We start from the raw sequence: 57671 nt of genomic DNA, 5'->3' as shown, positions 1-57671 counted from the left end.
GTCTTCTCGATCCTGGCAACCTGCCCTGGCTTCGGAGACTGCGGCCACGGGTAGGAGTCGAAGACCGTCGTGGAGGTGTAGCGCGGGTCAGCCTTCATCCCAGAGCAGCGAGCCTCGAACCATTTCCGGTGAAGTTGAGAGTGTACGACGCCGAATGAATAGTTGTCTGCTAGCGCTAGGGCAATCAGGGCATCACTTGCGTGAACTTCTGGCCCGACGAAGGCGAAGACTGAAGGACGTTCGAAGCTGCTGACCCGCGAGGTAACAATGTAGCGTGGCAACTCGGCAAGTCGGTCGAGCATATCCTCTCGTCGATACGCGAGTTGCCACCAGCTGTCGAGGAAGTTCGAGTGATGTCGAGCGAGCTTCGCTTTGGGGTTGGCTGCCCTCAACTCTGCATTGCGCTGGGCTTCCTTCTCGGCCCCCGCGAGGCGCTTGGGGAGAACACCCTCCTTAAGTCTCTTCACGAGGAAGGGAGCGGCGGTTTCGGCGGCCAACGCGTCGTTGTGCGGAAGGTCGATGATGTAGCGGTCGACGGCACTTCCTCGGAGCAGCGCGTCACCGGTCAAGTAGGGGTGGAGAAACTTCGCTGACTCTGGCGACTTCTTAATGATGGATTGGTACTCGTCCGGCGAGACTGTAAAGCCTCTGGTTAGTCCGGGAGTCTGTCCCTGAAAGCAGACTTTCGGCGTCTGGTTGACAGACAGTGCGACTGCCTTTCGAACGTCGATCCCGGGCTTCAGGCTCGGCGGAATCTCGTCTAGCTCCAGCCGAAGGTCGGTGCCATTAAGCCAAAGCACTTTCTTGTTCTCTTTATTGGCAGAACCCTTGATCCAGTTCACGATGGACACGTGTACCACCGCGTCGCCGGACCACGGCTGGCTCGACACGGCTTCGGTGATGGTGCCGCCATTGTCCACCACGTAATCGAGCGATGCGATGCGTGACGATGTTTCGCGAATACTCTTCGTCCCGACAAAACCAGCTCGACCGCCGTCTTTGAGGTGATCGTGGGCCAGCGGAAACCAGTAGGTAACGAAGTCGGCGACCCCGCCGATGTTCGGGTACTTGGTCCGCAGGCGGTCGTTATAGACGACGCCGAGTTCCTCGACCATCTTCCTCCGGCCAAGGAAGGGTGGGTTTCCGATGATCGCGTCGGCCTTCGGCCACGGAGAGAACAGCGCGTCAGCGGCGACGATCGTGCCGTCGAGATTATCGAGCGGCAGGACGTCCTGGTCATCGTCAAGTTCGTCAGCTGACAGTTTCTTCGCCAGCATCATGGTGACCTTGGCGACTTCGACGGCGAAGGGGTTCACGTCGATTCCGTAGAAATGGTCCGGCGCTATGTATGCCAGGCGACGCTGAGCCTTCCTTTCGCCCGACCTACGGCGATCGTCGATCATTTGCTGAGCCTCGGATTCAAGGCGTCGCATTTCGCGGTACGCGACGTAAAGGAAGTTGCCGGAGCCGCATGCTGGGTCTAGCACGCGAAAGCTATACATCTCGCCGAGAAGTCTTTCGATCTCCTCGATGTTGCCGGCGGCTCGTAGGCGCTCACGCCACGGCGCCACAATTGTCGGAATAACGACACGAGCGATGTCTGCCTGGCTGGTGTAGTGCGCGCCTTGGGCATGCCGCTCGCCAGCGTCCATAGACTGTTCGAACAGAGTGCCAAAGATCTCCGGCCGGACCGCTGACCAATCAGTCACTGCGGCTTCGCGCAGTGAGTTGAGCTCCAGTTCTGTCAGGTCAAATGGTGCGACCTTTTCAAATAGTCCGCCGTTGAAGTACGGCGTACCCTTGTATCGTCCACCTGATGTGATACTCGGGCTATTCATCTCGCGGAACAGGCCGAATACGAGATCGTACGCCTCGCTACCAGTCTTGGAGTCGGCCAGGACCTGAGTGAAGAAGTGGCTCGGCAGCAAGCCAATGTCTTCGGCGAACATTGCCATGACACTCTGCAACACGAAGCGCTGCGCGTCGTCGCGGTTGACCCCGCGCTCGTGTAGCCCGCGGAAGACCTTCGCGACCTTAGCCGCGGCGTCACGTGTGACAGCCACGAGATCATTGCCGAAGACTGGAGGTGGAGCCTCGGGCAGTAGGAAGCTCAATGCCTCCCATCGTTGTGGCAGGTCGTCGATCTTGAGCCGGTCCATAGGCTCGTCGAGTTGCCTATCGAAGTCGTAAATCCAGAACTCGTCGAAGTTGCAGAGCACGACATACTGCGGCCGGTCCGGCACTGCTTGGACCCAGTAGTCAAACGCCTGTCGGTATGCCTTCGTAAGGTCGACGCCTGCCTTCTTCATCTCGACGAGGCAGCGGGGCTTCCACATCAAGTCTGCAAATGCAGTGCCCTTGGCATTGTTCTTCTTCAGGCGTTCCTCGAGTGTCGCTCCTGCTTCGCGCACGCCGGCATGGCCAAATGCTCGGAAGAGGTGCTCATTGAAGATTTGAGCCTCACCCTTTTCGTCGCCTTTAAGGTGCTCGTGCCGGTAGCGCACGAAATCAGCCAGGCGCTCGCGGAGCTCTCGACCCTCGGTCACAGCTCCCAGAGTAGGGCACGCTTGGCGCCATCGTGGCGTGGGCGCTCTAACCGGTTTAAATTGAGGTGGGTACTCTTCTGAACGTGAGCATCCCCTATGTTCCCGGTTATCACAGCCAGAGCTTGAAGGCAAGTCTCTATGACCTCTGGCCGCGTCCAGCGGGGGATTTGCCGCGTGAACTCTGGCCGGCCGCCGAACTGCAGGAGGTAACAAAGACTCCTGAAGGCTGGCTCACGGTGTCGTCGCACAGCTTCTCGAACGACTTCCATGGCGGCGTCAATGCTGTCTTAGTCGAGCCGGGCAAGATTCACGAGGCCCTGGCGGATTCGGCTTGGGTTGGCCGTGACCTGGGCGACGTAATGATAAGCGGAGACGATCAATTCGCTGATGGCTTGATTGCGGTCAATGAGAATTCTCGGCCGCAGTTCTTTGTTCAATGCAGGTACCCGCAAGGCGCACGGTCTCGCTCGTTCGACGTCGATCTCTCATTCCTATGGTACTGGGATGCGTTTCAGGTCGACTCAGGCTGGTCATATGTGAATGCGGCGGGCCGAGATCAAGAACTGATTCGATTCTCGGAGATCGGCGAACGAGGTTGGAGAATTGAGGTCCGCGCTCTGGAGCTCCGCACCTATCTCGCGCAGCGCCGGCTCGATCTGATCTTGCAAGTAGACGTGGTTTACAAACGGTCTCTCGACAATTTCGAGCGGATCGACGACGCATTCGTGAATGATTGGTGCAACTTCAGTTTCTTCGCCACGCATGAGGGCTATATGGGGGATCGCCCCGCCTTCTCTGGGCTTATGGGGCAGTATGTTGTTAGGGGTCAGAGGACAATAAAACTTCCGCGCTGGGCCGAGTACGACCTACCCGTGCAGCATTTGAACTTCGTGTATGGCGTTGACGCGACGACCGGGGCAGAGCTTACGCATACGAGCGACCCCGATCAGCTTGGGACATACTTTGATAAGGATGCCTCGCGACTCCACTATTTGACCCCCGTGTACTTCAAACGGGAGGTGCTTCTACCCTACTCGGCCGAGCCCTCACGATACAGCCTTTCTGCTCATCGACTGTCATGCCTTGGGCTGTGGGGCGTTGAAATCTCTGTCAACAGTGCTGGATTAGTTGAGGTCTACCTCGGAGATATCGGCGCGAAAATTCCGTCGAATGAGTGGGGTCATTGGCGTGCGTACAACGTGCCGCCTGAGGGGATCATGGACGAGGGTCGATACCGGCGAGATTTCCTCAATCAATGGGCTGAATCCTCCGATCCCGTCCAGAAGCTACAGTCTGCTTTGCGTGATGTCGTTGCTACTTCTGAGGCCGCCTATGGAGGACCTCTTTGGAAGCCTTTGGCGGGACCTCTTCGGGCTGAGTTTGCATCGCTGATCGGCCCCCTGAACGAAGATCGTGCCGCGCTGAATGGGCCGATCCTGACCCTCACGAAGGTGATGGTCGATTCGCTCGACGGGCGCTTCCTCAAGACTCTGGTGACGGGGGTCGAGAAGGGCGAGCAGTCTCTGCGGACATTGACGCGTCTAACCGACAGTCTCGGTGACGAAGAAGATGTGGTGGCGATCTTCAAAAATTTGCAGTCTTTTCGGTCACGGGGCGGCGTCGCACATCTTGAGAACTCGACAAGCGCTGCTACGGAACTTGCGCTGGGTATCAGTGGTCTATCGGCGATTAGAGCCTTTGCGGTTGTCGTCTCCGCAATATACAAGGCTCTTGTGCGAATCGACCAATTGATAAAGAATCGGATCACACCTGCGTGAGCCGGTAGTCTGTTGCAACGTAAGCCAAGATGAGGATGCGCGTCCGTGGGCGACGACCTGACGGCCGAGGCGACCCTCGTGGACCAGTCAGGGACCGGGCTGGGGCGCCGGACCGAATGGTGCGGGCCGGCCCCTCGTCGGTCAGGGCGCCCCCGGTGTCGCTGCTTGGGTGTGCACCGGCGCTCCGGCGCATCGTCGCGCCTGCCTGACCGACGGACCCGGGAGGCACAATGAGGACATGACAAGCGCTCGCGCGGGACTCCGACTGGAGGACTGAAGGCTTCCTCGGAAGCCGGAGGACGTGCCTCCAGACTCCACTTCGCCCTACGGACCCTGTCTAAGGTGCAGTCGATCGAGCAAGTTCACGGTTCTTGGGATTGTCCCAGTTACGTATGACGACAAGGTGTTCTTCGACGGGCCGAACGGCCGAACCCCCGACCACTTCCAGCAGGTCAGCATCCTCACCTGCGGTGGCTGCCACAACAACGTGATCGTTGTCGAGGACAAGTACACCGGCGGACAACTCAGCCGAGATCGGCCGGGCGGTGGCCTGATCGAGTGGCGGGGCATCCACTGGTGGCCTTCGCCTGGTATGAACGCCAGCGACCCCGACGTCGCTGCCGCTGTGGCGGATGCCATTGCCGAGGGCACCCGATGCCTAGCGGTTCAGGCGCCGCGTGCGGCCGTGGTTATGTACCGAGGCGCTCTCGCTGAGATCGTCCAAGACAAGGGATCGGCGTCCGCAAAGGGTGCAAATAGCCTTTGTGCACAACTTAAACGGATGGCGGACGAAGGTGATCTCGATAAGACGATTTTCGAGTGGGCCTCCGAAGTGCGTGTAGTCGGGAATGCCGGAGCTCACCCCTCGACGATGGACGCTGTGAGCCAGGACGAAGCTGCCGAGCTTCTTCGACTGATTCGGTCCATTACTGAGTACCTGTATGTGAATCCGGCACGCGTAAGGCGAGCACGCTCGGCACGCGGGGCGAGCGGGCCCGGCATGTCATAGGAGTTCTCTGCGTCGGGTTGTGTCAGCGGACTCGGGCGATGCGCCGGAGAGCAACACGCGGGACTTGGATAGTCAGGTCATGTGACGTTGGGCTCTTGGCGCAAGTCACTTGCCGATGCTGTCAGCGCGGGCAGCGGCGTCGTGGGATCAAACGTGGTGCGAACGACGAGTGACCGGAGTGAACGATGGCGCCTGTCGAGTACAGGCCCGGGGCTGTCGGTGCTGGTAGTGGGCCTGGTCAACGTTGTCGAGCTGCCTTATAACCGGTAGATCGTCGTTTGAAGCCGACTCCGGCTCCCGGGGCTGAGTTGTCCTAGCGGGTGTCGGTGCCGTCGGCCGGTGGCAGCGGGACAAGGCTGGGGACGCGATGGCCGCTGACTGTGCTCGGACGCGACCATCTCGGGCGTCGAGGAATGGCCACCGCCGACAGTCGCGGAGCTCGTCATTGCGCGCCCGCGACTGCTGTCGACGGTCGCCGTGCGGGGTTCGGACGGGGCGCTGCCGCCGCGGCACGACAGCTCCTCACGCACCCGGCTGGCGCTGTTAAAACACGCAGAGCGGGACGCGAGCGACAACTCGCCGACAGCCGACGCGCTACTCTGGTCTCCGGCTGAACGCACCGGCCAGCTTCCAGAGTCGCACACCGCCCACGCAGGAGCGACGACGAAGGACAAGGTCCACCGGGATCGTGCGCTTTCGCGGGTCAACCCATGACTGCGGGCGTGGGACGCGGTGTGGACGGAGTCCTCAGTGACACGCAACTCCCGACGGAAGCAGCGCAGCCGGCAGATCCAGCACGAGCAGGGCGTGCCGTACTCGGTCGCCCGACGTCGTGACGACTCCGGCAGCTCAGCCCGTGACTTCTCACGTCCTGACTTCGCCGCGCTGTACGCCGACGATGCGGACATGCCGCCGAGGATCGCCGCAGCGCTCTGGATCGCGGCCGACCTGCTGATCGACGAGCACGGGCTTGACCCCGACGAGCCGGTCGATTGGCTTCCTCCGGTCGCCCATCGCGAGGGGCCCGCGTTGGTCTCTCGAGTGATCGAAGTGATCGAGTGGCTCTCGGGTCGCCTCGGTCAGGGTGAGGTGGTCATGCCGCGGAACATGGCGCAGCAGGTGGCATGGGCTGCGATGATCGACGAGGCCGAGGTGCCGGACAGCGTCGCGAGCGAGAACCCGCAGGAGTTTTCGTGGTACCTCCGGCTTGACGCCGGTGATCTCCAGATCGCCGACATGGTCGATGTCCTGCTTCCTGACCTCGACCATGAGTTTCTCCTCGAGCCGCAGTGGGACGGCATCGAGGATAACGACGAGTTCGCCCGATCCTTTCGGGCGCCCAACCTGCACCCACGGCGGTGGTTCGAGCCCTTCTACGACGAGACGGGGTCGTCGGCCGCGTCGTCGTGACGCTCTGCTGGCTGCCTCGGGTCAGCGGTTGGCCACGGCCGGGGTCCCTCCAGTCCGGCGAGCGAGTGCGTCCAGCTCGCGGCCGTGGGCACGGCATGTGCCGGACGGTCATAACGTCCACATTGGACTCGATGACTGCGGGAATGACTGCGAGTTCTCTGGCTCTGAGTGCAGGCAAGGCAACGGAAGCAGGAGTGAGTTCAGTCTGACCAGCGGATAACATGAGACGGCCTGCGACGCCGCCATCTTTTAATCCGCGGGTTCGGGGTTCGATCCCCCGGGGGCCCACTCCGTCTGACCAGCTGTTACACACAAGCTAGGCCCACTCTGATCGGTCTCGTGGGATCAAACGTGGGACATATGTGCGTTATCGTGGACCCATTGCGGGCGGTACAAGTCAGCGGAAGCGGCAGCCGGGGAGCATCGAGCAGTTGCCGAGCAGCGCATTGCGCGTCACCGTCTACGCGGGAATCGAGCTCGTCACGAAGCGCCCCAACCGGCTCCGGGAGATCGTCCCGCCGGGCCCCAAGTCCTGGGTCCAGGCCGAGAAGGCCTTGCGGCGACCCGCGGGAGATGCCGCGATCACTGCGACCGGAAGCCACATGTCGAGCACCGCACAAATCGAGCCCACGAGTGCGATGAGCGCTGTCGGCTCTATGCGTGCTCGCCGTTGAGCGCCTCGTCGATTCGGCAGACCCACTTCGTACTCAGCGGCGCTCTGAAGCGCGCTGTACGGTGGGGATGGCTGTCCACGAACCGATCGCAGAAGCAGAGCCGCCGGCCGCTTCGCAACCGATGACTCGGCCGCCGATGCGCTCAGGCCGCGGCAATCGCGTCGTTGATCTGCTTCCAGCCGCAGAAGCAGTTCGCGAAGCTCCAGCTGCCTTGGACCGGCGCGATGCTCACGGCGTCGAGGGTCCACATCCCGAAGACGCCAGACCATTTGGGGTCGATCGGCCGGTTGTACGGGTCGGTGAGCCACTCGTTCAGGGTCATGGCGAAGTCCGCGGGGAACTCGCGGCGCGCGATGTTGTAGGCGTCGGTAAGGGAGGTCGCGGGTCGGAAGGTCATGAAGTCGCGGACCGTGGCCTTAGTCGCAGTCGTCCTGGTCGACGGCTTCGAGCCCGGCTGGTCGCAGATCAGGTAAGTGAACCCGAGGCCCATGTCAGCATGTGGGAAGTTCGCGTTCTGTTGGCGCCAGAGGTGCCATCCAAACGAACTCCCGACGCTGCTGCCGACGTGGCTGTCCTTGTGCAGCCGAACCCACATCTTCCTGCCCGCTCCCTAGCGCTCCCCTGGACGTCCTTCTCGGACGTGCCGCCTCACAGTGAGAGGTTCGGGCCGGACGTGACTGCCGTTACAGGACATCTCGGGCGGGCGCCCGCATTGCGTTGGAAATGGGCGGGGACGATCCCTCCGCCTCAACCGTCCACGCCGCGCCAGCCGCGTCACGGGCGGCGGCGCCGTCGCTCGGCGATGCCTGCGGCACCCTTACCCGGCCGACGCGACGAGGAAGGCGGCTTAGAGGAGGGAGCGGGGGAGGTGAACGCACTCGGGCGAGCGGACCGGCCGGGCGGCTGGGAGGCCCGTCGACGGCGGCGCGAGCCGGGAAGCCTCCAGATGATCCAGACCGCGAGCACCGCGGCGAGCGACGGTGACGATGAGGGGGCCTCCAGACGTGCACGCTGACGATGCGCACAATCGCCGTGACCAGGTCCGAGATCGACACAATTCATCTGGTCGTGCCGTGTCCGAGGTCCGCGCGGCCTGGGCGGGGCGCTGTGCGGCCCGCCGAGCCTCCGACCAGATCAGTGCGGACCCGCCGAGGACACCCGGCGACGGGACGCGACCGATCGGGCCCTGATCAGTGCCGACTTTTCGCACTGCTTTACGGGCGACCGGAACCCTCTGCCCATCGCCCGCTGTGAAGCCTGGATCACATCAGGTGGAGGCGGCAGAAGGAGGGATCTGACTGTGACCACCACGAAAGAACCTGCTGTGGCCGCGGGCCCGGAGCGGGCACCCGCAGCCGACGGAGTGACGCCTCCCCCAACAGGTGCCCAGTATCTGGAGAGTCTTCGCGACGGACGCATCTTCTACTTCGATGGCAAGCCGGTCGACGACGTCACGACACATCCTGCGTTCACCACGACGGCGCACTCGGTGGCGCGGATGTACGACGCGCTCCATGACTCGTCCCGTCAGGAGGTCCTGACCTACGTCACCGAACGTGGGACGCGCTCCCACAAGTTCTACAAGATGGCCACGTCCTCGCAGGACCTCTTCGAGTCGCGCGATGCGATCGCCGAGTGGGCGCGGATGAGCTACGGAAGCCTGTCGCGGGGGCCGGACTATAAGGCCGCTCTGGTGGCCGGTCTGGCCGCGGATGCGGACTTCTACGGTGATTTCGCAGGCAACGTCCGCCGATGGTACGAGAAGATCACTGACGACGTCATGTTCGTCAACCTGAGTCTGCTCAACCCGTCTGCGGACCGGACCCGGTCTGTCGCGGAGCAGCGCGACACGTACATGCACGTCGTCAAGGAGCGCGATGACGGCATCGTCGTGCGTGGGGCACGGATGATCTCCACAGGCGCGGCGTTCAGCAACGTCACCTACGTCAGCCAATACCTGCCTGCAAGCGGACTGGGTGTCGACGACAAAGACTTCGCGCTGGGGTTCTTCGTCCCGTTCGACGCGCCCGGAGTCAAGCTGATCGGCCGCTACTCGTACGAGTACATGGCGAAGCGAAACGGAACGCCTTTCGACTACCCTCTGTCTAGCCGTTTCGACGAGTCGGACTACTCGGTGATTCTCGACGACGTGTTGATTCCTTGGGAGAACGTGACAGCCTATCGAAACCCCGACGTCGTCAACGGGCTCTTTCCTCGCGGGTTCGCCCAGCGATTCATCTTCCACGCATGTACCCGGACGGCGGTGAAACTCGACTTCCTGTGCGGCCTCCTGCTCAAGGTCGCCGACATGAACAAGATCTCATCGTTCCGCGGAGTGCAAGCGCAGATCGGTGAGGTTCTCGGCCTCCGGCACAACCTCTGGGCCCTCGCCACGGCGATGGCCGCGGAGCCCAACCCGGCACCCGGAGGTGGACCGTACGTGCATCCGAACGTGAACTACGCGCTGCAGTGGCGGAACATGTATGGCGACACCTTCACGAAGATCCGGACGGTGTTCCACAACCTTATGGCCGGCGGCTTCATTCAAATTCCGTCCTCCGCGGAAGACTTCAAGAACCCTGCCACCCGACACTGGCTGGACAAGTACTGGAATGGCGCCGAAATCCCCGCGGAAGAGCGCGTGAAACTCATCCGGCTGGTGTGGGACGAATTCGCCACCGAGTTCGGTGGCCGATCAGAGGTCCACGAGCGGAACTTCTCGGGCAGCTACGAGGGGAACCGTGTGGAGACCTACCACACCGGTGAGCACATCGGCACGAACAACTACTTCCGCTCGATGGTCGACGAATGCATGAGCGAGTATGACCTCAATGGGTGGACGAGTCCGGACTGGCCTGAATGGAAGCGCGTCGGGACACCCTGACGCGCCCGCATCACGGTAGATGGGAATCATAGCCCGGCGGCGAGCCGGGTCGAAACGACGAAAGAAGGATAGAGACGTGACAATCGGGATTGTTGGCACCGGAAACATGGGAAAGGCGATCGCAGGCCTGTTCGCCGATGGCGGGCATGACGTCTACATCGCTGGCTCCGACCCTAAGAAGTCCGACGCCGCGGCTCAGGAACTGGCGTCGCGAGGACCGGGCAAGGTCAGTGCCGTGCCCACGGCGGAGGCCGCGGCGCGGGGGACGGACGTCCTGGTGCTGGCGACCTGGTTCGCGGTATCGACCCGGCTCGCCGTCGACCTGAGCGACGTGCTGCGGGGAAAGACCGTCATCGACATCTCGAACCCCTTCACCCCGAACTTCGACGGGCTGATCACCGAGTACGGCAACAGCGCGGGTTTGGAACTGCAGCGACGACTGGACGGTTCTGCCGTCGTGAAGGCGTTCAACACCAACTTCGCGCCGACGCTGAAGACCAGGGCCTTCAGCGGGAGCGATGTCGACGTGTTCCTTGCATCGGACCACGAGAGAGCGAAGGCCGACGTCGCCAAGCTGATCGGTGCCTCGGGCCTGCGGCCCATCGACGCGGGGGCGCTCGCCAACTCGGCGACCCTGGAGCGGCTCACCCTGTTGCTCGTCGAGCTCCAGGGCAGGTATGGCCTCGATTTCCAGGCCGGCGTGAAGTTCCTGCCCGGGCAGTCGTTGTCGTTCCCGGCGGCGGTGGCGACCTCGTAATCTGAAGTGCCACTGCGCCTCGGAGGAGCCGGTCCCGGCGCCGGACACCCCGGCGCCGGGCCTGCGAGCAGGGCAACCCGCGACGAACTTGTCCCCAGTGATCAGGAGCTGCGTGCATGCGCAGCGGATGCGCGGAGGTGACCATGGCGTCGCGACCGGTTCCGATGACGGAGCCAGATCGGAACCGTCTCTCCCTGATCCGTGGCAAGGTGACGCCACCGAGCCTGCAGGAGTCCGTCGTCCCGCGCCCTCGGATCGCCGCGCTCCTGCGGGAACTGATCGACAAGAACTCGGTCGTCTGCGTCTACGCCACCGCTGGCGCGGGCAAGACCACAGCCGTACTCCAGGCACTCGACGACTCGCCCAACTCGGTCGCCTGGCTGTCGGTCGATGAGACCGATGCCGCTCCCGGCCGCCTGCTGACCTACCTGCAGGCGGCTCTCGCGCAGGCGGGGCACGACACGCCCGAGGCGACGTCCGCGCTACGTGCCGGGGTTCCACACCCAGAGGTCGCCGGCATCCTCGCCGACACGATCGCGAGCCTGCCGGTCACACTCGTGCTCGACAACGCGGAACGGACCGCCTCCTCGCCGGAGGCCCTGGAACTCGTCAGCAGGCTCGGACGCTACCTACGAGGTCGAGCCAGACTCGTCGTGGTGAGTAGGCAGGAACTCGACTTCCGCTCGATGCCCTCCGCCATGATCGTCGGGTTGGACGAGCGGGATCTCGCCTTTACCGCCGAAGAAGCCGAGTCGGCACTCGCCTGGCTCGGCCGCAGCGACGTGGACATCCCGGCCGTCGTGCACGCGACGGGTGGGTGGGTCGCGGGCGTGCTGTTCGAAGCCTGGCGTTCTCGAGATCACTCGACCGGGCTGAACGGTGAGGCCGATCCGCTGCACGGCTACCTCGCCGTGCACATCCTCGATCAGCTCTGCCCGGAGCAGCGCGACTTCCTTATCCGCACATCGGTGCTGGACGAGGTGACCGGCCCCGCAGCCGCCGCTCTCGGTGTGTCGTCGGCGGCCCGGCACCTCCACGCGTTGCGGTCGGCCCACATCCCGGCCATGTGGGTACCTGGCAGCGAGGACACTTTGCGCTGTCACCCCCGCTTCCGTGAGTATCTGCTCACCCTGCTCGCGCGTCGCGATACATCGGAAGTCACCGAGATTTATCGACGGCACGCGATCATGCTCGGCGTGGCTCACCGGTACGAGGAGGCGACGGAGGAGCTGCTGAAGGCGGATCTGCTGCCCGAGGCGCTTGCCCAGGCGGAGAAGGCGATCGAGTCCGTCGTCGACAGGGGCGACTTCGCGATAGTGCGCGGCTGGCTGAGTCGATTCGGCTCGTTGCCGACCGAGAGGAACGTGGCACTCGCCGGCGCCGAGCTCATGATGGCCCTCGCGACCGAGGATTACGGGGGTGGCCTGGCGGTCGCCGACCGGCTCCGCGACCATGGGCTGCGCGACGCTCTCGCGCGGTCGTCCAGCAAGTACGCGAGCGCGATGGCCTGGTGCTACTTCCATGCCGGCCGGATCAACGAGATCCGTGCGGTCCTCGACGTCGCACGACCCGGGCTCGAGATCGATGCCATGCGGTACTGCATGACCCTTCTCGACGACGGCGGGGGCGCCCCCGACCTCGCCGGTGGCTGTGTCCCGCTGAGCGGCGGGCCGCTCGATGCCCTTATCATGCGCACGCATTACTACCGCGGGCGACTCGCGCTGATGCTGGATGAGCCCGTATCGCGCTGGGCCGCTATCGCCGCGCGATCCTGGCAACTCGGCGCGCGGCTCGCGATGGGGCAGATCGAGCAGGCGGCCACGCTCTACGAGCAGGCACTCGACGCTGGGACGGTCGGGGTGTGGTCCGACGCGTTGTTCAGCGTTCAGCTGTTGCGGGCGCAGGGCCGCCACGCGGATGCCTGGCGGGCGCTGCTGAACGGCCGAGAACGCATCCGGGCGAGCGGCTCGTCGCTACTCGAGGCGTTCAGCTACCTGATCCAGGCCGAACTAGAACTTCTCCTCAACCAGGACCCGGCCGCAGCGCAGGCAGTGCTCGGCCAACTCCGGACACACCCTGTCGGGGGCTCGTACGGGTTCATCGTCGAGCAGGCGGAGACCTGGCTCGGGCTGAGCTACCTCATGCAGGCCGACGCGGCCCAGGCCGCACGGCATCTGGAACGCGCAGTGCGGAGCATGCGAACGGCCGAGCGGGTCCTGATGCTCCCGGCCGCGGCCGTATACCTGGCAGAGGCGTCGTGGCGGCTCGGCGACGAGAACGTTGCCGACCGTGCCATGAACGTCGCGCTCGAGGCCGCCGACCGTCAAGGATCACGTCAGAGTCTGCTGCAAGCGATCGAACTCTTCCCCTCGACACTGTCCCGGCGGCTCGACGCGGAAAGTTCGTGCGAGTCCGACTGGCACTGGCTGGGGCGCGCCCTCATCGCGCGCGACGTCGAACTGGACCACCACGTGGGGGCCTCGATCGAGATCGCGGACTTCGGCGAGATCGAGATCCGCGTGGACGGCCGCCTCGTCCGGCCGCAGATCAAGAAGAGTGTCGAGCTGCTCGTCTTCCTCGCCGGCCAACCCGACCACAGCGCCACGCGCGATCAACTCCTCGACGCACTGTTCGAGGGCCGACGGTCGGAGTCCACCTCGTCGTACCTTCGACAGGCCGTGCGCTGGTTGCGGGAGGTCCTGCCGGACGAGGACGGTGTGGAAGGTGTAGGCCGAAAGATCCGGATCAACTCAGACCTTCGCCTGGTGACGGGGTCCGAGCGTTTCAAGAGGACGGTGGCGGAAGCGTCAAGTCTGCGAGGCACGGCGCAGTATCGGGTCCTGCTCAGCGCACTCGACATCGCGGCCCGCGGCCCGTTCGCCGCGGGGGTGAAGAGCAGGTGGGCGGAGGAACGACGGCGCGACCTCGACTCGGTCCTCGTGGATGTTCGTTGTTCCGTCGCAGAACTCGCCTTCGCCGAGGGCGACCGTCACGCCGCCGCAGCTCATCTGGGTCTGGTCCTGCGCCTCGACCCCTATCGAGAGTCCATGTGGCGCCTGGCGATGCGCCTTGCGGACGCCAATGGCGACGCCGACGGTGTCCTGGCCGCCTACCGGTCCTGCGAGCTGGCACTGCAGGACCTCGGTACCGGGCCCGACACGGCGACAACGAAGCTCTTCAGGGGTCTGCGCCGCTAGCGCATTTCGGCGTTCTTCACGTCGGCGGTGGAGTCTCTGAGGACCAGCTCGCGGCCGCCTCGGAAGGAGACCAGATGGACGGATCAGATTTCCGGCAGGCGATCAGCCAGTTCGCGAGTGGCGTGACCGTGGTGACCGCGCGGGCAGGCGGGCGGAGCTTCGGGATGACGTTGAGCGCGATGACGTCGCTGAGTGTCGAGCCACCGACCCTACTCATCTGCGTGAACCGAAGAGTGCCGACGGAGCAGGCCATCACCGCGAGCTGCGTGTTCGCCGTCAACGTCCTGGCTGACTACCAGGAACGGCTCGCGAGAAAGTTCGCGAAGCCTGCTGACGACAAGTTCGACGGTGTCGATGTCGAGTTCACCCGGCACGGCGTACCGCTGCTCCGCGGTGCGCTCGCGCACTTCGAATGCACTGTCCGCGAGCGGATGTCCGGCGGGAGCCACTCGATCTTCATCGGGCACGTGGATGCAGCTCGGGTCTACGACCGCCGGCCACTCGTCTATCACGGGGCGGGTTTCGGCGACTTCAACGGCCGGGTCCGGAGCGCGATCCCGATCCCCGACTACGTGCCGCCGCCCAACGGCGTCGGCGCGTTCTTCTCCTCCTAGCCATCTCGGCGGCGCCCGCCCCTTGATCCGACCCGCCGAAAGGCGAGGAACTCACGGCCAGCTACGTCAGCGAGGAAAGCCACCCCGAAGCCATAAGGAGTCCGATGACCACCATGAAACAGTCCCCCACCGCGGCCGAAGCGGGTTCGTCCGCCACTGCGTCGTTCCGTGCGGGCAATGCCACGGGGTTCGGCGAGGCGCAGACGTCCACCGAGCGGGTCGATACCGTGGTTCGCGCCGTCCTCGATGCCGTGCACGGCGTGATTCGAGCCCACCAGGTTACGTATCCGGAGTTCCAGGCCGCGAAGCGATGGCTGATGGACCTGGGCGAGGGCCGTGAGTGGCCCCTGTTCCTTGACGTGTTCGTCGAGCACGCCGTCGAGGAGGTCGCCGCGCGATCGCAGCAGGGCACCCCCGGCACCATCCTCGGGCCGTACTACCTTCCCGGCCAGACACGACTGCCGGCAGTCGCCGCCCTCCCCGCTCGCCCTGATGAGCCCGGTTCGACCTGGGTGCTCAGTGGCCAGGTCCGTGACATCGACGGGAATCCGGTCGGGGGTGCCGAGCTCGACGTCTGGCAGAACAGCGCCGACGGCTTCTACTCGGGATTCGCCCCGCATCTGCCCGAAGGCAACCTGCGCGGCGTCGTCGTCACCGAGGGCGACGGTAGGTTCGAGATCACCACGATCCTGCCGGTGCCCTACCAGGTGCCGACCGACGGACCGACGGGAGAGCTCATTGCGGCCGCGGGCTGGCATCCGTGGCGGCCGGCACACCTTCATCTCCTGGTGCGCGCCCCCGGGCATCGCACCATCACCACGCAGCTGTACTTCAGCGGCGGTCGCTACGTCGACGATGACGTGGCGCACGCAACCAAAGCCGAGCTGATCCTCAACCCCGAGACGCTGCCGGACGGCACCCACCGCTCCGACTACGACTTCGTTCTCGAGCGGGACTGATCCTTATCCGTCAGCAGGCCAGACCAAACACTGCCACGGCGTCCTCTCGGCAGAGCCGGAAGCAGGTTCCACCACTCCGATCCTCGGAAGGAACAGCATGAGCGACCTGCGGATCGATCGAGTTGAGACCGTCCTGCTCGACATTCCGCTACGCCGCCCACACCGCTTCGCCAGGACCTCGATGACCGCACAACCCGTGCTGTATGTCTTCATCCACATCGCGGGAGGCGTCACCGGGGTCGGCGAAGGCGTAGTTCCCGGCGGCCCGTGGTGGGGCGGGGAATCGGTGGAGACGATGCAGCTCGTTGTGGAGCAGTATGTCGCGCCAGTCCTCCTCGGGCGCCAGGTCGACGACATCGGGAGTATCCAACGCGACATCAACGACGTTCTTGCGGCGAACCTGTACGCGAAGGCTGCCGTGGAGGTGGCCTTGCACGACGCGTGGGCGCGCTGCCTCAACGTCCCCGTACACGCGTTGCTGGGCGGGATCAGTCGTCACGCGATCCCGGTCACCTGGGCCTTGGGCACCGAGCCGGCCCCGGTTGTCGTCGAGGAGGCACTTGGGAAAATCGACACCGGACAGCACCGCAGTTTCAAGTTGAAGATGGGCGCCCAGGCACCCGCGGACGATGTAGCGCGTGTGTGCGAGATCGCCGAGAAACTCGCCGGCGTCGCCGGTGTCCGCGTCGATCTGAACTCCCGCTGGGACCTGCTCACGTCGCTCACGTACCTGCCGAAACTCGTGGACGCCGGTGTCGAGCTGATCGAGCAGCCGGTCCCCGCCGGCGAGGTCGCGGCGCTGACCGAGATCAACGCGGCACTGCCGATTCCCGTGATGGCCGACGAAAGCCTGCGTACTCCCGGCGACGCGCTGCGGCTCGCCCGAACGCGCGCTGCGGACGTCTACTCGCTCAAGACCACCAAGTCAGGCGGATTCCGCGCCGCACGCGCGATTGCAGACGTCGCTGCCGCCGCCGGCATCCCGTGTCACGGCGGCACCTCGATCGAGAGTCCGATAGGCACCGTGGCCTCGCTGCATCTGGCCTGCGCACACCCAGGGGTGACCTGGGGCAGTGAGCTGTTCGGGCCCTTGCTCATGGCGGAGGAGATGCTCGTCGAACCGCTGCGCTATGTGGACGGTTCGCTGCACCTCCCCGTCGGGCCCGGACTCGGTGTCGAGCTGAACGCTGACAAGGTCCGCGCCTTCACCAGGAGCTAGCGGCGCTGTTCCACGTCAGGATGCATGTCGCGATCCCGCACGAGATCGATCCCGCTGAGCGCGCCGGCTCGTCATTGCTGAAAGGGAGCGTGCACTCGCACTTCAGGAAGCCGGTACCTGGCTGCATCTCTGGCGAATTTGTGGAAGATATCAGAATATCAGTGTATTCGACGTCCAGCCCAGCGACGAACTCCACGAATCCTGTGGACGCTGCCGCTGTTCCACTTCATGACGATTGAAGTCCCACCGCTGGCCGTGCACCCCTCTCGCCGACAGAGCACATCGTGAGCATCGTCGTTGCGATGTCATTCTGAACAGTGACTGCGCCGTGGGGCCAGCGACCGGCGCGCCGGGTGATCCGAATCCGAAAGTTCTCGGCCTGGCTGTTCGAGTTGGGAGTGTCGACCCGTGACGGTGGCTTCTGCACAGAATGCCGTTGGTGAGGCCCGACGAGTGATTGATCGATCGTTGCGCAGGGGCGGCACGGAAGCCAACCCTCAGCCAAATATGCGCAGTTCCCGCGAACACAGCTCCTCGAGCTCCCGACCTAGGAGGACACAATGTCGGAACCGATCCTGGCGCTACGTGCCAACCACGTGGTGCTCATGGTCTCTGATCTCGAGCGTTCCGTGACGTTCTGGACCACCGCGTTCGCCATGGACGTGATTGCGCGAGAGCCGCGCGCGAACGCTGCGTTCCTGCGTCTTCGGCTCTCACGAAACCACCATGACCTCGGCCTGTTCGGTCTCGGCGCCGATGCTCCCCGACGGAGTTCCGGCACCGTTGGCATGTACCACATCGCATGGCAGGTCGACACCGTCGACGACCTCGAGACCGCACGCCTCGCTCTCGCCCAGATCGGCGCATACACCGGCGAGTCGAGCCACGGCGCGACGAAGAGCATCTACGGCACGGACCCGGACGGCAACGAGTTCGAGGTGATGTGGATGTTGCCGCGTGAAGAGTGGGGCGAGTACGAACGGCTCGCTCCGGTCGACCACCTCAACCTGGGCGCCGAGGTCGCCCGTTGGTCCGGGGTGTCCACCGGGGCCGTCGGCAGCGGACTCGTCGGCGGCGCGTCATGACCGCCGCCCCGGCCTTTCCCACACCGGTCGTTCTGACGCGGGGGAACACCGACACTGCCAATCCTCTGGTGGTGCTCCTCCACGGACGAGGCGCGGCTGAGCGGGATGTGATCGGCCTTGCCGATGCACTTCCGATCGGCCCTGCCTACGTGGCGGTACGTGCGCCCATCGCCGAGGGCCATGGCTTTGCCTGGTTCGCGAATCGTGGCATCGGACGACCGCACGCGGACTCGTTGCGGGCCACGATGAATTGGTTTCGCGACTGGCTCGAGCCAGTCGCGCCGGCGGAGCGACCCGTGTTGCTCATCGGCTTCAGCGGCGGCGCCGCCTTCGCGGGTGGTCTGGTCCTCGACGATCCCATCCGGTTCGCAGGCGCGGCGATCTTGTGCGGGACCATCCCGTTCGATGCGGGTGTGCCCACAACGCCGGCTCGACTCAGCGGCCTACCCGTCTTCCTCGCGCACGGCGCCGATGACACGGTGATCCCGCGCGACCTGCAGGACCGGACCTGGCGCTATCTCACCACCGAGTCGGGCGCACCGACCGTCGCGCGGAAGGACGCAGTCGGTCACTCACTCGCGACGGAGGCAGTCACGCATCTGTCAGCGTGGATCCAGGACAGGGTGTCGCACCTCGCGATGCGGTCGGCCGGTGACGGCGCAGCGGCGGACGACTCGTGCCGGTGGTCCGGTATCCGGGGAGGAGCGCTGCCGCCACGGCGGGGTCCTCGGCCCCAGGTATCGACCTCGATTCCACAGCAGCAGACCTCCGACAACGCGCCGCCCGAGATTCAGCAGCAGCTGTTCGCCGAGCTCAGCTCATTGCCGGGGGTTACCACCAGACAGTCGGTCCTGTCCGTGCCGGGCGCAAGCGGCTTCATGCTCGCCGACGGCAACGGGCCGGCCGACGCCTTCCTCGTCGTGTCGGCCGGCGAGTTCGCGCACCTGCACCCGTCGTACGACGGCTCGATGCACCTCGCGCTACCCGGTCGCTTGGCTGCCGACGCGGTCGAGAAGGGATGGGCAGTCGCGCACCCGCTCGCAGGTACCCGGCTTACTCCGGGGATGGTGCTGATCTACGGACCCCGCGACGCCGAGGAGCTCGCAATCGTCGCGGGGATCGCCCGCACCTCTCACGATTACGCTTCCGGCGGACAGCTGTCATGAGCCTTCTCCGCCCTCTGGCGCGCACCGATGGCTGGTCGAAGAGCGCAGGTGCGATCAGTGCTGGTGATCTGAGTAGGCCGACCGGCGCCAGACTCCACAGCGGAGTCGATGAGTTGCCACCCGCTCTGCGGGGCGGGATCGTGGCCATCGGGCAGTTCGACGGGGTGCACCGTGGGCACCGCGAGCTCGTATCCCGAGCTCGGAGGAGGGCCGACGAACTCAGTGTCGCCGCGGGCGTCGTGACGTTCAGCCGTCACCCGGCCTCGCTCCTCAGGCCGTTGGAGGAACCGCCATCGTTGTGCACGCTGCAGGACAAGGTCGAGATGCTGGTCGACTGTGGCGCGGACTTCGTCATCGCACTGCCGGTCTCGGCCCAGCTGCTTCAGACCCCGCCGGCGGACTTCGTCACGACGACCCTCCTGCGGGATCTGCAGGCGCGGTCGATCGTCGTGGGAGCGAACTTCCGGTTCGGTCACAAAGCCGCAGGAGACGCCGGGCTGCTGCGAGAAATCGGCCGAGCTCACGGTACGGACGTGGTGATCGTGGACCTGCTCGACGTCGACGAGGGCCCCGTCTCGTCAACCCGAATCCGGGGACTCATCGCCGCGGGCCACGTACATGCCGCCGCGCGCCTTCTCGGTCGGGAACACTGCCTCGATTCAGTCGTGACGGCACACCGACAGGGCGTCATCACCGCCTGCTTCCACGCCGGCGTGATGTCACCCGCGCCGGGTGTCTACGAGGTTGCCGTCGAAGACTTGACCAGCCTGAACAGGACCCGGCGAGCCACGACCGCCACCATCGGGCCCGCCCGCGCAGCGCGCATCCTCGCGTCTCCCTCCTTCGCCCGGCCGCCGGTCGACGGGCAGATGCGTCTCAGCTTTCTCGGACGTGTGCCCGCAGGGGCATGACCCGGTGACGGCACCGTCAGGGTCGAGCGCTCATAGAGGTGGCGCGCGCCGCATCCGACGGCACGCAGCGAAACGTTCACCAGTGGGCCGGAATGCGTACCTTATCGATTGTTTAAGGAGCGGACCTCGGTCGGCTGGGACGCGAAGAGCCTCTGAAGGTCCTGAATCCGGATCCGCGGCCGGCTCACGCCCTCACCGGCGTCGGTGAGCCACGTCCGGGGTGGCCTCGCGTCGCCCTTCCAGTAACGTTGGCCGGTGGCTCTCGCTTCCGGGCGGCGAGTCGAACGTGGTGGTCTTCGAGATGCCTGGGATCAACACGTCGAGCGTCGCAATCCGGATTGACGTGCCGACGCACTCGGGATAGACGGCGCTCACCCGGCGCGCATACTCTTTTGTGGCCGGGTCAGCACCCTGTAAACGGCAGTTGACAGATCTCGGGGGTTTCCCAGGTCGGTAGGCCCGGCCCGCTGTCGAACGGAGTCGCAGATGCCTCCAGTGGTCAGATTCCCCATCACGGAATCTTACGCGATCGACTCAAAGAATTCGGAATCTCCTTTATTCGGTGAGTCCGAGACCTGCGGTGACGGCCCAGTACCTCGCCGGCGCTTACCGCGACGTTCCCGCCAGCGAGTCCGCAGTCGGTGCCGCGCTCCATCCTCATTCGCTGCCGATCGGTCTCCTGCAGGGTGCATTTCGCAGAATTCTTAGCGCTGTGCGGTTCGACCCCTTCGTCATGGGCGAGATCTCCTATTAACGTCGCGCTGGAACTCGAGTGCCCGCGCGTTTTCGGCTACCACGTCGGTGGTCGCCACTCGGCGCCACTCGTTCGTCGACGGGGCAAACCGGATGATCTCGTGGAACACCAAGCGGCACCTGACCATCGAGGTCGGCCGCCACACCTGCCTGATGCGTCCTACGTGCGGGCCTCGACGAGGAAGGCGGCCATCTCGCCGCTGACCGGGCCGTCGCCGAGCATCGTCGTCATCGCCGCGGCGACGGGATCCACCGCCGCCTGCGGCTCTCCGCGCTCGGCCAGTTGCGCCCGCAGCGGGCTGCCGAGGCAGAAGCCCCGGGCGACGTCGGCCGCGGACGGCGCCGTCCCGACCCGGACCACGCGCTCGACGCTCACCTCGGCGAACCCCGAGAGGTCCGCGCGGATGCGGTCCGGGTCGGCGTAGCCGTGCGGGACGGCGCGGATGAAGGTCGGCGGGTCGTCGGGAAACGTCTTCTCGACGGCCCGGGTGAGCGCCGCGCCGAACGCGTGGGTCTCGACGGTGTCCCAGATCGTGGCCAGGAACCGGCCCCCGGGCGCCAGTACCCGCCGGATCTCGGCCGCGGCGGCCGGCTTGTCGGGGAAGAACATCACCCCGAACCCGCAGACGACGAGGTCGACGGCGTCGTCGTCGACGGGCAGCGCCATGACGTCCGCCTGCTCCCACCTTGCCCGCGACTCCCGCTCGGCACCGTGGGCGACCATGGCGGCGTTGAGGTCCGTCGCGAGCAGGTCGACGCCCGGCAGCGCGTCGGCCAGCGCCCGGGTGACGACCCCGGTGCCGGCCGCCACCTCCAGCACCCGTCGCGGGGCGAGCGCCGCGGCCCGCTCCGCGACGAGTGTCGCGAAGGGGGCGAAGACGGCCGTTTCGAGTCCTTCGGCGTAGGCCGCGGGCATGTCGTCCACCCACAGCCGGTCCCGCTCGGTCGACATCGCCCGCAAGGTACGCCGGTCGGGAACGTGCCGGAACGGGAGAAGGGCCCGACGTGTCCTGCGGAGCGCCGGCTCGCTCGTCGTGGTCGTTCGGTGCGGGGCAGGGCGGGCACTTGTAGCAGGGCGGGGAGGTTGTGGCGTGGGGCCTCGGCCGTTCGGGGAAACCGGATCCGGCTATCGACATCACCGGGGCGGGGGTCTTGGGTCGGTGTCCCGGCGCACCCGCGCCGGGTCGGCCTGAGTGCGGAGGTGGGGTACGTGGCCAGGGTGACTCTCGATTGCCGGTCGGTTCCGAGCGAGTCGAACTGCTCGCTGACCATCAGCGGTGAGCCCGACGAGGTGCTGCGGGCGGCGGCCGCCCACGCGGTGGACGTGCACGGACACGTCGACGGCGCCGAGCTGCGTGAGGGCCTGCGCACGGCGCTGAGCGAGGCCGCCGCCCTCGACGTGGAGCCGGGGGCGTTCGTCCAGCTCATCGAGTTCAGCACCGACCGGATCGACGAGCTCCGCAGCCTCGAACAGCAGTGGTTGGACGAGATCGGGTCCGACCGGACCGCTGTCTGGGGCCTCGTCGGGTCGGACCGGTCCGAGCCGAGACGCTACGTCCAGGTCGTGGGCTTCCCGGATGCCGAGATGGCGGCCGCCAACTCGAAGCATCCGGCGACCGGCCGGATCGCCGAGCAGTTGCGCGCGCTGTGCGACGACGATCCGGTCTTCCGCGACCTGGACGTGCGCGAGGTGCAGGTGTTCTGACGGCAGGAGGGGCCCGTCGCGTCGAGGTCGGTGCTCGCGCGGCGGGCCGCCGGGGATGTCGGCGCGTCAGCCGACGGCCGCGTCGATGTCGAGCTGGACCGGTCCCAGTCTGCGGACGAGCTCGGCAGGTGTGATGCCGTGGACGTCCAGGACGCGGACCCCGCCCGGGCCGACCGCGAAGGTGGCGAGGTCGGTGTAGACGCGGTCGATGCAGCCGACGCCCGTCAGCGGATAGGTGCACGTCGGTACCAGTTTGGGCGCGCCCTGCTTGTCGAACAACGTCATCATCACCCAGACGCGTTCGGCGCCGATGGCGAGGTCCATGGCACCACCGACGGCGGGGATGGCGTCCGGGGCGCCGGTGTGCCAGTTGGCGAGGTCGCCGCCCGCGGAGACCTGGAACGCGCCGAGGACGCAGATGTCGAGGTGGCCGCCGCGCATCATCGCGAAGGAGTCTGCCTGATGGAAGTAGGCGGCCCCGGGGAGTTCGGTGACGGGGATCTTGCCGGCGTTGGTCAGGTCGGGGTCGATGTCGTCGCCGTGGGCGGCGGGGCCCATCGCGAGCATGCCGTTCTCGGTGTGCAGGACCACCCCGGAGCCGCGGGGGAGGTGGTCGGCGACGAGGGTCGGCTGCCCGATGCCGAGGTTGACGTAGGCGCCGTCGGGGTGGTGGTCGGTGATGTCGCGGGCGATGGCGGCCGCGATGTCGTCCTTCGTGCGGGCGGTCATGCGGCGGCCTCCTGGGTGGCGGGGACGATGCGGTCGACGTAGACCCCGGGGGTGACCACGGACTCGGGGTCGAGGGCGCCGGCGTCGACGACGCGGTCGACCTGGACGGCCACGGTGCGCGCGGCGGTGGCCATGACGGGGCCGAAGTTGCGGGCCGTCTTGCGGTAGACGAGGTTGCCCATCCGGTCGGCGACGTGGGCCTTGATCAGCGCGAGGTCGCCGCGGATCGGGTACTCGAGCAGGTAGGTGCGGCCGTCGATCTCCCGGACCTCCTTGCCCTCGGCCAGCGGGGTGCCGACCGAGGTGGGGCTGTAGAAGGCGCCGATGCCCGCGCCCGCTGCGCGCATGCGCTCGGCGAGGTTGCCCTGGGGGACGAGTTCCAGCTCGATCCGGCCGGTGCGGTAGAGGTCGTCGAACACCCAGGAGTCGGCCTGGCGCGGGAAGGAGCAGATGATCTTGCGGACCCGGCCGGTCGCGAGCAGCGCGGCCAGCCCGGTGTCGCCGTTGCCGGCGTTGTTGGAGACGATGGTGAGGTCACCGGCGCCCTGCCGGATGAGGGCGTCGACGAGCTCGACGGGCATGCCGGCCATGCCGAACCCGCCGACGAGGACGGTCGAGCCGTCGGCGGTGCCGGCGACGGCCTCGTCGTATCCGTCGTGGATGCGGGCGGTCACGACCGTGCCCCGGCGACGTTCTCGAGGACGACGGCGAGTGCCTGGCCGACGCCGATGCAGATGGCGGCCACGCCCCACCGGTCGCCCGACTCGTGCAGCCGCGCGGCGAGGGTTCCGAGGATGCGGGCGCCGGACGCGCCGAGCGGGTGGCCGACGGCGATCGCGCCGCCCTTGGAGTTGACGATGCCGGGGTCGATCTTCCAGGCGTCGACGCAGGCCAGCGACTGTGCGGCGAAGGCTTCGTTGAGCTCGACGGCGCCGACGTCGGCCCAGCCGATGCCGGCCCTGGCGAGGGCGCGTTCGGCGGCCTCGACGGGTGCGAAGCCGAACTCGCGGGGGTCGAGGGCGTGCACGCCGCGGCCGGCGATGCGGGCGACGGGGTCGGCGCCGATGCGGGCGCCGGCGTCGGCGGTGCCGAGCAGGAGCGCGGCGGCGCCGTCGTTGAGGGGGCTGGCGTTGCCGGCGGTGATCGTCCCGTCGGGGCGGAAGGCGGGCTTGAGCCCGGCGAGGGTGTCGGGGGTGGAGCCGTCGCGGATGCTCTCGTCGCGCGCCAGGGTGGTGCCGGGGACGGCGACGACCAGGTCGTCGTAGAAGCCGTCGGCCCAGGCCTGGGCGGCGAGCTGGTGGGAGCGGGCGGCGAACTCGTCCTGGCGGCGGCGTGAGAGGGCGAAGCGGTCCACGAGCTGCTCGTTGCACTCGCCGAGCGAGACCGTCCATTCCGCGGGCATGCGGTCGTTGACCAGCCGCCAGCCGAGTGTGGTCGACACGGCGGTGACGTCGCCGGCGGGGAAGGCGCGTGAGGGCTTGGGGAGCACCCACGGTGCCCTGGTCATCGACTCGACGCCGCCGGCGACGACGATGTCGGCGTCGCCGACCTCGATGGCGCGCGAGGCCTGGATCGCGGCGTCGAGTGAGGAGCCGCAGAGCCGGTTCACGGTGGTGGCGGGGACCGACACGGGTAGTCCGGCCAGCAGGACGGCCATGCGGCCGACGTCGCGGTTGTCCTCACCGGCCTGGTTGGCGCATCCCCAGAAGACGTCGCCGACGAGCTGCGGGTCGAGGGCGGGGGTCTTCGACAGCACGCCGGTGAGCGCGGCGGCGGCGAGGTCGTCGGGTCGGACGCCGGCGAGTCCGCCGCCGAAGCGCCCGAACGCCGTGCGGGCGCTCGCGTAGAGGTAGCTGGACGTCATGTCTCGACGGTAGGAACCCCGGCCCATCACGTCCAATACTCATCGGTGGCCCATTGATAAGAGGGACGCATCGAAGCGTGCGGGTGCGGCGCCGCCGTCCCCGCCCGGCGTTCCCACCGGCCGCCGCTCACGCCCGTTCCGGGAGCCCCGGGTCCGGCCGGACCGGGCGCCCGAACCGCCGCATGGCGACGGCGCCGACGACCGGGCCGGGAGCGAGGAGCAGGAACGCGAACTGCCATCCGACACCCTCCGCGAGCACCGGGACGAGCTGGATGCTCACGACGGTGAGCAGGAACCCGGACGCGGTCTGCGCGGCGAGGGCGGTGCCGACGAAACGCGGGTCCGCGACCTCGGACAGCGACGTCGAGAACACGCCCGAGTCGGCGACGACCGCCGCACCCCACACTGCGCCGAACGCGGCGAGCGCGACCGGGCCCGCGCCGAACGCGAGCGGTGACAGCAGGCAGCAGGCGCCGCTGACGACGAGGGCGGTGACGGCGGTGGGGGAACGCCCGTGGCGGTCGGCGCCCCACCCGCCCACGAGGCAGCCCACCGCGCCCGCGATCCCCATCGTGAGGAACACGACGACCGCGGTACCGGACCCGAACCCGTCCGGCACGGCCAGCAGGAACGCCGGGAACCACGTCCACAGTGCGTAGAGCTCCCACATGTGACCGAGGTAGCCGAGCGTCGCCAGGCGGGGGCCGCGCTGCCTGAACATCGTCAGCCCGTAGGCGGCGTTGCGGGTCGGGGCGGACGCGGCCAGGTGCGGACCGGGCCGGACGAACGCCAGCGACACGACCGCCCCGAGCGTCCCGACCCCCGCGGCGATCCAGAGGACGGCCTGCCACGGCAGCGGCCCGAACCCGGCGATGAGGTGGGGCAGCAGGGAGCCGACGGTCAGTGCCGCGATCAGCAGCCCGAGCGCACGGCCGCGCCCCGAGCTGTCCGACCACGACGCCATGACCTTCAAACCGACGGGATACACCCCGGCGAGGAACACCCCCGTCAGGAAGCGCAGCGGGACCGCCCCGGCCAGGCCGTCGACGAACAGCGGCAGGCAGGTCGTCGTCAGCGCCGCGAGGAACGCCGACGCCGCCAGCAGGACGTGCGGGCGGATGCGGTCGGACAGGTTGAGGGCCGTCGACCCCAGTGCGCCTGCGACGAACCCGAGCTGCGCCGACGCCGTCAGCCACACCGCGGCGGCCGCCGAGATGCCCCATTCCGTGCGCAGGCTCGGCACCACCGCGGACAGCGAGAACCACACCGCCAGCCCGAGGACCTGGACGAGCGCGACGAGCCGGCGCTGCCGCCGGGCCCGCGCAGCCGCAACGTCGGTCATGACCGCTCCCTCCCGGCGCAGGTGCCTCCCGACGCCGGCCGGTGGCGAGGGTGTCCATGCGGTGGGTGACGTCGAGCAGTCAGTCCTTGATCGAGTCCCGGCCGCGTTGCACGAGCTGCGGGTCGGCCGGGTAGACCAGCGACGGGTCCTTTCCGGCGTAGTCGAACTGGTTGAGGAAGAAGCGCATCGCGGCGATCCGGCCGCGCTTCTTGTCGTTGCTCTTGATCGACGTCCACGGCGCGAGGTCGATGTCGGTGTGCTCGATCATCGCCTCCTTGGCCGCGGTGTAGTCGTCCCAGCGGTCGAGCGACTCGATGTCCATCGCGGAGAGCTTCCAGCGCCGGACGGGGTCGATCTGGCGGATGGCGAAGCGGGTGCGCTGCTCGGAGCGGGTCACGGAGAACCACAGCTTGGTGAGGGTGAAGCCGCTCTCGATCAGCATCTCCTCGAACAGCGGGGCCTGGCGCAGGAAGATCTCGTACTCGCGGTCGGTGCAGAAGCCCATGACGCGTTCGACGCCGGCGCGGTTGTACCAGGAGCGGTCGAACAGCACGATCTCCCCGGCGGTGGGGAGCTGGGTGACGTAGCGGTGGAAGTACCACTGCCCGCGCTCGGTCTCCGTGGGCTTGTTCAGTGCGACGACCCGGGCGGCGCGCGGGTTGAGGTGTTCCAGGAAGCGCTTGATCGTGCCGCCCTTGCCGGCGGCGTCGCGCCCCTCGAAGAGGATGACGTGCTTGGCGCCGACGTCCTGGGTCCAGTACTGGAACTTCAGGAGCTCGACCTGCAGCTGGTACTTCTCGGCCTCGTAGGCGTCGCGGTCGAGGCGCTCGTCGTAGGGGTAGTCCTCGAGCCAGGTCTCGACGGGGTCGCCACCCGGGTCGATGAGGTCGGGGTCGGAGCCGTGCGCGTCGTGGCGCACGCTGTAGCCGTCGCGGAGCAGGTGGTCCAGGTACTCACGGAAGTTGCCGTGGATCATCATCGGGACGTCTCCCAGCGCGGTGAGCGGTGTGCGGCCAGCCTGGTCGCACCCGGGGTCGCCCGCAACGTGTCGTCCGCCGCCGCGGCCGGTCAGTCGCCGAGCGCCTTGTCGAGGGTGATCGCGGCGTCGATCAGCGCGAGGTGGGTGAAGGCCTGCGGGAAGTTGCCGATCTGCTCGCCGGTCAGGGCGATCTCCTCGGAGAACAGCCCGACGTGGTTGGCGTAGGTCAGCATCTTCTCGAAGGCCAGCCGCGAGTCCTCCAGGCGCCCGGCGCGGGCCAGCGCGTCGACGTACATGAAGGTGCACAGCGAGAACGTGCCCTCGGAGCCGCGCAGGCCGTCGGGTGAGGCCGCCGGGTCGTAGCGGTAGACGAGGCTGTCGGTGACGAGCTCGTCCTCCATCGCGGCGAGGGTGGAGTGCCACATCGGGTCGGTGGGCACGACGAAGCCGACCGTCGCCATGCGCAGCAGCGACGAGTCGAGCACGTCGTCGTCGTAGTGCTGGACGAACGCCTGGCGGGTCGTGGAGAAGCCGCGCGTCATGATCTGGTCGTAGATCGCGTCGCGGGCCGACGTCCAGCCGGCGATGTCGCCCGGTCGGCCCCGCTCGGTGGCCATCCGGATGCCGCGGTCGAACGCCACCCAGCTCATCAGCCGGCCGTAGGTGAAGTCCTTGCGCCCGCCGCGGGTCTCCCAGATTCCTTCCTCGGGCTGGTCCCAGTTGCGGGCCAGCCAGTCGAGGACCTCACCGATCTGCGTCCAGCCGCGGTGGCCGAAGGAGATGCCGTGCCGGTCGGTGAAGGAGATGCTGTCGAGCGCCTCGCCGTAGATGTCGAGCTGGAGCTGGTCGGCGGCGCCGTTGCCGATCCGGACGGGCCGGGACCCGCGATGCCCCGACCAGTGCGGCAGCTCCTCCTCGACCAGGTCGGACGTGCCGTCGACGCGGTACATGATCTTGAGTGGCGACCCCACGCCGCCCGCCTCGGCGACGCGGTCGCGCAGCCATCCGGCGAACTGTGCCGCCTCGCCGGTGAACCCCATCTTGAGCAGGGCGTACACGCTGAACGACGCGTCGCGTACCCACGTGTACCGGTAGTCCCAGTTGCGTTCGCCGCCGATCTGCTCGGGCAGCGCCGCGGTCGGCGCGGCGACGAGCGCACCCGTCGGCCGGTAGGTCATGAGCTTGAGGGTGATCGCGGAACGGCCCAGCATCTCCCGCCAGCGGCCCCGGTACGTCGAACGCCCGAGCCACATCCGCCAGAAGCCGACGGTCTCGTCGAAGAGCTGCTGCAGGTCGCCGACGCGCAGGTCGCGGGGTGGCCCGTCCGCGCCGGCTTCGAGCACGAACCCGCGCAGGTCGCCGGCGGCGAGGTCGATCCGCACGCCCAGGTCCCCGTCGTCGACCGCCACGTGGGCGAGCTGCGGGTCGCCGGGCTCGCGGACCGAGTGCAGGGTGAGGGTGAGGTCGTCGGTGGCGAACACCGCGCCGTGCTCCCCGATGTGCAGAGCGTGGCGGGCCCGGCCGTAGCCGAACCGCGGCGCGATGTCGACGTCGAACGACATCCGGCCGCGCACGCAGCGCATCATCCGGACGATCCGGTGCCGGCCGGTGACCTCGGGCCCGGCCGGTGGCATGAAGTCCACGACCTCGCCGACGCCGGCCTCGGTGATGAACCGGGTGATGAGCACGGCCGTGTCGGGGTGGTACATCTGCTTGACGTCGTAGGTGCGGAGGGCGGGGCGGATGCGGAAGTGGCCGCCCTTCTCGTCGTCGAGCAGCGCGCCGAACACGCTGGGCGAGTCGAACCGTGGGCAGCAGAACCAGTCGACGGAGCCGTCGGTGCTCACCAGGGCGGCCGTGTGCAGGTCCCCGATCAGCCCGTGTTCCGCGATCGCCGCCTCGACCATTCGCTCCCCCTCGCTCGACCGGGAGGTCAGACTTTCAGCGACAGGACGCGGGCGCCAGGGGCCATTGTGGTCAGCGGGGCCGCGCTGCCCGGTCGGAACCGGCTGCTGCGCCGCGTCACACGATCGAGTGAGCTGCGGTCGTCGCCGGACCTTCGATGTCTACTCTGCTCCCCCGGCGCCCCTCGACGTCGACGACCTGCGATGACTGTGCGGCGGAGAGTTCGACATGACGACTGCGGACGTCGGCACGTGGCCCGGCGAGGCGCGCAAGGGCGTGCTGGCCCGGCACCCGCTGGTGGCTTTCTTCGCGATCGCCGCGGCGGGCGCGTGGGTGGTCGAGCTCCCGGTGATCCTGTCCCGGACCGGGACGGGTCTGCTGCCGTACACGCTGCCCCCGGTCGCGGCGGCGCTGCTGATCGCGGCGGCGACGTTCACGGGACCGACCGTCGCGGCGTTCGTCATGGTCCGGGCGGTGGAGGGGCCGGAGGGTCCCCGGCGGCTGCTGCGTCGGTACGTGCAGTGGCGCGTGAAGCTGCGGTGGTACCTGTTCGTGCTGCTGGTGATCCCGGCGAGCGAGGTCGTCGGGGCGGTCGCCCTGCCCGGGGTGGCGGCCTCGGCGCAGCCGGTGACGTCCGCGCTGGTCCTCGGTTACCCGCTCGCGTTGGTGACGACGTTCTTCCTCGGCGGGCCGCTGGGGGAGGAGCCGGGGTGGCGCGGGTTCGCGCTGTCGCGGCTGCAGGAGCGGTTCGGGCCGCTCGCCGGTAACACGGTCCTGGGGGTGCTCTGGGCGCTGTGGCACTTCCCGCTGTTCTGGACGGGTGTGTGGAACTCCCCGACCCTCGCGAACATGGTCACGTTCGTCGTGATGATCACGCTGCTGACGATCGTGATGGGCTGGGTGTTCAACAACGTCGGCGGCAGCCTCCTGATCACGATGCTCATGCACGCCTCGTTCAACACGTTCGCGAACAAGGTCGTCGCACCGCTGTTCCCGGCACCGCTGCTGGACGACTACGGGTTGCTGCCGGAGCTGGTCGGGTTCGGGCTGGTGGCGGTGATCGTGGTCGTCGCGACGCGCGGCCGGCTGAGCTACCCGGTCCCGCCGCCGGTCGCCCGCGGCTGACCAGCGGGCACCTCCCCGGGGTCGGACCGGGCGGCGCCGTCGGCGCGGCGCTGCCGGCCGGCCCCCGGACCGGGCGGCGCTGCCGGCCGGCCCCCGGACCGGCGCAACGCGCCCACACGGTCGAGGATCGGGTGTGGGGCCGCAGCAGGGTCGCTGCGGCGCGTGAGGAGGGTGCATGGGCGCGCCGTTGGACGGCATCACCGTGGTGGCGTTGGAGCAGGCCATCGCGGCCCCGTTGTGCACCCGGCACCTCGCCGACCTGGGCGCCCGGGTGATCAAGGTCGAGAGCCCCGGTACCGGCGACGCGAGCAGGCACTACGACGGCGTCGTCCGCGGCTTGGCGGCGCACTTCGTGTGGCTCAACCACGGCAAGGAGTCCGCCGAGCTCGACGTGCGCGACGGTCCCGACCGCGCGGTGTTCGAGGCGCTGCTGGGGCGGGCCGACGTCCTGGTCAGCAACCTCGCGCCGGGTGCGCTGGGCCGGCTCGGGTTCGCCCCCGACGACCTGGTGGAGCGCTTCCCGCGGCTGGTCGTCGTCGACATCTCCGGGTACGGCACGGGCGGCCCGCTCGACCACAAGCGGGCCTACGACCTGCTGATCCAGTCCGAAGGCGGGGCGTGCGCGATCACCGGGCTGCCGGGGCAGCCGGCGAAGCCGGGGGTGCCGGTCGCCGACATCGGCACCGCGCTCTACGCGTACTCCGCGGTGCTGGCCGCCCTCTACGACCGGCAGCGGACCGGGCGGGGGACCGTCGTGCGTGTCGCGATGCTCGACGTCCTCGCCGAGATGATGGGCTTCGCGCTCAACACCGTCATGCACGGTGGCGAGATGGTGCCGGTGGGCCTGGGGTCGCCGACGGTCGCGCCCTACGGCGCCTACCCGACGCGCGACGGCGCCACGGTCGTGCTCGGCACCACCAACGACCGGGAGTGGCGACGGCTGACCGAGGACCTGCTGGGTCGCCCCGACCTGGCGGCCGACCCCCGCTTCGCCCGCAACGAGGACCGGGTCGCCCTGCGCGACGAGCTCGACGCGGTCCTGCGGGAGTGGTGCGTGCGTCACGACATCGACGAGGTCCAGCGGCGCGCCGACGAGGCCGGCATCGGCAACGCCCGGCTCAACGACGTCCACGACCTCGCCGGGCACCCGCAGCTCGTGCAGCGGGGGCGCTGGCGGGAGGTGGGTTCGCCGGTGGGCCCGCTGCCGGCGCTCGTCCCGCCCGCGCTGGGGGCGGGCTGGCCGCGCCGCGACGGTCGTGTCCCGGCGCTGGGCGAGCACACCGCCGCGATCCGCGCCGAGGTCGCGGACGTCAGGCGGGAACCGGGTGGTGGTGCTCGTCGTCCATGACCTCGTGGCTGTGCGCCCAGCCGGGCCCGGCCGCGGTGTCGACGTGGGTGTGCAGGACGGGCCGGGTGAGCCGCCGGGGCCAGACGACCAGCGCGGTGACGGCGGCGGACACCCCGAGCCCGAGCAGCACCGCCCAGGTGACGGCGAACCCGGCGGCGGTGCCGAGCCGCCCGGTGAGCGGGTAGGTGAGCAGCCAGCAGGCGTGCGAGAGCGAGAACTGCGCGGCGAACACGGCGGGCCGGTCGTCGAGACGGCCGGCGCGGCGCAGCACGCGCCCGATCGGCATCAGCGTCAGCCCGTTGCCCAGCCCGATACCCGCCCACACCACGCAGGCGGAGCCCCACGACGCCCCCGCGGAGAGCGCGACCGCGCCACCCACGGAGACGAGCGCGATCACCGAACCGGCGAGCATGACGGTGCGCTCGTGGACGACGCGCAGCAGCAGCGGTGCGAGGACGGCGGCGGTGGCGGTGCCGGCGCCCGACACGGCGAGCAGCAGCGCGACGTCGGCCTCCGACCCGGCCAGCAGGTCGCGGACCACGTTGACGGTGCTGACGAGCGTGATCGCGCCGGTGGCGGCGATGACGAGGTCGAACGCGAGCACGGCGCGCAGCGCGGGGACGGTGCCGAACGCCCGCATCCCCGACGACAGTCGATCGCGGAACCTGTCGCGGGAGCTGCGGCGGGCGGCCGGGACCACGGTCGTCACCACGAGCGCCGCCGACACGGCGAACCCGGCCGCGGTGCCGACGAACAGGTCGTGGAACGTGAGGACGGTGAGTGCCACCGCCGCGAGCAGCGGACTCAGAATCGTCTCGGCCGCCGATGCGAACTGTGACGCCGACAGGGCGCGGGTGTAGTCGGACTCGTCGGGGAGAACGTCGGGGAGAACGGACTGGAATGTCGGCGTGAATGCGGCGGATGCCGACTGGAGTACCGCGATGAGTGCGTACACCTGCCAGACCTGGGTGACGAACGGCAGTGCGAGGACGACGAGTCCGCGCACCACGTCGGCGGTCACCATGACCACGCGACGCGGCACCCGGTCGTTCAGTCCGCCGACGATCGGTGAGACCGTCACGTAGGCGATCATCTTGACCGCCAACGCCGTTCCCAGGACGACACCGGCGGACCCGCCGGCGATGTCGTAGGCGAGCAGGCCGAGCGCCACCGTCGCGAGACCGGTGCCGACGAGCGCCACGAGCTGTGCGGCGAACAGCTTCACATAGACCCGGTGGTGCAGCAGCGTGCGCATGTCGTCCTGACGGGAGTTCCTTCGTGGTCGCGGCGCACTGTAACCGCGGAAATGAATTGCGTCGACGGCGTACGTGCCACGGAATTGCAGCAAGGAAATGGCTGCACGTGAATGTTTCCTGCGGCAGGCGGAGGTCTTTCCCCGCGCTCCCCGGACGCTCCGGGGCCACTACGTCCCGCGGCGATCCGCCGTGTCCGGCAGGCTCCCGCGTCGTGTCCGAATCCCGCCAGCGAACGCCCCGGTGGGGGAGCACGGTGGAGGACGTACGAGATCACCGAGAAGGAGGGGACATGACGACGAGCACCGTTTTCACGACGACCGACAGCCCGCTGGGTGCGCTGCTGCTGGTCGGCGAGCTCGGCGCGGCCGGGCTGACGCTCACCTCGCTGTCGATGCCGGGTGCCCCCGTCGCCGCGACCGGGGCCCGCCGCACCCCGGAGGCGTTCGCCGACGCCGTGGCACAGCTCGACGCCTATTTTGCGGGGACGTCGACCCGCTTCGACATCCCGCTCACGCCGGGTGGGACCGGGTTCCAGCAGCGCGTCTGGCGCGAGCTCGACGCCATCCCGTACGGCACGTCGACGACCTACGGCGCGATCACCCGCGCCCTCGACCTGCCGCGGGAGCGCGTCCAGGCCGTCGGCGCGGCGATCGGCGCGAACCCGGTGCTCGTCGTGCGTCCGTGCCACCGCGTGATCGGTGCCGACGGCTCGATGCGCGGCTATGCGGGCGGCGTGGAGCGCAAGGTGGCGCTGCTCTCGCTCGAGGGCACGCTGCAGCCGACGCTGCTGTGACCCCGTCCGAGACGGTCGCGGGGCAGGACTGGCCGACGCTGGCCGCCGGGCTCGACGAGCACGGCCACGCGCTCACCGGGCCGCTGCTGACGCCCGCGGCCTGCCGCGCGCTCACCGCGCTCTACGACGACCCGGACCGGTTCCGCACGACCGTGGACATGGCGCGGCACCGGTTCGGGTCGGGCGAGTACCGGTACTTCACCCACGATCTGCCCGGCGTCGTCGCCGAGCTGCGCGCGGCGTTCTACCCGCGGCTGCTGCCGATCGCGCGGGACTGGGCCGAACGCCTCGGCAGGCCCGCCCCCTGGCCCGACGAGCTCGACGAGTGGATCGCCCGTTGCCACGCGGCGGGCCAGGCCAGGTCGGCGCAGATTCTGCTGCGCTACGGCCCCGGCGACTGGAACGCCCTGCACCGCGACGTCTTCGGCGAGATGCTGTTCCCGTTGCAGGTCGTCGTCATGCTCGACGAGCCGGGCGTCGACTTCACCGGCGGTGAGTTCCTGATGGTGGAGCAGCGGCCACGGGCCCAGTCCCGCGGGTCGGCGGCGACCCTGCCGCAGGGCCACGGGCTGGTCTTCACGACGCGCGACCGGCCCGTCGCCTCCAGCCGGGGGTGGTCGAACGGACCGATGAAGCACGGCGTCAGCACCGTGCGGTCGGGCAGCCGGCACACGCTCGGGCTCGTCTTCCACGACGCCGCCTGACGTGCCCGCCCCGTACACGCTGCTCGGAGCCGACGGGCTGCCGTTCACGAGCGCCGTACCCGGAGCGCTCGGCGGCTACCGGCGGCGACGCATCTACGGCCTCCTCGACTGCCCTTCGGCGCGTCGGGCGCTGGCCCGCGGCCACTACGTCGAGCATCGGGTGTTCTTCGCCGACGAGGCCACGGCTGTCGCCGCCGGGTACCGCCCGTGCGGTGTCTGCCTGCGCGACGCCCACGCCCGGTGGCGCGCCGACCCCGCCGCGGGTCTCGGTGGGGGACGGTCGTGACCCCGCCCCGGCGCGGCCGGCGCCGTCGTGCAGGCCCGCAACGACCGTGGGTGGCCGGCGCTCTCAGCGGTCCAGGAACCTGACCACGGCCAGCACCCGGCGGTGGTCGTCGAGGTTCGGCGGCAGGTCGAGGGTGTCATAGATCTGTGCGGCGTGGCGGGCCACGGCCTTCTCGGTGATCCCGAGCCGCTTGGCGATGGCCAGGTTGCTGCGTCCCTCCGCCACGAGCCCCAGCACCTGCACCTGGCGCGGCGTGAGCCGGTCGACGCGGCCGTCGTCGCGCGCGGAACGGCCGACCATCACCGACACGACCTCGGGATCGAGCACGACACCGCCCTTCGCGACGCGGGTCAGGTCGTCGCAGAAGGTGCCGACGTCGGTGACCCGGTGTTTGAGCAGGTAGCCGACGCCGCCGGTGCGGTCGCCCAGCAGGGTCGTGACGTAACGCCGTGAGACGTGCTGCGACAGCACCAGGACAGGGGTCGGCGGGTCGGCGCGGCGGACGTCCAGGGCGGCGCGCAGCCCGTCGTCGGTGTTGCCGGGCGGCATCCGGATGTCGGTGACGACGACGTCGGGCCGCTCCACAGCGGCGGACGCCCGCAGCGTCTCCGCGTCCCCGACGGCGGAGACGACGTCGAAACCGTTGCGGGACAGCAGCAGGACGAGCCCTTCACGCAGCAGGGGCTCGTCCTCACCGATCACGACGCGCACGGCAACCTGCTCAGCAACCGGGTGCCGCCGCCGGGGAGGTCCGCCACCTCGAACCCGCCGCCGAGGGCCTCGACACGGTCGCGGGCCCCGCGCAGCCCGCCGTGCCCGTCGACGCGGGCGCCGCCGCGGCCGTCGTCACACACCTCGATGTGCATGGCGGCGGCGTCGCGATGCACCCGCACACCGATCCGGGAGGCACCCGAGTGCTTGACGGCGTTGGTCAACGCCTCGGCGACGAGGAAGTAGACGGCGCTCTGCACGACGGGCGGCAGATCGGTGTCCCCGGTGCGGATGTCGACGTCGGTGTGGACGGGCAACCGGTCCGCGAGGTCCTCGACGGCCGCGGCCAGCCCGTTCTCCACGAGTGCCGCCGGCATGACGCCGTGCACGAGCCTGCGCAGGTCGTCGATCACCCGGTCGAGGCCCTCGACGACCTCGCCGGGTTGGGCGTCGACGCCCCCCGAGGCCTGCAGCCGCAGCAGGACGAGCCGGGCCTGGATGCCGTCGTGCAGGTCGCGGGCGATGCGTCGGCGTTCGGCGTCGGCGGCCTCGGTGACGCGGGCACGGGAGGCACGCAGCTCGGCGACGAGGCGCTGCCGGTCCAGCGCGATGGCGATGATCCCGCCGACGGCGTCGACGTGCCCGGCGTCGGGGACGTGGACGGGGTCGTAGCCGATCGCCGCGATCTCGGTCCCGTCGAGCGTCACCCGCGCGTGGGTCGGGCCGGGGTCGGCCGGGCGCCCCGCGGCGTCGACGTATCCGTCTTCCACACGGAACAGCACCCGCGCGTCGGGATCGCCGACGGTCTCGGCGACGGCGCGGCGGACGGCCTCGGGGTCGCGGTCGCCGCGGGCGAGCCAGAGCCCCAGGTCCTCGAGGGCGGCGGTGCGGGCGAATCCGCCGCGCAGCACGCCGATGGTGAACGCGGCGGGGATGAGCGCGATCGTGATGACCTGCGTGACGGCGACGGTCGTGTAGGAGACCCCGAACACGGGCGGAAGGACGTTGGCGGCGAAGACGATGTACAGGATCGCCAGCACACCGAAGCTGTACAGCGGGGCGAGGGTGCGGCGCTGTGGTGTGGTCGCGATCCGGTAGCGGTGCACCAGGACGGCGCTCGCGGCGACGATCGCGACGATCGCGCCGATCTGCAGCACCCGGCCGGCGATGGTGGCGGCGAACGGTGCGTCGGTGACACCGAGGGCCGAGCCCGGAGTGACCAACTGCTGCAGGACGTCGGTGCCGACGGTGACGACGTAGCCGGTGGCGACGAGTCCGCGGGCGAGGTGTGTCCGCAGCCGGCCGGTCGGGAAGGCCAGGAGCAGGTGCACCACGGCGACGACGGGGACCAGCGCGACGGCGTGGCCGATGGCGCTGAGGCCCGGCACCCCGGTCAGTTCGAGGCCCGCGAGGTGGAGCGCCAGTCCGGCGGCGACGAGGAGTGCGCCCATCCGACCGGCGGGGCGCCGGTACCAGGCCAGCAGGCCGGACCCGACATAGGCGACCCCGGCCACCGGGAACAACACGGCGAACCAGGCGGGCTCGGTCGGGCCGGCGACGGTGACGACGAGTTCGGTGACGGCGAGGGCCACCGACGTGGCGGCCAGCAGGGCGAGAGCAGGCCGGACGGCCGACCCGGCGGGTCGGCGTAGGAACGAACCTCTCGGCGCTCCATCCACTGCGCCGCAGTCTATGGCCGGACGGGGCAGAACGGATCTCGTCCGAGGGGACCCAGGCCCCCTGATCAGAGGTGCCGCAGGGGCATTGGCCGCGGCCGGTCCGTCCGCGATCGTGAGGCCATCGGTCCGGCGCCGATGGCCGCACCGGGGAGGGACTGACCGATGCCTCGTTTCCGACCGGTGGGCGTCGCGGCGGCGCTCGCCGTCGCGCTGACCGCGGCTGCCTGTTCCGGTGGTCCCGCCGGCGCACCGCCCGCTCCTCCCGTCCCGGCGGTGCCGACGCCGCCCATGGTGTCCACATTGGCCTGGACCGACTGCGGTGACGGCTTCCTGTGCACGAGGATCGAGGTGCCGAAGGATTGGGACGCCCCGAACGGCGAGAAGATCTCGATCGCGATGACCAAGCTGCCCGCGAGGGGGGCGAGTTCCGGCACGATGTTCGTCAACTGGGGCGGCCCGGGCGACCCCGGTAACACCTCGATCCGCACCCGCGGCACGGCGATCGCCGACGCCACCGGCGGGACGATGGACATCCTCACGTGGGACCCGCGGGGTCTCGGGCTCAGCACACCGATCACGTGCTCCGAGGGCAACCTCGCGTACTTCGAGGCCGATCCCGGCACCGTCGAGGGACTGCGTGCGATGTCGGAGGCCGCGCAGCAGCGCCGCGACGCGTGCGTGGCCCGGTACGGTTCGTATCTCGACGTGATCGGGACGGTCCAGGGCGTCCGTGACCTGGAGGCGATGCGGATCGCGGCGGGCGCGCCGACGCTGAACTTCCTCGGCCTGTCCTACGGCACTCGCATCGGCGCGACGTATGCGGCGATGTTCCCGGCGACGACCGGCAACATGGTGCTCGACGGGTCCATGTCGCAGGAGGGGGCGGTCGACCACACCGCGGAGGGCATGGTGAAGGCCGGGCAGGATTCTCTGGACCGGTGGTTCGCGCGGTGCGCGGCGAAGCCGGACTGTGCGTTCGGACCGGATCCCGGTGCCGGGTACGACGCGATCCTGGCGAGGGTGCGCGCCGAGCAGCCCGTCGTCCCGGGGACCGACGGCAAGCGGCTGACGGCCGGCCTGTTCTTCCAGGTCGTCCTCGCCGGCCTGGTCGACTACGCGGGTACCCAGGAGCTCGCCGAACAGGCGATCGGTGAGTTCCGCGCGACGAACGACCCGTCGATGCTCCATGCCGTCGGGCTCGCGATCGCAGGGCAGAGACCCGACGGGACGTTCTCGAACGGGCCGGAGATCTTCCAGTTCGTCTCCTGCGTCGACTGGCCGACGCGTATGACGCTCCCCGAGGTGCAGGCCTCCGTCGGCGCCGCGGCGACGATCTCGCCACGGTTCGGGGCGTTCGCCGCGGCATTCACGCTGGCCAACACGACGGCGTGCCCACCGGCCAAGGAGGGCCCGTTGCCGCTGCCGAACGAAGCCCGTGGCCGGCAAAGTGCTGATCATGGGCAACGTCTCCGACGCGGAGACTCCGTTGGAGAACGGCGAGGAGCTCGCGAGGCTGGTGCCGGGGTCGCGGCTGATCGTGCTGGACACGATGGGCCACACCGGTTTCTACCGGTCGCAGTGCCTGGCTGCGGTGGGCGGGGCGACGCTGACCCGCGGTGAGCTGCCCGCCGAGGGGGCACGCTGCGCTGCGTGACACCGGTCCGGTCGGGAGATCGTGCACGGTTGTGTGCGCGGTGCGGCAAGCCGGGTAGGACGTGGCACGCGACCCTGCCGGGATGTCGTCATGGGGTCGGCGGCACCGTACTTCGTGTACGGCAGTTCCCCGCCCGTCGCGGACCGGGAAGGCCTGATCACACCGCGGAGATCGGGACGCGGGTGTCCGCGCCCGGGGTCTGACCGGTCACCCGGACGCCTCGGCCGGTTCGACGTCGGCCTGGTCCGACCATGGTCGGCCGGCTCACGCCGAACTCGGCGCGGTCGTCTCCGACCTCCGCGTGACGAGCCGGACGAAGATCGCCGCCGGGACGTACATCAGCACCCCGTACATCGCGGGCGCGAGCGCGGCCGCCGGGTTGTCCAGCACCGTGACCAGCACGGTGATGGCGAGGACGGCGTTGTGGATGCCGATCTCCATGGCCGCGGCCACGGCCTGCCGGGGGTCGACGCGGGCCAGCCGCGGCACGGTGTAGCCGATGGTCAGGCTGAGCACGCTGACCAGCAGGCACAGCAGCCCGATCGCGACGAGACCGTCGAGGAACTGGTCGAGCTGCTGCAGGATCGCCGCGATGATCGCCAGGAACACCGCCACGACCGCGGCGATCCGGACGGGCCGTTCCATGCGCTCGGCGAACGCCGGCCACCGCCACCGCACGAGCATCCCGAGCGCCACCGGCACCAGGACGATGGCCGCGACCTGGACGAGCTTGTCGAGCTGCAGCCCGATGCTCGCCTCCGCCCCGGCGAAGAACTGCACCGAGAACACCACCACGAACGGCAGCGTGATCATCGCCAGGACCGAGTTCACGGCGGTGACGGTGATGTTGAGGGCGACGTCGGCGCGGGCGAGATGGCTGAAGACGTTGGCCGTCGCCCCGCCCGGCGACACCACGAGGACCATCATGCCGATGGCCAGGTCGGGCCCGATCCCGAACGCGACGACGAGCCCGAACACGATCAGCGGCAGCACGATCATCTGGCAGGCGAGCGTCACCAGCACGGCGCGGGGCGAGGTGAGGACGCGGGCGAAGTCGGCGGGCGTGAGGCTGAGCCCGAGCCCGAGCATGACGACGGCCAGCACGACCGGCAGCACGACCGAGATGATCGACGAGTCCACCGTGCCTCCCGGGGGAATTGTCCGGTAGACGGTATTCGTTTCCGAGGCTGCGCGGCGTCCGCCGGACGGGTGCGCGAACGCTCAGAGCGTGACGGCCAGCGTCGAGTCGCGGGCCCGCAGCGTCGGCTCCAGCAGCTCCGGTTCGCGGTCGGTGCCGGTGAGTATGTCGTGCAACGCCTCCGAGCTCCGGCGGCCCATGTCGTCCATCGGGGAGGCGATCGAGCTCATCGGCACCGGCAGCCAGCTCATCAACGGGATGTCGTTGTAGCCGATGATCGCGATGTCGCGGCCCACGATCCGCCGGTGCTCCCGGGCGGCACCGACCGCCCCGATGGCGGCGAAGTCGTTGATCGCGAAGAGTGCGGTGATCTCGGGATGGCGGGTCAGCAGCGCGTCGGCGGCCGCGTGCCCGCCCTCGGCGTCGGGTGCCGACGGCTGGACGCAGCTGTCGGGCACGCTGATCCCCGCGGAGCGGAAGCGCTCGACGAACCCGTGCGTGCGCTCCACGCAGGTGCTCGCGTACTCGGGACCGGCGATGACGCCCACGGCGCGGTGCCCCAGCTCGAGGACGTGTTCACCGGCGAGTCTGCCGCCCCGGACGTCGTCGGTGGACACCGACGGGTGACCCCGCAACCGGCGGTTGACCAGCACGTAGGGGATGCCGCGGCGCTCGAGCGCCTGCACGAGGTCGTCACCGTCGAGACGGGCGTCGCCGATGAGGAAGCCCTCGACGCGGCGCGCCAGCATCTTCTCCAGCCGCTCCATGCGCAGCTCGGGGTCGTCGTTGGAGTTGGCGACGAGCGTCGTGTAACCGCGGGCGTGCGCCGCGTCGTCGGCGCTCTCGTAGATGCGCGCCAGCACGTAGTCGCTGATGCGGGGGACGATGACGCCCAGCGCCCCGCTGCGCCGGGTGCGCAGCGCGGCCGCGGCCGGGTCGGGGTGGTAGCCCATCTCCTCGGCGATGGCCCGGATCCGGGCGGCCGTGCCGACCCCGACGCCTGTCGAGTTGAGGGCCAGCGCCCGCGACACGGTCGAGATGTGGACGCCGGCACGCTTGGCGATCTGGGCCAGCGTCACCGGCTCGGATGCCGCCAACGCCGGCCCTCCCGATTCCTCGGACTGGACACCACTGTATCCGCGCAGGTACGCGGACCGGCCGTCGCCCGGACCTGTCGGGCGCACTGGCGATCCCCCGAGATCGGTTGCGCGCCAGGGTGGCGACCGACGGTCAGGGGACCAGCACGATCTTCCCGACGGTCCGGCGCTGCTCCAGCAGCGTGTGGACGTGGGCGGCGTCGGCCATGGGGAACGTCGTGGTCCGCAGCGCGACCGCGCCCGCCGCCACCCGGCCGAGCACGTGCGCGATCGCCCGTGCCGGTTCGGCGGTGTCGGCCTCGAAGACACGGCGCAGCACGAACCCGCTCACCGTCTGCCCGCGCGGGATCAGCCGGCGCGCGTCGAACGTCGCCGGCTGCTGCGTCGACGACCCGACGACGACGAACCGCCCGTTGTGCCCCAGGGCGTCGAGCGCCGCGGCGAACACCGGCCCGCCGACGACGTCGACCGCCACGTCGACGCCCCTGCCGGCCAGATCCCGCAGCGCGCCCCGCAGGTCGGGGTCCGCCGGGTCGAGGGCCTCCGCGCACCCCAGCCCCACCGCCTCGGCGCGCTTGTCCGCCGTCGACGCCGTCCCGATCACCCGCGCACCGACGTCGGTCGCCAGCTGCACCGCCAACCCGCCGACGCCGCCCGTCGCCCCGGTGACCAGCACCGTCTCGCCGGAGCGGGTGCGGCCGTAGCGGTCGACGGCGTACCAGGCCGTGATGCCCTGCAGGAACGCGCCGGCGACCGTCACCGGGTCGACGTCGCCGGGCACCGGGTAGGCGCGCCTGCCGTCGACGACCGCGTGGTCGGTGTAGCCGCCGCCGTCGGGCAGGAACGCCGCCACCGGCGTCCCGACGACGTGCCCCGAGCCGGGTCCCGCCCACACGACGGTCCCGACGGCCTCGACCCCGGGGACTGTGGGGAGCACCTGGTCACGTCGGTACTCACCGCGCCGGAACATCGTGTCGGCGAAGTTCACGCCCACCGCGGCGACGGCGACCACGACGTCGCCCGGTCGCGGCACGGGCAGCGCCTCGGTGACGAGCCCCAGTACCTCGGGCGGCCCGAAACGATCGACACGGACGGCGCGCCGCGACGCCGGGAGAGCGGTCATGCCCCCTTGGTACCGCGATCCCGGTGGGTGGCGACAGTCGCTGCCGCGATCATCGCGACCCACGCCGCGGTCGTGGCGCCCCGGGGACGCGACGCCGGTACCGTCCGGGCCGTGGCGTGGTGGCGCAGATCGGGGCCGGACCTCTCGGAGTTCGCGCGCGAGGGGCTCCTCCATCAGGAGACGGCCCGCGGGACGATCACCTACCGGCACTACAGCGCGCCCGGGCGTCGCTCGTCGTGGGCGAAGGAGTCACGACGCTGGACCGTCGTCCTCACGCAGCGCCGGTTCGTCGTGCTCGGACGGCACGGCCGCGTCGTCGACGTGGCCTGGACCGACCGGCGGTTCGCCACCCTCGACATCGGGCTCGACGGGGCGAAGCTGCTGGTCGTCGTCGACGTGGCGAGGTTCAGCGCCGACAGCACGGGTCACGTCGAGGTCCGCGTCGCGTGCGCCGACCCCGCGGCGCTGCTGCGCATGATCCGCTCCCTCCAGCGCCACGTCAGCTGAGCTCGACCGGCATCGTGGTGAGCCGCCACGTCCCCGGGTCGGGGCGGCGGGTCGCCTCGTCGGGGACCGGCAGGCGGGGGTTGCGGCGCAGGATCGCGCGCAGCGTCAGCTCGGTCTGCATCCGGGCGAGGCTCGCGCCGAGGCAGAAGTGTGGGCCGTGGGCGAACCCGAGGTGCGCGCCCGCGTTCGGCCGGTCCAGCGTGAGCGCATCCGGGTCGTCGAACACCCGCGGATCGCGGTTGGCGCCGACGATCGACACGGACACCATGTCGCCCTTCGCGATCCCGACGCCGTCGATGTCGACGTCCTCCTGCGCGATCCGGGGCAGCGACAGCAGCTGCGGGCCGCACCAGCGGACGAGCTCGTCGACCGCCGCCGCGGGGTCGGGGTGGCGGGTGGGCTCGGTCAGCAGCGCGTGCACGGCGTTCGGGACGAGCAGCGCCGGTACCTGGCCGGCGAGCAGCAACTGCCAGACGAGGGTGACCGTCTCCGCCGCGGTGGGGCCGTCGGGCGTGCGGACGAGGGTCACGAGAACGTCGTCGCCGTCGCGGGTACGGGCCGCCTCGACGGCTGCCCGCGCCGCGTCGATGATCCGTGGGACCGCCTCGACGAACGCCTGTCCGGCCCCGGTCGCGACCGCTGCGCCGAACTCGTGCCACGGCCTGCGGTCGTCCTCGGGGACGCCGAGCAACGCGCAGATGATCTCGATCGGCAGCGGGCGCGCGATCTCGACCAGGTCGATGCGACCTGGCTCGATGCGGTCGAGCGCGGCGTCGACGATCGCCTCGGCCTGCGGCCGGAACGCGGCCGCCCGGGCCGGGGTGAACGCGGGCGACACCGCGCGCCGCAGCCGGGCGTGCGCCGGTCCCTCCATCTGCTGCATGGTCCGCAGGTAGGGCAGGTACGCGGCGTCGACGAGCGTGGGGAGGAGGGCGAACGTGGCGTCGGTCAGGGCGAACCGGGGGTCGGTGAACAGGGCGCGCGCCTCGGCGTGGCGGGTGACCGCCCACATGGGCGGCATGCCCGGCGCGACCAGGCGCGCGACGGCCGACCGCGCACGGGCGGCGCCGTAGGTGGCCACGGGGTCGCGTGAGGACTCCGGGTCCGACAGGTCGATCTCGGCCGCGTTCATGGACTCCCGCTTTCTGAATGTCGACATCAGATGTTCATGTCATCCGGGTGGTGACGGTATCGTCGGCAGACATCGGGAAGCAAGCCAGTGGAGGACGATTGACGCCGCCGTCGCGCGCCGAGATGCAGCGGCGCAACCGGGCCAAGGTGCTCGCCGCCGCTCGCGACGAGTTCGGCGACAAGGGCTTCCGCGACGCGAAGATCGACGTGATCGCCGCCGCAGCCGAGCTCACCCGCGGCGCCGTCTACTCCAACTTCCCCAGCAAACGAGCGCTCTACCTCGCCGTCCTCGCAGCCGACGCCGATGCGGCCCCCGCGCCCGAGACCACGGGCGCCGCCCCGGACACCGCCGCCCAGGCGCTCGCCGCCCTCGCCCGCGGCCGGCTCGCCCGCCTGCCGCTGGCCGCCGACGACCACCGCGGGCCCGTCCGGCTCGCCGCCGGCCTCGAACAGGAGATCGCCGCCGAGGAACAGCTACGCACCCCGTTCGCGCAGCTCCAGGCGCTGACCGCCATCGTCGTCGGGCTGGCCCTGGAACAGACCCTGCGGCGCCGCGAGGACCGGCGGATGGTCCGCGTCGCCGAGACCGCGTTGACGCTGCTGCAGGGAGCCGCGCGCCTCGCCGTCGCCGCACCCGGCTTCGGCGAGCCCTTCACCGTCGTGCGCGCCTGCGAACTCCTCGCCGACGCCGACCTCGGCGACACCTGGGCCGAGCCCGCCTTCGCCGCCTACGCGCCGACACCCCGCCCCGTCGACGAGCCGTGGCAGCCGCCCACAGCCGTCGACGCGTTGCGCGGCAACGCGGTCACCGTCCCCGGCGACGGACTCGTCCTGGTACTCGGACTGCACCGGCTCGAGGCGTTCGAGCACGCCGTCCGGGCCGCGCCCCCCGGCACCCCGATCACCGCCGCACTCGTCACCGCCGACCCGCACGAGGCGGGCATGCTCGCCCGGCTCGTCGTCACCGAACTGGCCACCGCGCTGCACCCGATCTTCCCGACGCTGCTGCCAGCCGGGCTGCGGATCGTGCTCGACGACGACGGCGCACTCGCCGCCGCCGCGGGCGTGCCGTCGGTGTCGGACATGACGGAGGCCGGAATCCGGCTCGCCGGTGGGCGCGTCACCGCGCGCGCCGACGGCTGGGGTGCCGCCCACGCGATCGCCGCCGCCCGCTGAGCGCACCACCGGCCCCACCGACGCCCTCCGTCCGGCTCCGCCGACGGCAGCGAGATGGGCCGGGCGTCATTGTTCCGAGAGGTTGAGCCGCGGCCAGTCGGCCAGGTCGGCGAGCAGTCCGCGGTCGTGGGTCGCGATGACGACCGCGGCGTCGGTGGCGCGCAACGCCGCGGTGAGCTCGTCGACGAGGGCCGGCGAGAGATGGTTGGTCGGCTCGTCGAGGAGCAGGACGTGGGGCCGCGGGGCGAGGACCTGGGCCAGGTCGACGCGCCGCCGCGCCCCGACGGACAGCTCACCGAGCCGTCGCCCCACGTCGTCGGGGCCGAGCAGACCCAGGTCGGGCGGGGCAGCCGTGCCTGTGACGGCCCCGGACTCCTGACCGAGCCGTCCCACCCCGACGTCGGGCGCCACCGTGACCGTCCCCCGGTCGGGCTCGAGAGCCCCGGCCAGGACCGCGAGCAGCGTCGACTTGCCGGCGCCGTTGGGTCCGGTGACGACGAGCCGGTCACCCGAGGACAGCGCGACGTCGGTGCGCCGCAGCCGGCCCGCGACGCCGACGCCCTCGGCCCGCAGGAGCGTCGCCCCGGGGCGGGCCGGGAGGTGGGGCATCGTGAACCGCCGGGGCGGGGGCGGCACGTCGACGAGGCGGGCGTCGAGATCGTCCTGCCGGCGGTGCACGGCGCGGACCAGTGCGGGGGCCCGCGTCGCCCGCACGTGCCTGCCGGTGCCCTTCGGGGGACGCCAGTTGTCGCGCAGGCGGTTCTGCGCGGCGGAGAGGTCGTCGGCGAGCCGCCGGCGGTGCTCGACCTGCTCGGCGTACCGGGCTTCCCAGCGGGCGCGCTCGGCGTCGCGACCCGCGAGATGACCCGCCCAGCCGCCGCCGTAGGTGCGCGGTCGGCCGTCGATGGACGGATCGAGGTCGAGCACGGTCGTCGCGACGTCGGCGAGCAGCACCCGGTCGTGGCTGACGACGACCACGACCCCGGGGTGCGCGCGCAGCGCGGCGGTGAGGTGGTCGAGCCCGGCGGCGTCGAGGTGGTTGGTCGGTTCGTCGAGCAGCAGGACGTCGTGCCGTGCGCCGAGCAGACAGGCCAGCCGGACGCGGTGGCGTTGCCCGACCGACAGGGTGGGGAGCGGCCGGGCGCGGTCGTCGACGGCACCGAGGGCGGCGAGCGCGACGTCGACCCGGCGGTCGGCGTCCCAGGCGTCGAGTGCCTCGGCGGTGGCGAGGGCATCGGCGTAGGAGTCGCCCGGGTCTCCGCCGGCCAGGGCGGCCGCGGCCGTGTCCAGGGCGCGCAGCGCGGCGCGCGCACCGGCGAGCTCGAGATCGACCAGGTCACCGACGGTCCGCCCGCCACCGGCGGGGATCGTCTGGTCGGCGACGCCGAGACCCCCGGCGCGGTGCACCTCGCCGCGGTCGGGGGCGAGGGTGCCGGCGAGCACCGCGAGGAGCGTCGACTTGCCGCGGCCGTTCTCGCCGACGACGGCGATGCGGTCGCCGGGCGATGCGACGAGATCGAGGCCACGCAGGACGGGCCGGCCGCCGCGGGCGAGGTGGACGTCGACGGCGCGGACGTGGGCGGTGCGCAGGGGTGGGCGATGGCGCAGCACGGGATGCCTCCGGGCGCGGGCTGCAGCCCGCGGTGGGACCAGCAGGGACGACGAGATCGGCGCACGCGTGCGAGCCGCGGCGCCGGGAGGCGGACGTCGTCAGAGGTAGAGCTGGTACTCGGGCACGAAACGGACGTTATCCGGGGTCCGCGCCGCCGGTCGACCGGTTTTCGGGGGACCGTCCGCGGTAGCGGTGGAACAGACCCAGGATCGCCGTCAACGGCGCACCCGCATTTCCGGAACCGGAGAAGAGAGAGCGGACGACGGGATTCGAACCCGCGACCCTCACCTTGGCAAGGTGATGCGCTACCAGCTGCGCTACGTCCGCACGACCGGCGCCGGGCCGGGCGGAACAACGGTAGCCGACGCGACGCTCACGCCGGCCACCGGTGCCCCGCTCAGACCACGGCCCCGTCGGCACGTTTGCGAGCGTCCGCCCTCGGCCGGCCCGACGGCCGCTTCCTGCGGGTCCCCTGCTCGGCGTCCCCGAACCGGCGCTGCAGCGCGATCGTCACCGGTACCGCCACCGTGATCGTCGAGACGGTGCCCGCGACGATGCCCAGGATCAGCGCCAACGCGAAGTCGGCCAGCGTCTCCCCGCCCAGCACCAGCAACGCCGTCAGGATCACCAGCGTCGACAGGCCCGTGTTCACCGTGCGCGGCAACGTCGACAACACCGCGGAGCCCGCCACCCGGTGGAACGGCTCCTTCCGCCGCGTCGCCCGCTCCGCCCGCACCCGGTCGAACACCACCACCGAGTCGTTGACCGTGTAGCCGATGACCGTCAGCAGCGCCGCGACGAACACGCCGTCGATCGTGCGACCCGACCACGAGAACCAGCCGACGACGATCGCCACGTTCGCCGCCAACGCCGCCACCGCCCCCGCGCCGTACGTCCAGCGGAACCGCACCGCCAGATAGATCAGCTGCGCCGCCAACGCCACCGCCAGCGCGATCAACGCGCCCCGCGCCAGCTCCGCGCCCAGACTCGGCCCGATCAGCTCGTCCTGCTCCAGCTCCGCACCGCCGCCCGCGGCGGCGAGAGCGGCCCGCAGCGCGGACACGTCGGCAGCGACGATGTCGTTGCCACGAACGGAGATCCCGCCGTCACCGGTCGTCTGGACGGGCAGCCCGCCCAGACCCGCCTCGGCCACCGCAGCGCGGGCGGCGTCGGCGTCGACCGGGTTCGTCGTCGTGAACTCGACCGACCGCCCACCCGTGAACTCCACACCCAGGTCGAGCCCCCGCACCGCGACCCCCGCCAACGCCACCACCACGACCACCGCCGACACGGCGAGGTAGCGCCCCGCCGGCCGCAGCAGACCCGGGTCGACCTTGTCCAACCGGCGCCGCACCGGGCCGATCGTCGACAGCCCGGTCCACGCCGGGTGGGCGCGGATCACCTTGCGGCGCAGCAACCAGATCGTCATCAGCCGCGACAGCACCAGCGCCGAGAACAACGACACCACGACACCGAGGGTCAGCGTCACCCCGAATCCGCGCACCGGCCCCGACGCCAGCCAGAACAGCAACGCGCCGGCGAGCAGCGTCGTCACCGCCGAGTCGATCACCGCCGTGAACGCGCCCTGGTACCCGCGTTCCGACGCCCGCTCCAGCCGCGGCCGCTTCGCGAACTCCTCCCGCGCCCGCTCCGCCACCAGCACGTTCGCGTCGACCGCCATACCGATCGCCAGCACGAACCCCGCCAGGCCCGGCAACGTCAACGTCGCCCCCAGCGCGATCAGCCCCGCGTACGCCACCAACGCGTACCCCGCCAGCGCGATGACGGCCACCAGCCCGGCGAGCCGGTACGCCACCAGCAGGAACAGACCCGTCAGCGCCGTCCCGATCAACGCGGCCAGCACGCTCGCCTCGATCGCCGACGCACCCAGCGTCGGCCCCACCGTCCGCTGCTCGATGATCTCCACCGGCACCGGCAACGCGCCGCCCTGGATCAGGATCGCCAGCTCCTGGGCCTGCTCCACACTGAACGAGCCGCTGATCTGGGTGCTCCCACCCAGCATCCCGACGCCACAGCCGATCGACGGATCCAACTGCGGAGACGAGATCACCTGCGAGTCCAGGACGATCGCGATCCGCCGCGCCGGGTCCCCGGCCGGAGCGCACGCCGTCTGTGCCGTCAGCTGCCGCCACCTGTCCCCGCCCTCACCGGAGAACGAGACGTCGACGACCGAGCCGATCACCCCCTGCGAACCCGCTGCCGACTGCGCCGACTCCACGTCCTCGCCGACCAGCGCGGGCGGCCCCACGAGCAACGGCGCACCCGAGTCGTCGACGATCTGCTCGCTGTCCGCAGTCGGCGTGTTCAGCACAGGGCGGATCGTCAGCTGGGCGGTGCGGCCCAGCACCTCCGCCGCCTCCGCCGGGTCCTGCAGACCCGGCAGCTCCACGACGATGCGCCGCTCGCCCGACCGGTTCAGCGACGGCTCCGCGACGCCCAGGCCGTCGACCCGGCCGCGCAGCACCTCCAGGACACGGTCGGTGGCGGTCGAGTCGGCGGTGATACCCGGAGCGTCCCGGGTCTCCAGGACGATCTGCGTGCCACCCCGCAGATCCAGGCCGAGCGTGGGAGAACCGGTCGCGGCGACAGCGGCGGAACCGCCGACGACGACGAGCGCCGCGAGAGCGCGCGCGAGCAAGGGACGTTTCACGGGGACCTTCGGGGAGAGCCCGCACACGGTGCGCGGGACGACGGAGACGGACGGCTCAGGCCGCCGGCCCCGGAGGCCCACGCCCGCACCGTGGCGACCACGTCGCAGCAGGCCCCGCCGTCGCATCCTCGGGCGCGCACGTCCAGGACCCCACCGGGCGCGGGGTCCGGACCGCCGGCGCCGCAACAGCCGACACCGAGGACCCGGCGACGAGCGCCGACGCCTGCAGCACCGCGGCGTCCGACGCGGCGGACCGTCGCGTCCCCGGGTCCGTCCGCACCGGTGTCGCGGTCCCGACCGCCCGCGTCGCGCCATCCGCCACCTGGTGCGCCCGCGCCGACACCGGACCCGCCGGTACCAGCAATGCCACCAACAGCGTCAGGAGCACGGGCCACCGCAGCGGCACACGCGCGGCGACGCGGGACACGGCACTCCTCGGGGCTCGGGGGACGCCGCCACGGTACGGCGTTCCGTCACCACCTGTCCGGTTCGCCCACCTACGGGATGTGCAACCCCTGTGGAACGCACGTCGCGCCTTGCGGCCGCCGCGGCCGGGACGCACGGTGGAGGGACGGTCCGGGACCGTCGGTGAGCCGCTCCGCGCCTCTGGGACGCGCGAGGACGACTGAGGTTGCGTCGACTTCGGATGAACCTGCTGCGCTGCACGGCGCAACTTCACAGACGGCGGTAACAGCCCGTCTCTGTTCAACGCTGGGGAGATCAAGGAGATACGGCTCCCCGCTGATTATCTCCAGCTTCTGCAGATTCCTGGCGTCCGGCACCCCGACCGGCCGTCTCGTGCTGGAAGGACTGGACGTGAACAAGAACCTCCTCCGTGGCGCGTACGTCGCCGCCATGTCGGGCGGCCTACTGCTGCTGGCGAACACCGCCGCGCACGCCGACGAGAAGCACGGCGACTCGAGCCCGGTCAAGGCCAAGGACCTCATCACGTCCGCCGGCCCCGACTCGCACAACCGGTTCATCAACCCGACCGGCGGGAACGACGGCCCGCGTGGCGGGAACAACGAGGGCCCGCGTGGTGGGAACGAGGGCCCGCGTGGTGGGAACGAGGGCCCGCGTGGCGGGAACAACGAGGGCCCGCGTGGCGGGAACAACGAGGGCCCGCGTGGCGGGAACAACGAGGGCCCGCGTGGCGGGAACAACGAGGGCCCGCGTGGCGGGAACAACGACGGCCCGCGTGGCGGGAACAACGACGGCCCGCGTGGCGGGAACAACGACGGCCCGCGTGGCGGGAACAACGACGGCCCGCGTGGTGGGAACAACGAGGGCCCGCGTGGGGGCAACAACGACGGCCCGCGTGGCGGCCATCAGCACGGCGACCCTCGCGGTGGGCACCCGGGCGGCGTGAACAACGGCCACGGGCAGCAGTGCGGCTGCGGCGGCAACCACAGCGCCGACGACCACCGTCACGGTGATCGTGACCGGGACCGTGACCGCGGCGACTACCGTCATGGTGACCGGGACCGTGGCGACCACCGTCATGGTGACCGGGACCGTGGCGACCACCGTCATGGTGACCGGGACCGTGGCGACCACCGCCATGGTGACCGTGACCGGGACCGTGACCGCGGCGACCACCGCCATGGTGACCGTGACCGGGACCGTGACCGTGGCGACCACCGCCATGGTGACCGTGACCGGGACCGTGACCGCGGCGACCACCGCCATGGTGACCGTGACCGCGGCGACCACCGTCACGGGGACCGGGACCGCGGCGACCACCGTCACGGGGACGACCGTCGCGTCCAGGAGGCGCGTTGGGACCGCGGTGGCGACCCGCGTGGCGGCCACGATCGTGACCGTGGCAACCGGCAGTACGACGGCTGGAACCGCGGCGGCGACTGCGATGACGACAACGCTCCGGTCCGCGGCGGCGGCAACTGGGGTGGGCACGACCGGGGTGACCGTGGCAACGACCGGGGTGACCGTGGCAACGACCGGGGTGACCGTGGCAACGACCGGGGTGACCGTGGCAACGACCGGGGTGACCGTGGCAACGACCGGGGTGACCGCGGCAACGACCGGGGTGACCGCGGGAACGACCGGGGCGACCGTGACCGGAACGGCGACAACCGACCCAGCGGTAACAACCCCGGCCGGGTCCAGTTCGACGTCGACGGCCTCGTCAGGAACGTCCTGAACACCAGCCTGGGCCTCGCCGGCTTGCGCTGACCTTCGCGCCATCCGCCACGGCCCCCGCTTCCTCGTGAGGCGGGGGCCGTGTCGTGTGCAGGGTCAGCGCAGCAGCCGGTAGCGCAGGTGCGTCGCCCAGGGGGAGAGGACGACGTCGGTGCGCTCGAGCTCGACGTCCTGCTCGAAGCCCTGGAAGAGCCGTGTGCCGGCGCCCAGGATGAGCGGTGCGACCGTGACGACGAACTCGTCGACGTACCCGGCCGACAGCGCCTGCCGGATCGTCTCGGCGCCGCCCATCACGCAGACGTCGCGCTCGCCTGCGGTGTCCCGCGCGCGGTCGAATGCCGTGCGGAAGCCGTCGACGAAGGTGAAGCCGGTGTCGGCGGCGGGCTGGTCCCCGGGCCGGCGGGTGACGACGAACAGTGGCCGGTCCCAGGGGTTGCGGCCGCCCCAGGCTCCGGCGGAGTCGTAGGTGTTGCGGCCGCAGACGACGGCGCCGAGGCCCGCCATGACGTCGTCGAGGAACGCCCTGTCGACCGGGTCGGGTTCGCCGGTGGGTTCCTCGGCGTAGGTCCAGGGTCCGCCGAAGACCCAGTAGTGCAGTCGTTCCCCGCCGGTGCCGAGCCCGGCGTCGGGGCCTGCGTCGGGTCCGGTGACGTACCCGTCGAGGGAGGTGGTGATCGACGCGACGACCTTGCCCATGATGTGCCCCTTCCGTGTGGTCCTCCGTGTAGACGCTGGTGGGCACCGGAAGTCATCGGTGGGTCGGGGTGAGTCCGTCACGGGGGTCGGTGGTGGGGCGGCGTGAGCGGGCAGGTGAGTTCTGGACGCACACGGTGTCGCCCGCGAATCGTCGGCTCTCGGTGTTGCTCGACGATTCTGTTGCCGTGTCCGGCATCGTCGGCTCGCGCACCCGGGCCGGGTCGTCGCGATCATCGCTGGGTGTGCTCGTTCGCGGTGCGCGCGCTCCCGCCGGGCTCGCTCGCCGACATGGTGAGAGCAGGTAGGAGATCGCCGTCGCCCTGACGGGAGCTGCTCGATCCCGGCGCGCTGGGGTGGGTGTGGGTGGAGCAGCTGGTCCAGGCCGCCGCGGTGTCGAGGCTGTCGGGCGGGTGACGAGCCGTCGTTCGTGCGTGTCGCGGGCCCTCGATCCGGAGCGGTGACAAGGGGGGCGCCCCCCGTCGAGAAGGGGGGTCGGGCCCGCGTTCTCGTAGGGCCTGCACGCTCGAACCCATGGCTCGGGCGCGGCATTCTGTTCATGCACGGCAGCAACCACGAGCTCGCCGTCACCGCGGGTCATGGGGGCATTCGCGGTGGCGGCGTCACGACGAGCCGCCCGCCGGACGACGACCGGCGGGCGGCTCGGTCATGTCGAGGGCCCGCAGCAGTCGTCGCCGTCGGCGCATCCGGTGTGGTGGGTCCCGGCGGGTGCGCAGCAGAGGTCGCCGCGCCAGGCGTTGCGCGCCTCGCGGAGGGCGAGGGCGGCGAGGACGAGACCGGCGACGGGGTCGGCCCACCACCAGTCGAGCGTGGAGTCGAGCAGCAGGCCGAGGAGGACGGCTGCCGACAGGTACGTGCAGAGCAGGGTCTGGCGGGAGTCGGCGACGGCGCTCGACGAGCCGAGCTCGCGGCCCGCCCGACGTTGCGCCCAGGACAGCAACGGCATGATCGCGACGCTCAGCGCGACGAGCGTGATGCCGACCGTGGAGTGTTCCGCCTCGGTGGCGCCCGCCAGCCCGCGTATGGACTCGACCGTCACGTACACGGCGAGTGCCGCGAACGAGCCGGCGATGATGCGCAGGGTGACGCGTTCGCGTCGTTGCGGGTCGGGGCCGGAGAACTGCCAGGCGACCGCGGCGGCGGAGCTGACCTCGATGACGGAGTCGAGGCCGAACCCGATGAGCGCGATGGAGCCGGCGGCGGTGCCCGCCGCGATCGCGACGACGGCTTCGACGACGTTGTAGGTGATGGTTGCAGCGACGAGCAGCCGGATGCGGCGGGTGAGGATGCTGCGGCGCGCGTCGGGCAGGAGGGTCATGTCGCGGCGGCAGGTGTGGTGTGGGCGGGGCGGAGGGCGACGGTGTCGCCGGTCTCGGCGAGCAGGTGTTCGGCGGAGCGCAGCAGATCGACGAGCTCGGGTCGGGTCAGCGAGTAGAACGACTGCCTGCCCTGGGTGCGGTAGTCGACGATGCGGCAGCCACGCAGGCAGGCCAGGTGCGACGAGACGGTCGACTGCGGCAGTTCGAGCAGCCGGCTGAGGTCGACGACGCGTGCTTCGCCCTCGGCGAGGCGCTTGAGGATGGCCAGCCGTGTGGCGTCGCCCAGGGACCGGAAGAGGGCCACAGCCGCATCCATCGACATCCGCCGATGATAGTGGCAGCATCCGATGATCGGTACCCGTCCGCGGTCGCGCACGATGGGCGCCATGACCGACGCCCCGGCGACGCCGTACCTCGCCGTCGACCTCGACGTGCTGTCCCGCAACCTCGACAACACCGCCCGGTGGGCCCGGGAACGTGGGTTGCGGCTGCGCCCGCACGCCAAGACGCACAAGAGCCCGGAGATCGCCCGTCGCCAGATCGAGTCCGGCGCGGTGGGCCTCACCGTCGCGACCGTCGCCGAGGGCGAGATCTTCAGCCGCGCCGGCGCCACGGACCTGTTCGTCGCCTACCCGGTATGGGCGGCGGGTGTGCGCGGTGCGCGGCTGCGGGCTCTCGCGCAGGGTGTCGACCTACGCGTCGGCGTCGACTCGGCCGAGGGGGCCCAACACCTCGGCATCGCGCTCGCGGGGACGTCGGCGTCGGTGATGGTCGAGGTCGACTGCGGGATGCGACGCACCGGCGTCGCGCCCGGCGAGGTGGTGGAGGTCGCCCGTGCCGCCGACCGGGCGGGGGTTCGTGTGGCGGGGGTGTTCACCTTCCCCGGGCACGGCTATGCACCCGGCGCCGCCGCCCAGGCTGCCGCCGACGAGGCGGTCGCGCTTGCGAAGGCCGCAGAGTTGCTGCGCGGCAGCGGGTTCGACGATCTCGAGGTGAGTGGCGGGTCCACGCCGACGCTCGCGCACTCCGATGCGACGGTCCTCACCGAGGTCCGGCCCGGTGTCTCTGTGTTCAACGACGCCCAGCAGGTCGAGCTCGGCACCTGCGGCTGGGAGGACCTGGCCCTGACCGCCGTCGGGACCGTCGTGTCCCGCGGTGACGGCCGGTTCGTCCTCGACGCGGGTGGCAAGGTGCTGGGTGCGGACCGCCCGGGATGGGCGACGGGCGCGGGGCGCGTCCCGTCGATGCCGGACGCCCGGGTCGTCCTGCTTTCGGAGCATCACGCGGTCGTCGAGGTCCCCCTCGGCACGGCCGTGCCCGAGCTGGGCGAACGGGTCGCGATCGCGCCGAACCACGTCTGCGCGGCGGCCAACCTCGCGCGCGAGTACGTCGTGGTCGTGGGCGGCCGGGTGACCCGCTGGCCGATCACCGCGGCGGGCGCGAACACCTGACCGGGTGCGGTCACACGGCGTCGCCGACGACGACCCGGACGACGTTGGCGACCTCTGCGAGGTCGCGTGTCCCCGCCCCGACACCGATGGCCCGCGGCACCATGTGCGGCATCGGCCCCCACGACGTCACCGCCGCCGCGAGCAGCGCCGCGCCGGTCGGCGTGCACATCTCCCGCGGTGCCGGACCCGCGTAGCACGGAGCCCCCGCCACCCGCAGCACCTCGAGCGTCGCGGGTGCGGGGATCGGCACCAGACCGTGACTGCCGCGACTCGTCCCGCTGCCCAGTGCGACTGGACTCGCGTGCACGGAGTGCAGCCCCAGCAGGTGCAGCGCCGTAGCCACCCCGACGACGTCCGCGATGGCGTCCAACGCCCCGACCTCGTGGAAGTGCACGTCGTCGGGGGTGGTGCGGTGCACCCGCGCCTCGGCCGCGGCCAGCCGGGCGAAGGCGTCGTGGGCGAGCGTCGCGACCGGCTCGGGCAGTCCGGCCGCGTCGAGGACGACACGTACGGCCTTCCACGTCCGGTGCTCCGGGTCGGGCGCGGTGTCGACGTCGACCTTCAGCGCCCCGATGCCGTGCCGCTCGACCTCGTTGCGTCGCAACGTGATCGGCTCCACCCCAAGGCGGGCGACGTGGTCGGCGACGACGTCGAGATCCGCCCCCGCATCGACGAGCGCGGCCAGCAGCATGTCGCCCGCAGCCCCTGCGGCGCAGTCGATCCACGCGATCGGCCGGGCCGGGACGCTCAATTGACGACCCGCACCGTCAGCGGGTAGCGGAACTCCTCGCCGTTGCCGGCCCTGATCGTCCCGAGCACGACGAAGACCAGGTAGAAGACGCCGTAGAGCGGCAGCAGCACGAACCCGATGAGCACGAACATGAGCAGCGCGAAGACGACCGTCAGGACGAATGCGTTGAGCTGGAAGTTCAGCGACTCGACGGCATGCCTGCGCACGTACGGCGAGACGTTGCCACGGACGAGCAGCACGACCAGCGGCGCGACGAGGCCCAGCGCGAACCAGGCGGTCACGATGCTGCCGACGTGCGCGGCCATCGCCCAGTTCCGGTCCTCGGCCGTGACGGGGACGGGCTGGTTGCGCGGATCCCATGAGCCCGGTGGAGGCGGAACGGTCATGCGCCCATTCAAACAGTTCAGGTCGGTCCCGACGGGTGGAATCCGGTCTCCGGGTGGGCTGGCGCGCGCGCCCGCCGGAGGACAGGGTGATCCCGGATCAACACGACCGGAGCGTGCGTGGAGTGGAGGACGGGAGCTCGATGACGGAGGACCAGGGGCCCACGGGGCCCATCGTGGTGGTGACGGGTGCCGGATCGGGTATCGGGAAGGTCGTGGCCCGCGCGTTCCTCGGTGCGGGGTACCGCGTCGCGGTGACGGGCCGCCGTCGTGAACGCCTCGACGAGGCCATCGACGGAGCCGCCGGTGCCGCCGAGGCCCTCGTCGTGCCGGCGGACGTCGGCGACCCGGACTCCGTCGACGGGCTCTTCGCCGCGGTGCGCGAGCGGTGGGGCCGGGTGGACGTGCTGTTCAACAACGCCGGCACGTTCGGTCCGGCCGCCACCCCGGACGAGATTCCGGTCGACCTGTGGCTCGACACGGTGCGCACCAACCTCACGGGGGCCTTCCTCTGCGCGCGCGCAGCCTTCGCGACGATGCGCGCCCAGTCGCCCCAGGGCGGCCGGATCATCAACAACGGCTCCATCTCCGCTCAGGTGCCGCGCCCATGGAGCGCGGCGTACACGTCGACGAAGCACGGGGTCACCGGCCTGACCAAGTCGTTGTCGCTGGACGGGAGGCCATTCGGCATCGCGTGCGGCCAGATCGACATCGGCAACGCCGCCACCGACATGACCGCGGGCTTCTCTGCGGGCGCTCGCCAGGCCGACGGCTCCACCGCCGCCGAGGCGACCTTCGACGTCGCGCACGTGGCGGACGCGGTGCTCTACATGGCAGGCCTTCCCTTGGAGGCGAACGTCCAGTTCCTGACGATCGCGGCGCGCACGATGCCCTACATCGGTCGCGGCTGAACGAATTTTCGACGAGTTCCGGCCCGCTGACCTGCGGCGACTCGATCATGGCCCCGGTAATGGCGGGCCGGCACGTCGATCGTGGACGTGACCTGGGTCATGAAGTCGGCCGAAACGGGCCCGAAACAGGCCTGTCGTCGCAGGTCAGACACCATGCAGGGGGGCGATTTGCACCTGCCGGAAGGGCTGCTGTAACTTTCTTCCTGTCAGCGAGACGCCGGACAGAACGGGCCCCACGGGGAACGGTCACCAGGCCCGCTGGCCACCTTCCTCGCAGGGTTCGGTAGGCTTTCGGGTCTCCGGTTGTGAGTGCCCCGGATTCCGGTCTCTTGGTTGAGGCTGGTTGGTGGTGTGCGGGTGTCTTTTGAGAACTCAACAGTGTGTCGAGCTTGTTTTTGAATTGGCGGTTTGTGCCAGTTTGTTTTGTGCTCGCATTTCGGATCCCGTCCGGGTGTGGGTGCCAGTTTGTTTGTCAGGGTTTTGTT

Annotated in this window: 46 protein-coding genes, 1 tRNA gene and 3 pseudogenes (1 of these 50 running past the window's edge); 25 read left to right on the top strand and 25 right to left on the bottom strand. The window is 70.1% G+C overall.

The genetic code is table 11. The features are described from left to right. Positions 1-2546: the 5' portion of a class I SAM-dependent DNA methyltransferase gene (locus AB7F12_RS06790; protein ID WP_428497638.1), read on the bottom strand. 274 nt of this gene lie to the left of the window's left edge; 2546 of the gene's 2820 nt are visible here — the first part of the coding sequence; it begins with the start codon at positions 2544-2546; its stop codon lies beyond the left edge, outside the window. Between the two features lie 83 nt (positions 2547-2629). On the opposite strand from AB7F12_RS06790, the gene AB7F12_RS06785 reads away from it, so the two are divergent. The 3 genes from AB7F12_RS06785 to AB7F12_RS06775 all read left to right on the top strand — a co-directional run bounded on the left by AB7F12_RS06785 (position 2630) and on the right by AB7F12_RS06775 (position 6743). Beyond that, complete coding sequence (locus AB7F12_RS06785) at positions 2630-4324, top strand: hypothetical protein (RefSeq protein WP_428497637.1); 1695 nt, start codon at positions 2630-2632, stop codon at positions 4322-4324. A 403-nt stretch (positions 4325-4727) separates the two neighbouring features. Beyond that, on the top strand, positions 4728-5333 hold the full coding sequence (locus AB7F12_RS06780; RefSeq protein WP_428497636.1) for a DUF4145 domain-containing protein: 606 nt from the start codon (positions 4728-4730) through the stop codon (positions 5331-5333). Between the two features lie 750 nt (positions 5334-6083). Beyond that, positions 6084-6743 carry a hypothetical protein gene (locus tag AB7F12_RS06775; protein ID WP_428497635.1) on the top strand — a complete coding sequence of 220 codons (660 nt, stop codon included), beginning with the start codon at positions 6084-6086 and terminating at the stop codon, positions 6741-6743. Positions 6744-7559: 816 nt separating this feature from the next. On the opposite strand, the gene AB7F12_RS06770 is transcribed toward AB7F12_RS06775, so the two are convergent. Beyond that, positions 7560-7814 carry a hypothetical protein gene (locus tag AB7F12_RS06770; RefSeq protein ID WP_428497634.1) on the bottom strand — a complete coding sequence of 85 codons (255 nt, stop codon included), beginning with the start codon at positions 7812-7814 and terminating at the stop codon, positions 7560-7562. Between the two features lie 903 nt (positions 7815-8717). Here AB7F12_RS06770 and AB7F12_RS06765 point away from each other — a divergent pair. The 10 genes and pseudogenes from AB7F12_RS06765 (at position 8718) to AB7F12_RS06720 (ending at position 20209) form a co-directional block, all read left to right on the top strand. Further along, entirely contained in the window at positions 8718-10301 is a 1584-nt protein-coding gene (locus tag AB7F12_RS06765; RefSeq protein ID WP_428497633.1) for a 4-hydroxyphenylacetate 3-hydroxylase family protein, read from the top strand. A 76-nt stretch (positions 10302-10377) separates the two neighbouring features. Further along, the gene (locus AB7F12_RS06760) at positions 10378-11058 is read left to right on the top strand and encodes an NADPH-dependent F420 reductase (protein WP_428497632.1); all 681 of its coding nucleotides are present in this window, start codon (positions 10378-10380) and stop codon (positions 11056-11058) included. A 116-nt stretch (positions 11059-11174) separates the two neighbouring features. Then, the gene (locus AB7F12_RS06755; RefSeq protein WP_428497631.1) at positions 11175-14255 is read left to right on the top strand and encodes a BTAD domain-containing putative transcriptional regulator; all 3081 of its coding nucleotides are present in this window, start codon (positions 11175-11177) and stop codon (positions 14253-14255) included. 74 nt (positions 14256-14329) lie between these two features. Continuing rightward, positions 14330-14869: a flavin reductase family protein gene (locus AB7F12_RS06750; protein ID WP_428497630.1), complete on the top strand. Its 540-nt coding sequence runs from the start codon at positions 14330-14332 to the stop codon at positions 14867-14869. A 104-nt stretch (positions 14870-14973) separates the two neighbouring features. After that, positions 14974-15828, top strand: a complete 855-nt coding sequence (locus tag AB7F12_RS06745) for a dioxygenase (RefSeq protein WP_428497629.1) — start codon at positions 14974-14976, stop codon at positions 15826-15828. Between the two features lie 97 nt (positions 15829-15925). After that, positions 15926-17047 carry a muconate/chloromuconate family cycloisomerase gene (locus tag AB7F12_RS06740; RefSeq protein ID WP_428497628.1) on the top strand — a complete coding sequence of 374 codons (1122 nt, stop codon included), beginning with the start codon at positions 15926-15928 and terminating at the stop codon, positions 17045-17047. A 73-nt stretch (positions 17048-17120) separates the two neighbouring features. Further along, positions 17121-17335, top strand: a pseudogene (locus AB7F12_RS06735) (muconolactone Delta-isomerase family protein). A 272-nt stretch (positions 17336-17607) separates the two neighbouring features. Continuing rightward, complete coding sequence (locus tag AB7F12_RS06730; protein WP_428497627.1) at positions 17608-18132, top strand: VOC family protein; 525 nt, start codon at positions 17608-17610, stop codon at positions 18130-18132. Further along, positions 18129-19298: a luciferase family protein gene (locus AB7F12_RS06725; protein WP_428497626.1), complete on the top strand. Its 1170-nt coding sequence runs from the start codon at positions 18129-18131 to the stop codon at positions 19296-19298. The genes AB7F12_RS06730 and AB7F12_RS06725 overlap by 4 nt, the downstream gene beginning before the upstream one ends. Then, a complete protein-coding gene (locus AB7F12_RS06720; protein ID WP_428497625.1) occupies positions 19295-20209 on the top strand; it encodes an adenylyltransferase/cytidyltransferase family protein in 915 nt (304 codons plus the stop codon). Before AB7F12_RS06725 ends, AB7F12_RS06720 begins: the two co-directional genes overlap by 4 nt. A gap of 913 nt (positions 20210-21122) precedes the next feature. Here AB7F12_RS06720 and AB7F12_RS06715 read toward each other — a convergent pair. Continuing rightward, a complete protein-coding gene (locus AB7F12_RS06715) occupies positions 21123-21914 on the bottom strand; it encodes a class I SAM-dependent methyltransferase (RefSeq protein WP_428497624.1) in 792 nt (263 codons plus the stop codon). Between the two features lie 258 nt (positions 21915-22172). Between AB7F12_RS06715 and AB7F12_RS06710 the strand changes: the two genes are divergently transcribed. Further along, a complete protein-coding gene (locus AB7F12_RS06710; protein WP_428497623.1) occupies positions 22173-22667 on the top strand; it encodes a DUF1059 domain-containing protein in 495 nt (164 codons plus the stop codon). Between the two features lie 66 nt (positions 22668-22733). Here the strand turns inward: AB7F12_RS06710 and AB7F12_RS06705 are convergent, their stop codons facing one another. The 6 genes from AB7F12_RS06705 to AB7F12_RS06680 form a co-directional block, all read right to left on the bottom strand. After that, positions 22734-23396, bottom strand: a complete 663-nt coding sequence (locus AB7F12_RS06705) for a 3-oxoacid CoA-transferase subunit B (RefSeq protein WP_428497622.1) — start codon at positions 23394-23396, stop codon at positions 22734-22736. Then, positions 23393-24070 (bottom strand): 3-oxoacid CoA-transferase subunit A, encoded by a 678-nt coding sequence (locus AB7F12_RS06700; protein WP_428497621.1) that lies wholly within the window; start codon positions 24068-24070, stop codon positions 23393-23395. Before AB7F12_RS06700 ends, AB7F12_RS06705 begins: the two co-directional genes overlap by 4 nt. Beyond that, positions 24067-25260: a thiolase family protein gene (locus AB7F12_RS06695; protein ID WP_428497620.1), complete on the bottom strand. Its 1194-nt coding sequence runs from the start codon at positions 25258-25260 to the stop codon at positions 24067-24069. Before AB7F12_RS06695 ends, AB7F12_RS06700 begins: the two co-directional genes overlap by 4 nt. A gap of 127 nt (positions 25261-25387) precedes the next feature. Beyond that, on the bottom strand, positions 25388-26602 hold the full coding sequence (locus AB7F12_RS06690; RefSeq protein WP_428497619.1) for an MFS transporter: 1215 nt from the start codon (positions 26600-26602) through the stop codon (positions 25388-25390). 79 nt (positions 26603-26681) lie between these two features. Further along, positions 26682-27581 (bottom strand): polyphosphate kinase 2, encoded by a 900-nt coding sequence (ppk2, locus tag AB7F12_RS06685; RefSeq protein ID WP_428497618.1) that lies wholly within the window; start codon positions 27579-27581, stop codon positions 26682-26684. An 89-nt stretch (positions 27582-27670) separates the two neighbouring features. Continuing rightward, positions 27671-29488: a glycoside hydrolase family 15 protein gene (locus AB7F12_RS06680; protein WP_428497617.1), complete on the bottom strand. Its 1818-nt coding sequence runs from the start codon at positions 29486-29488 to the stop codon at positions 27671-27673. Positions 29489-29714: 226 nt separating this feature from the next. Between AB7F12_RS06680 and AB7F12_RS06675 the strand changes: the two genes are divergently transcribed. After that, positions 29715-30611, top strand: coding sequence for a CPBP family intramembrane glutamic endopeptidase (locus AB7F12_RS06675; protein ID WP_428497616.1), 897 nt, complete (start codon positions 29715-29717; stop codon positions 30609-30611). Between the two features lie 175 nt (positions 30612-30786). Continuing rightward, complete coding sequence (locus AB7F12_RS06670) at positions 30787-31959, top strand: CaiB/BaiF CoA transferase family protein (RefSeq protein ID WP_428497615.1); 1173 nt, start codon at positions 30787-30789, stop codon at positions 31957-31959. Here the strand turns inward: AB7F12_RS06670 and AB7F12_RS06665 are convergent. Beyond that, positions 31922-33214, bottom strand: coding sequence for an MFS transporter (locus tag AB7F12_RS06665; RefSeq protein WP_428497614.1), 1293 nt, complete (start codon positions 33212-33214; stop codon positions 31922-31924). The genes AB7F12_RS06670 and AB7F12_RS06665 overlap by 38 nt on opposite strands. 290 nt (positions 33215-33504) lie before the next feature. Here AB7F12_RS06665 and AB7F12_RS06660 point away from each other — a divergent pair, with 290 nt between their 5' ends. The 3 genes from AB7F12_RS06660 to AB7F12_RS06650 are packed head-to-tail and all read left to right on the top strand — an operon-like array spanning position 33505 to position 34998. Then, positions 33505-34008, top strand: coding sequence for a methylated-DNA--[protein]-cysteine S-methyltransferase (locus tag AB7F12_RS06660; RefSeq protein WP_428497613.1), 504 nt, complete (start codon positions 33505-33507; stop codon positions 34006-34008). After that, positions 34005-34712: a 2OG-Fe(II) oxygenase gene (locus tag AB7F12_RS06655; RefSeq protein WP_428497612.1), complete on the top strand. Its 708-nt coding sequence runs from the start codon at positions 34005-34007 to the stop codon at positions 34710-34712. The genes AB7F12_RS06660 and AB7F12_RS06655 overlap by 4 nt, the downstream gene beginning before the upstream one ends. Before the next feature lies 1 nt (position 34713). Then, a complete protein-coding gene (locus AB7F12_RS06650; protein ID WP_428497611.1) occupies positions 34714-34998 on the top strand; it encodes an Ada metal-binding domain-containing protein in 285 nt (94 codons plus the stop codon). A gap of 63 nt (positions 34999-35061) precedes the next feature. Here the strand turns inward: AB7F12_RS06650 and AB7F12_RS06645 are convergent, their stop codons facing one another. After that, on the bottom strand, positions 35062-35709 hold the full coding sequence (locus tag AB7F12_RS06645; RefSeq protein ID WP_428497610.1) for a response regulator: 648 nt from the start codon (positions 35707-35709) through the stop codon (positions 35062-35064). After that, a complete protein-coding gene (locus AB7F12_RS06640; RefSeq protein ID WP_428497609.1) occupies positions 35697-37388 on the bottom strand; it encodes a sensor histidine kinase in 1692 nt (563 codons plus the stop codon). Before AB7F12_RS06640 ends, AB7F12_RS06645 begins: the two co-directional genes overlap by 13 nt. A gap of 162 nt (positions 37389-37550) precedes the next feature. On the opposite strand from AB7F12_RS06640, the pseudogene AB7F12_RS06635 reads away from it, so the two are divergent. Both AB7F12_RS06635 and AB7F12_RS06630 read left to right on the top strand, forming a co-directional pair. Continuing rightward, positions 37551-38360, top strand: a pseudogene (locus AB7F12_RS06635) (alpha/beta fold hydrolase); the annotation flags it as partial. A gap of 460 nt (positions 38361-38820) precedes the next feature. Beyond that, positions 38821-39042: pseudogene (locus tag AB7F12_RS06630) on the top strand (alpha/beta hydrolase); the annotation flags it as partial. Positions 39043-39306: 264 nt separating this feature from the next. Here the strand turns inward: AB7F12_RS06630 and AB7F12_RS06625 are convergent. The 3 genes from AB7F12_RS06625 to AB7F12_RS06615 form a co-directional block, all read right to left on the bottom strand. Then, on the bottom strand, positions 39307-40182 hold the full coding sequence (locus tag AB7F12_RS06625; protein WP_428497608.1) for a bile acid:sodium symporter family protein: 876 nt from the start codon (positions 40180-40182) through the stop codon (positions 39307-39309). 81 nt (positions 40183-40263) lie between these two features. Then, positions 40264-41277: a LacI family DNA-binding transcriptional regulator gene (locus AB7F12_RS06620; protein ID WP_428497607.1), complete on the bottom strand. Its 1014-nt coding sequence runs from the start codon at positions 41275-41277 to the stop codon at positions 40264-40266. Positions 41278-41410: 133 nt separating this feature from the next. After that, a complete protein-coding gene (locus AB7F12_RS06615; RefSeq protein WP_428497606.1) occupies positions 41411-42400 on the bottom strand; it encodes a quinone oxidoreductase family protein in 990 nt (329 codons plus the stop codon). Positions 42401-42427: 27 nt separating this feature from the next. On the opposite strand from AB7F12_RS06615, the gene AB7F12_RS06610 reads away from it, so the two are divergent. Next, the gene (locus AB7F12_RS06610) at positions 42428-42907 is read left to right on the top strand and encodes a hypothetical protein (RefSeq protein WP_428497605.1); all 480 of its coding nucleotides are present in this window, start codon (positions 42428-42430) and stop codon (positions 42905-42907) included. Here AB7F12_RS06610 and AB7F12_RS06605 read toward each other — a convergent pair. Continuing rightward, on the bottom strand, positions 42900-44066 hold the full coding sequence (locus AB7F12_RS06605; RefSeq protein WP_428497604.1) for a cytochrome P450: 1167 nt from the start codon (positions 44064-44066) through the stop codon (positions 42900-42902). The two genes, AB7F12_RS06610 and AB7F12_RS06605, sit on opposite strands and share 8 nt — an antisense overlap. A 95-nt stretch (positions 44067-44161) precedes the next feature. Between AB7F12_RS06605 and AB7F12_RS06600 the strand changes: the two genes are divergently transcribed. After that, complete coding sequence (locus AB7F12_RS06600) at positions 44162-45214, top strand: TetR family transcriptional regulator (protein WP_428497666.1); 1053 nt, start codon at positions 44162-44164, stop codon at positions 45212-45214. A gap of 66 nt (positions 45215-45280) precedes the next feature. Here the strand turns inward: AB7F12_RS06600 and AB7F12_RS06595 are convergent, their stop codons facing one another. The 7 genes from AB7F12_RS06595 to AB7F12_RS06565 form a co-directional block, all read right to left on the bottom strand. Beyond that, positions 45281-46825 carry an ABC-F family ATP-binding cassette domain-containing protein gene (locus AB7F12_RS06595; protein WP_428516325.1) on the bottom strand — a complete coding sequence of 515 codons (1545 nt, stop codon included), beginning with the start codon at positions 46823-46825 and terminating at the stop codon, positions 45281-45283. Between the two features lie 255 nt (positions 46826-47080). Further along, positions 47081-47153 (bottom strand) — tRNA-Gly (locus AB7F12_RS06590). Positions 47154-47223: 70 nt separating this feature from the next. Then, positions 47224-49497 carry a protein translocase subunit SecD gene (secD, locus tag AB7F12_RS06585; protein WP_428502217.1) on the bottom strand — a complete coding sequence of 758 codons (2274 nt, stop codon included), beginning with the start codon at positions 49495-49497 and terminating at the stop codon, positions 47224-47226. Between the two features lie 867 nt (positions 49498-50364). Beyond that, on the bottom strand, positions 50365-51702 hold the full coding sequence (locus AB7F12_RS06580) for a hypothetical protein (RefSeq protein ID WP_428517883.1): 1338 nt from the start codon (positions 51700-51702) through the stop codon (positions 50365-50367). Between the two features lie 51 nt (positions 51703-51753). Then, a complete protein-coding gene (locus tag AB7F12_RS06575) occupies positions 51754-52353 on the bottom strand; it encodes a dihydrofolate reductase family protein (RefSeq protein WP_428502219.1) in 600 nt (199 codons plus the stop codon). A 664-nt stretch (positions 52354-53017) separates the two neighbouring features. Beyond that, positions 53018-53689 carry a cation transporter gene (locus AB7F12_RS06570; protein ID WP_428502220.1) on the bottom strand — a complete coding sequence of 224 codons (672 nt, stop codon included), beginning with the start codon at positions 53687-53689 and terminating at the stop codon, positions 53018-53020. Continuing rightward, a complete protein-coding gene (locus tag AB7F12_RS06565) occupies positions 53686-54012 on the bottom strand; it encodes an ArsR/SmtB family transcription factor (protein WP_428502221.1) in 327 nt (108 codons plus the stop codon). The genes AB7F12_RS06570 and AB7F12_RS06565 overlap by 4 nt, the downstream gene beginning before the upstream one ends. A 64-nt stretch (positions 54013-54076) precedes the next feature. On the opposite strand from AB7F12_RS06565, the gene AB7F12_RS06560 reads away from it, so the two are divergent. Further along, entirely contained in the window at positions 54077-55141 is a 1065-nt protein-coding gene (locus AB7F12_RS06560; RefSeq protein WP_428502222.1) for an alanine racemase, read from the top strand. Between the two features lie 10 nt (positions 55142-55151). Here the strand turns inward: AB7F12_RS06560 and AB7F12_RS06555 are convergent, their stop codons facing one another. Both AB7F12_RS06555 and AB7F12_RS06550 read right to left on the bottom strand, forming a co-directional pair. Beyond that, entirely contained in the window at positions 55152-55892 is a 741-nt protein-coding gene (locus AB7F12_RS06555) for a LarC family nickel insertion protein (protein WP_428502223.1), read from the bottom strand. Continuing rightward, positions 55889-56278 carry a DUF4870 domain-containing protein gene (locus AB7F12_RS06550; protein ID WP_428502224.1) on the bottom strand — a complete coding sequence of 130 codons (390 nt, stop codon included), beginning with the start codon at positions 56276-56278 and terminating at the stop codon, positions 55889-55891. The genes AB7F12_RS06555 and AB7F12_RS06550 overlap by 4 nt, the downstream gene beginning before the upstream one ends. 140 nt (positions 56279-56418) lie before the next feature. Here AB7F12_RS06550 and AB7F12_RS06545 point away from each other — a divergent pair, with 140 nt between their 5' ends. After that, positions 56419-57186: an SDR family oxidoreductase gene (locus AB7F12_RS06545; RefSeq protein ID WP_428502225.1), complete on the top strand. Its 768-nt coding sequence runs from the start codon at positions 56419-56421 to the stop codon at positions 57184-57186. Positions 57187-57671 lie beyond the last annotated feature (485 nt).

Source organism: Pseudonocardia sp. (assembly GCF_050250275.1).
GTDB lineage: Bacteria > Actinomycetota > Actinomycetes > Mycobacteriales > Pseudonocardiaceae > Pseudonocardia.
This window is presented reverse-complemented; position numbering and strand designations above follow the sequence as displayed.

Excerpts from the sequence above, each read along its gene's own strand:
- AB7F12_RS06680 (WP_428497617.1), bottom strand. The coding sequence starts at position 29,488 with ATGGTCGAGGCGGCGATCGCGGAACACGGGCTGATCGGGGACCTGCAC.
- AB7F12_RS06545 (WP_428502225.1), top strand. The coding sequence starts at position 56,419 with ATGACGGAGGACCAGGGGCCCACGGGGCCCATCGTGGTGGTGACGGGT.
- AB7F12_RS06725 (WP_428497626.1), top strand. The coding sequence starts at position 18,129 with ATGACCGCCGCCCCGGCCTTTCCCACACCGGTCGTTCTGACGCGGGGG.
- AB7F12_RS06705 (WP_428497622.1), bottom strand. The coding sequence starts at position 23,396 with ATGACCGCCCGCACGAAGGACGACATCGCGGCCGCCATCGCCCGCGAC.
- AB7F12_RS06750 (WP_428497630.1), top strand. The coding sequence starts at position 14,330 with ATGGACGGATCAGATTTCCGGCAGGCGATCAGCCAGTTCGCGAGTGGC.
- AB7F12_RS06580 (WP_428517883.1), bottom strand. The coding sequence starts at position 51,702 with ATGGCGCGAAGGTCAGCGCAAGCCGGCGAGGCCCAGGCTGGTGTTCAG.
- AB7F12_RS06560 (WP_428502222.1), top strand. The coding sequence starts at position 54,077 with ATGACCGACGCCCCGGCGACGCCGTACCTCGCCGTCGACCTCGACGTG.
- AB7F12_RS06740 (WP_428497628.1), top strand. The coding sequence starts at position 15,926 with ATGAGCGACCTGCGGATCGATCGAGTTGAGACCGTCCTGCTCGACATT.
- AB7F12_RS06675 (WP_428497616.1), top strand. The coding sequence starts at position 29,715 with ATGACGACTGCGGACGTCGGCACGTGGCCCGGCGAGGCGCGCAAGGGC.
- AB7F12_RS06575 (WP_428502219.1), bottom strand. The coding sequence starts at position 52,353 with ATGGGCAAGGTCGTCGCGTCGATCACCACCTCCCTCGACGGGTACGTC.
- AB7F12_RS06605 (WP_428497604.1), bottom strand. The coding sequence starts at position 44,066 with ATGTCGACATTCAGAAAGCGGGAGTCCATGAACGCGGCCGAGATCGAC.
- AB7F12_RS06660 (WP_428497613.1), top strand. The coding sequence starts at position 33,505 with ATGACGACGAGCACCGTTTTCACGACGACCGACAGCCCGCTGGGTGCG.
- AB7F12_RS06600 (WP_428497666.1), top strand. The coding sequence starts at position 44,162 with ATGCAGCGGCGCAACCGGGCCAAGGTGCTCGCCGCCGCTCGCGACGAG.
- AB7F12_RS06570 (WP_428502220.1), bottom strand. The coding sequence starts at position 53,689 with ATGACCCTCCTGCCCGACGCGCGCCGCAGCATCCTCACCCGCCGCATC.
- AB7F12_RS06745 (WP_428497629.1), top strand. The coding sequence starts at position 14,974 with ATGACCACCATGAAACAGTCCCCCACCGCGGCCGAAGCGGGTTCGTCC.
- AB7F12_RS06720 (WP_428497625.1), top strand. The coding sequence starts at position 19,295 with ATGAGCCTTCTCCGCCCTCTGGCGCGCACCGATGGCTGGTCGAAGAGC.
- AB7F12_RS06615 (WP_428497606.1), bottom strand. The coding sequence starts at position 42,400 with ATGACCGCTCTCCCGGCGTCGCGGCGCGCCGTCCGTGTCGATCGTTTC.
- AB7F12_RS06565 (WP_428502221.1), bottom strand. The coding sequence starts at position 54,012 with ATGTCGATGGATGCGGCTGTGGCCCTCTTCCGGTCCCTGGGCGACGCC.
- AB7F12_RS06695 (WP_428497620.1), bottom strand. The coding sequence starts at position 25,260 with ATGACGTCCAGCTACCTCTACGCGAGCGCCCGCACGGCGTTCGGGCGC.
- AB7F12_RS06755 (WP_428497631.1), top strand. The coding sequence starts at position 11,175 with ATGCGCAGCGGATGCGCGGAGGTGACCATGGCGTCGCGACCGGTTCCG.
- AB7F12_RS06770 (WP_428497634.1), bottom strand. The coding sequence starts at position 7,814 with ATGACCTTCCGACCCGCGACCTCCCTTACCGACGCCTACAACATCGCG.
- AB7F12_RS06730 (WP_428497627.1), top strand. The coding sequence starts at position 17,608 with ATGTCGGAACCGATCCTGGCGCTACGTGCCAACCACGTGGTGCTCATG.
- ppk2 (WP_428497618.1), bottom strand. The coding sequence starts at position 27,581 with ATGATGATCCACGGCAACTTCCGTGAGTACCTGGACCACCTGCTCCGC.
- AB7F12_RS06690 (WP_428497619.1), bottom strand. The coding sequence starts at position 26,602 with ATGACCGACGTTGCGGCTGCGCGGGCCCGGCGGCAGCGCCGGCTCGTC.
- AB7F12_RS06665 (WP_428497614.1), bottom strand. The coding sequence starts at position 33,214 with ATGCGCACGCTGCTGCACCACCGGGTCTATGTGAAGCTGTTCGCCGCA.
- AB7F12_RS06670 (WP_428497615.1), top strand. The coding sequence starts at position 30,787 with ATGGGCGCGCCGTTGGACGGCATCACCGTGGTGGCGTTGGAGCAGGCC.
- AB7F12_RS06715 (WP_428497624.1), bottom strand. The coding sequence starts at position 21,914 with ATGTCGACCGAGCGGGACCGGCTGTGGGTGGACGACATGCCCGCGGCC.
- AB7F12_RS06550 (WP_428502224.1), bottom strand. The coding sequence starts at position 56,278 with ATGACCGTTCCGCCTCCACCGGGCTCATGGGATCCGCGCAACCAGCCC.